General features: G+C 29.7%; 45 protein-coding genes, 7 tRNA genes and 3 pseudogenes (2 of these 55 only partly in view). 6 read left to right on the plus strand and 49 right to left on the minus strand.

The window, feature by feature from the left end; translation table 11 throughout:
• The 17 genes and pseudogenes from rpoC to aroK all read right to left on the minus strand — a co-directional run.
• Positions 1 to 847: the 5' portion of a DNA-directed RNA polymerase subunit beta' gene (gene rpoC / locus BPEN_RS02840; RefSeq protein WP_011283093.1), read on the minus strand. Its footprint begins 3,404 nt before the window's first position; the window shows 847 of its 4,251 coding nt (coding positions 1–847); the start codon lies at positions 845 to 847; the stop codon falls past the left edge of the window.
• 88 nt (positions 848 to 935) lie between these two features.
• Positions 936 to 4,961: a DNA-directed RNA polymerase subunit beta gene (gene rpoB / locus BPEN_RS02845; protein ID WP_011283094.1), complete on the minus strand. Its 4,026-nt coding sequence runs from the start codon at positions 4,959 to 4,961 to the stop codon at positions 936 to 938.
• A 255-nt stretch (positions 4,962 to 5,216) separates the two neighbouring features.
• Positions 5,217 to 5,585: a 50S ribosomal protein L7/L12 gene (gene rplL, locus BPEN_RS02850; RefSeq protein ID WP_011283095.1), complete on the minus strand. Its 369-nt coding sequence runs from the start codon at positions 5,583 to 5,585 to the stop codon at positions 5,217 to 5,219.
• Positions 5,586 to 5,678: 93 nt separating this feature from the next.
• Positions 5,679 to 6,209: a 50S ribosomal protein L10 gene (gene rplJ, locus BPEN_RS02855; RefSeq protein ID WP_238374059.1), complete on the minus strand. Its 531-nt coding sequence runs from the start codon at positions 6,207 to 6,209 to the stop codon at positions 5,679 to 5,681.
• A gap of 309 nt (positions 6,210 to 6,518) precedes the next feature.
• The gene (rplA, locus tag BPEN_RS02860; RefSeq protein WP_011283097.1) at positions 6,519 to 7,226 is read right to left on the minus strand and encodes a 50S ribosomal protein L1; all 708 of its coding nucleotides are present in this window, start codon (positions 7,224 to 7,226) and stop codon (positions 6,519 to 6,521) included.
• 5 nt (positions 7,227 to 7,231) lie between these two features.
• Positions 7,232 to 7,663, minus strand: coding sequence for a 50S ribosomal protein L11 (gene rplK, locus BPEN_RS02865; RefSeq protein WP_011283098.1), 432 nt, complete (start codon positions 7,661 to 7,663; stop codon positions 7,232 to 7,234).
• 127 nt (positions 7,664 to 7,790) lie between these two features.
• Positions 7,791 to 8,336 (minus strand): transcription termination/antitermination protein NusG, encoded by a 546-nt coding sequence (gene nusG / locus BPEN_RS02870; protein ID WP_011283099.1) that lies wholly within the window; start codon positions 8,334 to 8,336, stop codon positions 7,791 to 7,793.
• Between the two features lies 1 nt (position 8,337).
• Positions 8,338 to 8,709, minus strand: a pseudogene (gene secE, locus BPEN_RS02875) (preprotein translocase subunit SecE); the annotation flags it as partial.
• 45 nt (positions 8,710 to 8,754) lie between these two features.
• Positions 8,755 to 9,939 carry an elongation factor Tu gene (tuf, locus tag BPEN_RS02880; protein WP_011283101.1) on the minus strand — a complete coding sequence of 395 codons (1,185 nt, stop codon included), beginning with the start codon at positions 9,937 to 9,939 and terminating at the stop codon, positions 8,755 to 8,757.
• A gap of 61 nt (positions 9,940 to 10,000) precedes the next feature.
• A complete protein-coding gene (fusA, locus tag BPEN_RS02885) occupies positions 10,001 to 12,115 on the minus strand; it encodes an elongation factor G (protein WP_011283102.1) in 2,115 nt (704 codons plus the stop codon).
• 123 nt (positions 12,116 to 12,238) lie between these two features.
• Positions 12,239 to 12,709: a 30S ribosomal protein S7 gene (gene rpsG, locus BPEN_RS02890; RefSeq protein ID WP_011283103.1), complete on the minus strand. Its 471-nt coding sequence runs from the start codon at positions 12,707 to 12,709 to the stop codon at positions 12,239 to 12,241.
• 151 nt (positions 12,710 to 12,860) lie between these two features.
• Positions 12,861 to 13,235 (minus strand): 30S ribosomal protein S12, encoded by a 375-nt coding sequence (gene rpsL, locus BPEN_RS02895; protein WP_011283104.1) that lies wholly within the window; start codon positions 13,233 to 13,235, stop codon positions 12,861 to 12,863.
• A gap of 1,778 nt (positions 13,236 to 15,013) precedes the next feature.
• Positions 15,014 to 15,595, minus strand: coding sequence for an anthranilate synthase component II (locus tag BPEN_RS02900; RefSeq protein ID WP_011283105.1), 582 nt, complete (start codon positions 15,593 to 15,595; stop codon positions 15,014 to 15,016).
• 382 nt (positions 15,596 to 15,977) lie between these two features.
• Positions 15,978 to 16,976, minus strand: coding sequence for a tryptophan--tRNA ligase (trpS, locus tag BPEN_RS02905; RefSeq protein ID WP_011283106.1), 999 nt, complete (start codon positions 16,974 to 16,976; stop codon positions 15,978 to 15,980).
• A gap of 236 nt (positions 16,977 to 17,212) precedes the next feature.
• Entirely contained in the window at positions 17,213 to 17,878 is a 666-nt protein-coding gene (rpe, locus tag BPEN_RS02910) for a ribulose-phosphate 3-epimerase (protein WP_011283107.1), read from the minus strand.
• 398 nt (positions 17,879 to 18,276) lie between these two features.
• Entirely contained in the window at positions 18,277 to 19,365 is a 1,089-nt protein-coding gene (gene aroB / locus BPEN_RS02915; protein WP_011283108.1) for a 3-dehydroquinate synthase, read from the minus strand.
• A 54-nt stretch (positions 19,366 to 19,419) separates the two neighbouring features.
• Entirely contained in the window at positions 19,420 to 19,956 is a 537-nt protein-coding gene (aroK, locus tag BPEN_RS02920; RefSeq protein ID WP_041567570.1) for a shikimate kinase AroK, read from the minus strand.
• A 1,518-nt stretch (positions 19,957 to 21,474) separates the two neighbouring features.
• On the opposite strand from aroK, the gene BPEN_RS02925 reads away from it, so the two are divergent.
• On the plus strand, positions 21,475 to 22,065 hold the full coding sequence (locus BPEN_RS02925) for an NfuA family Fe-S biogenesis protein (RefSeq protein WP_011283110.1): 591 nt from the start codon (positions 21,475 to 21,477) through the stop codon (positions 22,063 to 22,065).
• Positions 22,066 to 22,222: 157 nt separating this feature from the next.
• On the opposite strand, the gene asd is transcribed toward BPEN_RS02925, so the two are convergent.
• Positions 22,223 to 23,329, minus strand: coding sequence for an aspartate-semialdehyde dehydrogenase (asd, locus tag BPEN_RS02930; protein WP_011283111.1), 1,107 nt, complete (start codon positions 23,327 to 23,329; stop codon positions 22,223 to 22,225).
• A 135-nt stretch (positions 23,330 to 23,464) separates the two neighbouring features.
• On the opposite strand from asd, the gene BPEN_RS02935 reads away from it, so the two are divergent.
• Positions 23,465 to 24,058, plus strand: coding sequence for a YhgN family NAAT transporter (locus BPEN_RS02935; RefSeq protein WP_011283112.1), 594 nt, complete (start codon positions 23,465 to 23,467; stop codon positions 24,056 to 24,058).
• A gap of 448 nt (positions 24,059 to 24,506) precedes the next feature.
• Here BPEN_RS02935 and yigL read toward each other — a convergent pair whose 3' ends face one another.
• From yigL to dapF, 9 genes and pseudogenes are all read right to left on the minus strand, one after another.
• A complete protein-coding gene (gene yigL, locus BPEN_RS02940) occupies positions 24,507 to 25,346 on the minus strand; it encodes a sugar/pyridoxal phosphate phosphatase YigL (protein WP_011283113.1) in 840 nt (279 codons plus the stop codon).
• Between the two features lie 365 nt (positions 25,347 to 25,711).
• Complete coding sequence (corA, locus tag BPEN_RS02945) at positions 25,712 to 26,656, minus strand: magnesium/cobalt transporter CorA (RefSeq protein WP_011283114.1); 945 nt, start codon at positions 26,654 to 26,656, stop codon at positions 25,712 to 25,714.
• A 592-nt stretch (positions 26,657 to 27,248) separates the two neighbouring features.
• Positions 27,249 to 27,500, minus strand: a complete 252-nt coding sequence (locus BPEN_RS03315; protein ID WP_083754332.1) for a 3'-5' exonuclease — start codon at positions 27,498 to 27,500, stop codon at positions 27,249 to 27,251.
• A gap of 149 nt (positions 27,501 to 27,649) precedes the next feature.
• Positions 27,650 to 28,003: pseudogene (locus BPEN_RS03420) on the minus strand (3'-5' exonuclease); the annotation flags it as partial.
• Between the two features lie 82 nt (positions 28,004 to 28,085).
• Positions 28,086 to 28,373, minus strand: a complete 288-nt coding sequence (locus BPEN_RS03270) for a UvrD-helicase domain-containing protein (protein WP_187145669.1) — start codon at positions 28,371 to 28,373, stop codon at positions 28,086 to 28,088.
• Positions 28,330 to 28,782, minus strand: a pseudogene (locus tag BPEN_RS03395) (UvrD-helicase domain-containing protein). The gene BPEN_RS03270 and the pseudogene BPEN_RS03395 overlap by 44 nt, the downstream one beginning before the upstream one ends.
• Before the next feature lie 82 nt (positions 28,783 to 28,864).
• Positions 28,865 to 29,059: a UvrD-helicase domain-containing protein gene (locus BPEN_RS03275; RefSeq protein WP_049749217.1), complete on the minus strand. Its 195-nt coding sequence runs from the start codon at positions 29,057 to 29,059 to the stop codon at positions 28,865 to 28,867.
• A gap of 64 nt (positions 29,060 to 29,123) precedes the next feature.
• Entirely contained in the window at positions 29,124 to 29,840 is a 717-nt protein-coding gene (yigB, locus tag BPEN_RS02955) for a 5-amino-6-(5-phospho-D-ribitylamino)uracil phosphatase YigB (RefSeq protein ID WP_011283115.1), read from the minus strand.
• Between the two features lie 173 nt (positions 29,841 to 30,013).
• Positions 30,014 to 30,838, minus strand: coding sequence for a diaminopimelate epimerase (gene dapF, locus BPEN_RS02960; RefSeq protein WP_011283116.1), 825 nt, complete (start codon positions 30,836 to 30,838; stop codon positions 30,014 to 30,016).
• Positions 30,839 to 31,895: 1,057 nt separating this feature from the next.
• Here dapF and hemC point away from each other — a divergent pair.
• Together hemC and hemD are read left to right on the plus strand one after the other, a co-directional pair.
• A complete protein-coding gene (gene hemC / locus BPEN_RS02965) occupies positions 31,896 to 32,798 on the plus strand; it encodes a hydroxymethylbilane synthase (RefSeq protein ID WP_011283117.1) in 903 nt (300 codons plus the stop codon).
• Between the two features lie 46 nt (positions 32,799 to 32,844).
• On the plus strand, positions 32,845 to 33,594 hold the full coding sequence (gene hemD, locus BPEN_RS02970) for a uroporphyrinogen-III synthase (protein WP_011283118.1): 750 nt from the start codon (positions 32,845 to 32,847) through the stop codon (positions 33,592 to 33,594).
• Between the two features lie 111 nt (positions 33,595 to 33,705).
• Here the strand turns inward: hemD and BPEN_RS02975 are convergent.
• The 19 genes from BPEN_RS02975 to rpmE form a co-directional block, all read right to left on the minus strand.
• Positions 33,706 to 33,779 (minus strand) — tRNA-Pro (locus BPEN_RS02975).
• 112 nt (positions 33,780 to 33,891) lie between these two features.
• A tRNA-Leu gene (locus BPEN_RS02980) sits at positions 33,892 to 33,977 on the minus strand.
• Between the two features lie 22 nt (positions 33,978 to 33,999).
• Positions 34,000 to 34,072 (minus strand) — tRNA-His (locus BPEN_RS02985).
• Positions 34,073 to 34,116: 44 nt separating this feature from the next.
• Positions 34,117 to 34,190, minus strand: a tRNA-Arg gene (locus tag BPEN_RS02990).
• A 583-nt stretch (positions 34,191 to 34,773) separates the two neighbouring features.
• Complete coding sequence (gene rho / locus BPEN_RS02995; protein WP_011283119.1) at positions 34,774 to 36,033, minus strand: transcription termination factor Rho; 1,260 nt, start codon at positions 36,031 to 36,033, stop codon at positions 34,774 to 34,776.
• 441 nt (positions 36,034 to 36,474) lie between these two features.
• On the minus strand, positions 36,475 to 36,801 hold the full coding sequence (gene trxA / locus BPEN_RS03000) for a thioredoxin (RefSeq protein ID WP_011283120.1): 327 nt from the start codon (positions 36,799 to 36,801) through the stop codon (positions 36,475 to 36,477).
• A gap of 235 nt (positions 36,802 to 37,036) precedes the next feature.
• A complete protein-coding gene (ilvC, locus tag BPEN_RS03005) occupies positions 37,037 to 38,512 on the minus strand; it encodes a ketol-acid reductoisomerase (RefSeq protein WP_011283121.1) in 1,476 nt (491 codons plus the stop codon).
• Positions 38,513 to 38,572: 60 nt separating this feature from the next.
• Positions 38,573 to 40,117 (minus strand): threonine ammonia-lyase, biosynthetic, encoded by a 1,545-nt coding sequence (ilvA, locus tag BPEN_RS03010; protein WP_011283122.1) that lies wholly within the window; start codon positions 40,115 to 40,117, stop codon positions 38,573 to 38,575.
• An 8-nt stretch (positions 40,118 to 40,125) separates the two neighbouring features.
• On the minus strand, positions 40,126 to 41,976 hold the full coding sequence (ilvD, locus tag BPEN_RS03015) for a dihydroxy-acid dehydratase (protein ID WP_011283123.1): 1,851 nt from the start codon (positions 41,974 to 41,976) through the stop codon (positions 40,126 to 40,128).
• Between the two features lie 72 nt (positions 41,977 to 42,048).
• Positions 42,049 to 42,969, minus strand: coding sequence for a branched-chain amino acid transaminase (locus tag BPEN_RS03020; protein WP_011283124.1), 921 nt, complete (start codon positions 42,967 to 42,969; stop codon positions 42,049 to 42,051).
• Positions 42,970 to 43,029: 60 nt separating this feature from the next.
• Positions 43,030 to 43,266 (minus strand): acetolactate synthase 2 small subunit, encoded by a 237-nt coding sequence (gene ilvM, locus BPEN_RS03025; RefSeq protein ID WP_011283125.1) that lies wholly within the window; start codon positions 43,264 to 43,266, stop codon positions 43,030 to 43,032.
• Between the two features lies 1 nt (position 43,267).
• Positions 43,268 to 44,908, minus strand: a complete 1,641-nt coding sequence (ilvG, locus tag BPEN_RS03030; RefSeq protein ID WP_011283126.1) for an acetolactate synthase 2 catalytic subunit — start codon at positions 44,906 to 44,908, stop codon at positions 43,268 to 43,270.
• Between the two features lie 1,211 nt (positions 44,909 to 46,119).
• Positions 46,120 to 46,193, minus strand: a tRNA-Trp gene (locus BPEN_RS03035).
• 20 nt (positions 46,194 to 46,213) lie between these two features.
• Positions 46,214 to 46,287: transfer RNA gene (locus BPEN_RS03040), tRNA-Asp, on the minus strand.
• A gap of 140 nt (positions 46,288 to 46,427) precedes the next feature.
• Positions 46,428 to 46,500 (minus strand) — tRNA-Ala (locus tag BPEN_RS03045).
• A gap of 483 nt (positions 46,501 to 46,983) precedes the next feature.
• The gene (gene murI, locus BPEN_RS03050; protein WP_011283127.1) at positions 46,984 to 47,817 is read right to left on the minus strand and encodes a glutamate racemase; all 834 of its coding nucleotides are present in this window, start codon (positions 47,815 to 47,817) and stop codon (positions 46,984 to 46,986) included.
• A 441-nt stretch (positions 47,818 to 48,258) separates the two neighbouring features.
• The gene (gene metF / locus BPEN_RS03055) at positions 48,259 to 49,152 is read right to left on the minus strand and encodes a methylenetetrahydrofolate reductase (protein WP_011283128.1); all 894 of its coding nucleotides are present in this window, start codon (positions 49,150 to 49,152) and stop codon (positions 48,259 to 48,261) included.
• Between the two features lie 411 nt (positions 49,153 to 49,563).
• Positions 49,564 to 50,712: a cystathionine gamma-synthase gene (metB, locus tag BPEN_RS03060; RefSeq protein ID WP_011283129.1), complete on the minus strand. Its 1,149-nt coding sequence runs from the start codon at positions 50,710 to 50,712 to the stop codon at positions 49,564 to 49,566.
• A gap of 283 nt (positions 50,713 to 50,995) precedes the next feature.
• Positions 50,996 to 51,244, minus strand: a complete 249-nt coding sequence (gene rpmE, locus BPEN_RS03065; protein WP_011283130.1) for a 50S ribosomal protein L31 — start codon at positions 51,242 to 51,244, stop codon at positions 50,996 to 50,998.
• A gap of 1,460 nt (positions 51,245 to 52,704) precedes the next feature.
• Here rpmE and BPEN_RS03070 point away from each other — a divergent pair.
• Entirely contained in the window at positions 52,705 to 53,454 is a 750-nt protein-coding gene (locus BPEN_RS03070; RefSeq protein ID WP_011283131.1) for a ferredoxin--NADP(+) reductase, read from the plus strand.
• Positions 53,455 to 53,685: 231 nt separating this feature from the next.
• Positions 53,686 to 54,462: a triose-phosphate isomerase gene (tpiA, locus tag BPEN_RS03075; RefSeq protein ID WP_011283132.1), complete on the plus strand. Its 777-nt coding sequence runs from the start codon at positions 53,686 to 53,688 to the stop codon at positions 54,460 to 54,462.
• A 166-nt stretch (positions 54,463 to 54,628) separates the two neighbouring features.
• Here the strand turns inward: tpiA and pfkA are convergent, their stop codons facing one another.
• The 3 genes from pfkA to gpsA all read right to left on the minus strand — a co-directional run.
• Positions 54,629 to 55,591 carry a 6-phosphofructokinase gene (gene pfkA, locus BPEN_RS03080; protein WP_041567571.1) on the minus strand — a complete coding sequence of 321 codons (963 nt, stop codon included), beginning with the start codon at positions 55,589 to 55,591 and terminating at the stop codon, positions 54,629 to 54,631.
• Between the two features lie 725 nt (positions 55,592 to 56,316).
• Positions 56,317 to 57,066, minus strand: coding sequence for a serine O-acetyltransferase (cysE, locus tag BPEN_RS03085; RefSeq protein WP_011283134.1), 750 nt, complete (start codon positions 57,064 to 57,066; stop codon positions 56,317 to 56,319).
• Positions 57,067 to 57,116: 50 nt separating this feature from the next.
• Positions 57,117 to 57,671: the 3' portion of an NAD(P)H-dependent glycerol-3-phosphate dehydrogenase gene (gene gpsA, locus BPEN_RS03090; protein WP_011283135.1), read on the minus strand. The gene runs 480 nt beyond the window's last position; the window shows 555 of its 1,035 coding nt (coding positions 481–1,035); the start codon falls outside the window, past its right edge; the stop codon is at positions 57,117 to 57,119.

The raw sequence follows: 57,671 nt of genomic DNA on the forward strand, positions 1-57,671 counted from the left end.
ATCGTTTTAATCTATTGTTTCTATTAATAACACGACGGTATAAATCATTTAAATCAGAAGTAGCAAAACGCCCCCCATCTAATGGAACTAATGGTCTTAAATCAGGAGGTAGTACTGGCAACACATTTAAAACCATCCATTCAGGTTTATTTTCAGAATATATAAATGCTTCAATTAATTTGATACGTTTTGTTATTTTTTTTCGTTTAGTTTCAGAATGACTATCTTCTAATATTTCTCGTAAGTATTCACATTCATTTTTTAAATTTGTATTTCTCAATAAAATTTGAATGGCTTCAGCTCCCATTTTAGCTTCAAATTCATCTCCAAACTCTTCTAATGCATCTAAATATTCTTCTTCAGTTAAGACCTGACGACATTCGAGACTAGTCATGCCGCTTTCAACTACTACATAGGATTCGAAATATAGAACGCGTTCTATATCACGTAATGGCATATCTAATAACAAACCAATACGCGAGGGTAATGATTTTAGAAACCAAATATGAGCAGTAGGAGAAGCCAATTCGATATGTCCCATGCGTTCACGTCGTACTTTGCTTTGTGTTACTTCTACTCCACATTTTTCACAAACTACCCCGCGATGTTTTAGACGCTTATATTTTCCGCATAAGCACTCATAATCTTTAATAGGCCCAAAAATGCGTGCACAAAATAAACCATCTCGTTCAGGTTTAAAAGTACGGTAATTAATAGTCTCTGGTTTTTTTACTTCACCAAAAGACCAGGATCTAATCATATCTGGAGAAGCAAGTGCAATTTTGATTGCATTAAATTCTTCTATTTGAGTATGTTGTATCTTAAAAAATCTAAGTAAATCTTTCACAGATGAGCCTTTATTAAAGTTATACCTTTGAACACATAAGCACTATATGCTTTATAAAATATGTCTATATAGAGATTAATTAAAAATATTAATCTTCTAGTTCAATATTAATTGCTAAAGAACGAATTTCTTTTAATAAAACATTAAAAGACTCAGGCATTCCCGGTTCCATCATATGATTGCCATCAACAATATTTTTATACATTTTAGTACGTCCATTTACATCATCTGATTTTACAGTTAACATTTCTTGTAAAGTATATGATGCTCCATAAGCTTCTAATGCCCATACTTCCATTTCTCCAAAACGTTGACCTCCAAACTGAGCTTTCCCACCCAGTGGTTGTTGGGTTACTAAACTATAAGAACCAGTAGAACGTGCATGCATTTTATCGTCTACCAAATGATTTAGTTTTAACATGTACATATAGCCCACAGTAACTTGTCTCTCGAATGCTTCTCCTGTGCACCCATCAAATAATGTAATCTGACCAGAACTAGGTAATCCGGATAATTTTAAAAGATCTTTAATTTCTTTTTCTGTAGCCCCATCGAATACCGGAGTAGCAATAGGCATTCCTTTTTTTAAATTTTTAGCTAATTTTAATATTTCTATATCTGAAAATGAATTAAGATTGATGTGTTGACGCGATCCTTCTCCTAAATTATACGCTTGCTGCATAAATCTTCTTAATTGATTTGCTTCTTTATGTTGTTGCAACATAAAGTTTATTTTATCTCCGATACCTTTTGCCGCCATACCAAGATGTGTTTCTAAAATTTGACCAATATTCATTCGAGATGGTACTCCAAGAGGATTGAGTACGATATCTACCGGTATTCCATGTTGATCATATGGCATATCTTCAATGGGGTTAATTTTAGAGATTACTCCTTTATTTCCATGTCTTCCTGCCATTTTGTCGCCAGGTTGTATCTGACGTTTTACAGCTAAATATACTTTAACTATTTTTAAAATACCGGGAGCTAATTCATCTCCTTGAGTGATTTTACGATGTTGAATTTCTAATTTTTTTTCAAACATGCGTTTTAAATCAAAATATTGTTTAGTTAATTGAGATAATTGATATTGTTTTTCTGGATCTGATAACACCAAATCTAACCAAGCATTGCGGCTAGTTTCAAACAATTTCTTTTTATCAATTCCACTGGTCATTAATACATCGCAGACACGATCAAATAAAGCTGATTCAAAAATTTGTAATTCTTCACTTAAATCTTTCTTAACCTGTTTTAATTTCTCGGATTCAATTATTAATGAACGTTTATCTTTATTAATACCATCTCTAGTAAATATTTGTACATCAATTACAGTACCACAAACCCCGTTGGGAACACGTAAAGATGAATCTTTTACATCGGATGCTTTTTCACCAAAAATAGCACGCAATAATTTCTCTTCTGGTGTTAATTGAGTTTCTCCTTTGGGTGTAACTTTCCCGACGAGGATATCTCCTCCTATTACTTCTGCGCCGATATAGATAATTCCAGATTCATCTAATTTAGATAAAGCTGTCTCTCCTACATTTGGAATATCAGCCGTGATTTCTTCAGGCCCTAATTTAGTATCACGAGATACACAAGTTAACTCTTGAATATGTATACTTGTAAATTTATCTTCTTGCACTACACGTTCCGAGACCAACATCGAATCTTCAAAATTATATCCATTCCAAGGCATAAATGCAATTCGCATATTTTGACCTAAAGCTAATTCTCCTAAATCAGTAGATGGACCATCTGCTATAACATCTCCATGTTCTACTAATTCTCCTAAAGACACGCAAGGACGTTGATTAATGCAAGTATTTTGGTTGGATCGAATATATTTTGTTAATTGATAGATATCAATTCCTGATTCTTCAGTATGCGTTTCATTCTTGTTAACATGTATTACAATACGTGATGCATCTACATATTTAATGACGCCGCCGCGTTTAGCTACTACGGTAACACCAGAATCTATAGCTACTGCGCGCTCCATTCCAGTGCCTACTAATGGTTTTTCACTACATAAAACAGGAACGGCTTGGCGTTGCATGTTTGCGCCCATAAGAGCACGATTAGCATCATCGTGCTCAAGAAAAGGGATTAATGAAGCAGCGACTGAAACTATTTGTTGTGTAGATACATCCATGTAATCAACTTGGTCTTTTTTAAAAAGACCAGATTCACCTTTATTTCTGCAAGTTACCAGATCGTCAATAAATTCACCTATTGAATTTAAGTTTGTATTTGCTTGAGCAATAACGAAATCACCCTCTTCAATTGCAGATAAGTAATGAATGTCATTACTAACAACGCCATTTTGGACTTTTCGGTATGGAGTTTCTAAAAATCCATACTTATTAGCTCGAGCATATACAGATAATGAATTAATTAAACCTATATTTGGTCCTTCTGGAGTTTCGATTGGGCAGACTCTACCATAATGTGTAGGATGGACATCACGTACTTCAAATCCCGCACGTTCTCGAGTTAGCCCTCCTGGTCCTAAAGCAGATATGCGACGTTTATGAGTAATTTCTGATAATGGATTATTTTGATCCATAAACTGAGATAATTGGCTAGAAGTAAAAAATTCTCTTACTGCAGCTGAAATTGGTTTAGCATTAATCAAGTCTTGAGGAGTTAACACATCTAAATCACCTAAAGATAAGCGTTCTTTTACCGCGCGTTCTACTCTAACTAATCCAATTCTAAATTGATTTTCTGCCATTTCACCTACAGAACGAATACGTCGATTCCCCAAATGATCGATATCATCTACTTCGCCTTTACCGTTTCTAATATCAATCAATTTTTTTATTACATCAACAATATCATCCTTTTTTAATGTTCCTAAATCTTCTATTTGTACTCGTTGTAATGACCGATTGAATTTCATTCTTCCTACAGAAGACAAGTCATAACGCTCTTCTGAAAAAAATAAATTTTCAAATAAATATTCGGCAGCTTCTTTAGTAGGAGGTTCCCCTGGACGCATTACACGATAAATTTCTACTAATGCGTCAAATTTATTTGTAGTTGCATCAATACGCAAAGTTTCAGAGATGTAATTACCGTAATCTAAATCATTGCTGAATAATGTTTCTATGGATTCATATCCTGATCGAATTAAGTTATGCAAGATGTCAGAAGATATTTCTGTATTAGCTGTAACAATAGGTATATTCGTGTTCTTATCGAAATAGTCTTTTATAACAACTTTACCAATTATATAATCCATGGGTACTTCAATTTTTGAAATTTTATCCTTTTTTAATTGACGAATGTGTTTAGCTGCAATACGACGTCCTTTTTTTACATATATAACACCATTAACAGCAATATCAAAAGATGCTGTTTCACCGCGTAATCTTTCAGGGATTAAATGCATATATAATGTATTATTCTGAATTTCGTATATTACTTTGTTAAAGAATATATTTAAAATTTGATCGGTAGTATAATTTAAAGCACGCAATATTACTGTTACTGGTAACTTACGTCGCCGATCAATTCGAACAAATAAATTATCTTTTAAATCGAATTCAAAATCTAACCAAGACCCACGATATGGAATAATACGTGCATTATATAATACTTTTCCGGATGAATGTGTTTTACCTTTATCGCTATCAAAAAACACACCGGGACTTCTATGTAATTGAGATACAATAACCCGTTCAATACCATTGATAATAAAAGTACCGTTATTAGTCATGAGAGGAATTTCACCCATATATACTTCTTGTTCTTTGGTATTTTTTATTATGTTATTTAATCCTTCTCGTTCATAAATAATTAAACATAGGCGTACACGTAACGGCGCAGAAAAGGTAGCACCACGTGTCTGACATTCTTTCACATCAAACGTTGGTTCTCCTAATTGATATTTGATGTATTGTAATTCAGCGTTGCCATTATAACTTTTAATTGGAAAAACAGATCTAAAAGCTGCTTCCAGTCCACATGGTTCCTCTGGATCTTGTTTAATAAATTTTTGAAAAGAATCAATCTGAATAGAAAGAAGATATGGAATATCCAAAACCTGAGGGCGTTTTCCAAAATCTTTACGAATACGTTTCTTTTCAGTATAAGAATACACCATAAAGTTCCTCGATAGTTAATATGGGCGATTGTTTTTTCAAAGAAATAAGTTAGCTGCTATATAATATAGCTATACATTTCTATATCTATTTTAGATTTAGACACATACAGTATTTATGTGCTTTTATTTTTTAAATGCATATAGAATTTAGAAGTACCATAATTCTATTACTTGTTAAATATTCAATATCACTTCCATACAAATGGTATAAAATCCTACAGCCAACGAATCAATAATAAATTATTTGATTCATCTTTATTTAATTTCGACAGATGCGCCTACTGTTTCTAGAGTTTTTTTTAAGGTTTCAGCGTCATCTTTGTTTATTGATTCTTTCAAAATGACAGGAGCAGATTCCACTAATTCTTTAGCTTCTTTTAACCCTAAACCAGTGATACTGCGCACAGTTTTAATGACAGGAATTTTGTTATTACCAATAGCAGTTAAAAAAACATTAAATTCAGTTTGCTCTTCTACGATTGCCTCTGATGTATCAGGTTCAACAGTAGTCAGCGAAGCAGTGGAGACCCCAAATTTTTCTTCCATCATAGAAGTTAACCGAACTATATCCATAACAGACATATTGGAAATAGCATCTAAAATTTGTTCTTTTGTAAGAGACATAAAAATTCCCAAAAATATAAAATATTAAAAAATATTACATAATCAAATTACTGTTTATTCAAAATAAATACAACATTTTTACTAAACTATAATTTATTGTTTTTGATTAGATAATATATGTAAAATGTGTATTAAACTTCCTATGCTACTTGTTTTCATAATCGTTATTAATCTAAAAATAGCTTCTTTATGATTAGGTAAATCAGACAAGAGATTTATTTTAGACGCGGGAATAAATTTTCCTTCAAAAACTGCACCTTTTATTTTAAAATGCTCATGATTTTTAGTAAATTTTACAAAAATTCGCGCGGAATCACGGGGTTGATTCATAGAAAATGCAACAATATTTTGTCCTGTTAAAATTTCTCGTAAACACGCTAAAGGTGTGTTTTCGATTACTTTTCGCATGAGTGTATTACGAATGACATGTACGCATACACCAATATCACGTGCTTCCTTTCTCAATTTGGTTACTTCATTAACAGCAATACCGTCTAAAGTTGCTACCACAACAGACACAGCTCTCGTAGCTGTTTCATGAATTTTACAGATAATCTCTTCTTTTTTTTGAAGGTTTAATGCCATTAATAACACCGCGCTATAACCCAATATATATTGATACACGAATGCACCAATTATAAACTTCTATGCATGATCATAAACCAATTTATTCATGTTAAATTAAAAAACTTCAATTAATTTTAATCGCCTGTATTCATATTATACAGACAACACACATAAATTAATCTAAATTTGTTATAGTTAACAACTGCATTCATGTGTATGAATGCGTTATTATTGTTATTTTACTCAAAAATCACAAATGTATCTCAATATGCAATTTATATAAATACAAGTAACACACCACTCCAAGAGGATTTTAGATCAATTTGAAGATCATGTAAAGAATCTTATTAATAAAAATAATCAATATTAATTAATTACAACACATAAACTATTTCGATCAATAGATATAGATCTACCCATAGTAGTGGAAATAGTTACTTTTTTAATGTATGTTCCTTTATATAGAATCGGTTTAGCTTGTTTTAAAGATACTATTAATGCTTCTAAATTTTCTTTAAGTTGTATAAGGTCAAAATTAATTTTTCCAATAGTAGCATGAATAATACCGCTCTTATCATTTTTATAACGTATTTGCCCTGATTTAACATTTTTCACTGATTCTGCTATATCATGAGATACAGTACCCATTTTAAGATTAGGCATTAATCCTCTTGGCCCCAAAATAGGACCTAATTTACTTACTACATTCATAACATCAGGGGATGCAATCACCACATCTGGTCGATAATTCTTATTTTTTATTTGATCATATAAATCTTCTAATCCAACCAAATCAGCTCCCGCATTTTTAGCTAACACTATATTGTCACCTTGAGTAAAAACAGCAACATGAATATCACGACCAATACCATGCGGTAGAATCACATTATTACGTATATTTTGATCGGATTTACGCGCATCAATACCTAAATTAATAGCGGTATCAACACTTTCAACAAATTTAACTCTTGCCATTTTTTTTAATAATTCTAATCCATCTAATACGGGATATTGTATAGATGTATCTGCACAATCTCGCATCATACGCATTCTTTTGCTTAATTTACCCGTCATATCAATTAATCTTCCACTTTAAGTCCTATAGAACGAGCTGTACCTATAATAGAACGTGATATTGATTCTATATTAGCTCCTGTCATATCAACAGCTTTAATTTTTGCGATCTCATAAATTTGAGCGCTCGATATTTTACCAACATTTATTATATTTGGTTTTTCAGATCCAGATTGAATATTTGCTGCTTTTTTCAATAATATTGAAGCAGGAGGAGTTTTAGTAATAAATGAAAAAGAACGATCACTATAAACAGTGATGACAACCGGGATGGGTAATCCTGTTTCAAGTTGCGCGGTATTTTCATTAAATGCTTTACAAAATTCTATGATATTAACACCCTGTTGTCCCAAAGCAGGTCCAATGGGAGGACTGGGATTAGCAGCTCCAGCAGAAATTTGAAGTTTAATATACGCTTTTATTTTTTTTATTACCATATTCATTGTCCTAGCTAATAATATTTCTGGTATTTATTTTTATTGGTTCACGCTAACAATAACTACAAAATAATGATTACCTTTTTCCGTGCCAGTTAAATATATATTTTTATATATTAATTTTACATTAAGATTTTTCAACTTGTGAAAAATCTAATTCTACCGGAGTGGCTCGCCCAAAAATAGAAACTGATACTTTTAGACGATTTTTTTCATAATCTACTTCTTCTACTACAGCATTAAAGTCAGAAAAAGGTCCATCACTGACTCGAATAAGCTCACCAGGTTCAAATAATGTTTTAGGACGAGGTTTATCACCTATTTGTTGCAACCGATGCATAATATCATTAACCTCTTTATCCCCAATAGGAGCAGGTTTATCGCATGTTCCTCCAACAAAACCCATAACACGTGGAACACTTTTTACTAAATGCCAACTAGAATCATTCATGATCATCTGCACCAATACATAACCAGGAAAAAATTTACGCTCGCTTTTTCTGCGTTGTCCAGCTCGCATTTCGACTACTTCTTCTGTTGGGACCATGATTTCACCGAACATCGTATCCATATTGTGCAGTTTAATATGCTCACGCAAAGAATGAGCTACACGATTTTCAAATCCAGAAAATGCTTGAATAACATACCAACGTTTCTTTGATGTGACAGTCATATTACAACCTTAGCCCAAATGATATCACATGAACTAAAATAGTATCTAATCCCCATAATAATAACGACATAATTATTGTTACTCCTGTCACTATTAAAGTAGTGTTGAGTCCATCTTGATAAGTAGGCCACACTACTTTTCGGCACTCAGTACGTGATTCGTTTCCAAATATAATTATTAGTTTTCCTATTTTAGTAGTTGACGCAATGTACATAGCAGTAGCCACAATAATGAGAATTACCATACTTCTCGCTAAAGCGCTATAATTGCGACATAAATAATTTCCAACAATTGATGTTGCGATCAATCCTATAATGCTAATCCATTTAATTATTTCTAATACATACATTTTTTTTTTACTTTCATTCTTTACATCCCTATCATATGATTAAAAAATTATATCTATTGATTTATGTAATTAGGATATAATTTTAGATACAATACCAGCGCCTATAGTACGACCCCCCTCTCTAATAGCAAATCTAAGACCGTCATCCATAGCTATTGGGGCAATTAAATGAACGATCATTCTAATATTATCGCCAGGCATCACCATATCCGCTCCTTCTGGTAATTCAATGGTGCCAGTGATATCTGTAGTGCGAAAATAAAATTGAGGACGATACCCTTTGAAAAAAGGAGTATGCCTTCCTCCTTCATCTTTATTTAAAATGTACACTTCTGATTCAAAATGAGAATGTGGCTTGATATACCCAGGTTTCGATAATACTTGACCACGCTCTACTTCATCTCGTTTAGTGCCCCGTAATAAAACACCAACATTTTCTCCAGCACGTCCTTCGTCTAATAATTTTCTAAACATTTCTACTCCGGTACATGTGGTTTTTATTGTATCTTTTATACCAACAATTTCTATTTCTTCTCCTACTCTGATAACACCACGTTCAATACGACCTGTTACAACCGTACCTCGTCCAGAAATAGAAAATACATCTTCAATGGGTAGTAAAAACGGTTGATCTACAACACGTTTAGGTTCTGGGATATAATTATCCAGTGCATCCGATAATTCTAAAATTTTATTAGACCATATTTCATCATTTTCTAATGCTTTTAAAGCAGATCCGCGAATAATTGGCGTATTGTCTCCTGGAAAATCGTATTGAGATAGTAATTCTCGCATTTCCATTTCAACCAATTCTAATAATTCTTCATCATTTACCATGTCGCATTTATTCATGAATACAATGATGTGGGGTACTCCTACTTGTCTAGCTAATAAAATATGTTCACGGGTTTGCGGCATCGGCCCATCAGTAGCGGCTACTACTAAAATTGCACCATCCATTTGCGCAGCTCCAGTTATCATGTTTTTTATATAATCGGCATGTCCAGGACAGTCAACATGCGCATAATGCCGATATGCAGTATCGTATTCAACATGAGAAGTATTTATAGTAATACCTCGTGCTTTTTCTTCTGGAGCATTGTCAATTTGATCAAAAGCACGTGCGTAACCACCATATTTTTTGGATAAAACAGTGGTTATAGCGGCAGTTAAAGTAGTTTTTCCGTGATCTACATGGCCAATAGTGCCTACATTAATATGTGGCTTTATACGTTTAAATTTTTCTTTGGACACCTTTAAACTCCTTAGGTCTTTTTATGGTTTTTCAAAAATAATTGAACCTAAATATTACCTATTATTGCTTAATTTGACGAGAATTTATGATAATTTGCGCTATACTATTAGGTACTTCGTTATATTTTAAAAACTCCATAGAATAAGAAGCGCGTCCTTGAGTTTGTGAACGTAAACCAGTAGCATAACCAAACATTTCAGATAAAGGAACTTGAGCACAAATTATCTTTCCACTAATTGTAGAATTTTCTAATCCACTGATTATACCTCTTCGACGATTTAAATCTGCAATAACATCTCCCATATAATCTTCAGGTGTTTCAATTTCTACATTCATAATAGGTTCTAATAATACAGGATGAGCTTTCATGAATCCTTCTTTAAATGCTATAGATCCTGCTATTTTAAATGCTATTTCTGAAGAATCAACCTCGTGATAGGAGCCATCAAAAATAGTTACACAAACATCTACAATTGGATATCCAGCAAGAATACCATTACTTATTTGTTCCCGTACACCTTTATCTACAGCAGGTATATATTCCTTGGGTACAGCTCCTCCTACAATTTCATTTAAAAATTTATAACCTTCTTCACGTGCAGGCATAGGTTCAATGCGTAACCAAACGTGTCCAAATTGACCTCGGCCCCCTGATTGACGAATAAATTTACCCTCTTGTTTTACGCTAGTACGAATAGTTTCGCGATAAGCAACTTGAGGTTTACCTACATTAGCTTCAACATTGAATTCTCTTCTCATACGTTCTACAAGAATTTCTAAATGCAATTCACCCATTCCAGCAATGATAGTTTGTCCAGAGTCTTTATCAATCCATACACGAAATGATGGATCTTCTTGAGCTAGACGATTTAAAGCAAAACCCATTTTTTCTTGATCTGATTTAGTTTTAGCTTCAACCATCACAGAAATCACGGGTTCTGGAAATTCCATACGTTCTAATATAATTGGGGAAGATGGGGCGCATAAAGTATCTCCAGTATCAACATCTTTTAAACCAATAGCTGCAGCAATATCACCCGCATGAACAGATTTTATTTCTTCTCGTTTATTTGCATGCATTTGCACTATTCGACCGAATCGCTCACGTTTTTCTTTTATAGGATTTAAAACGCTATCTCCGGAGCTTACGACGCCTGAATAAACTCGAAAAAAAGTTAAGTTTCCTACAAATGGATCAGTAGCTATTTTAAATGCTAACGCTGAAAATGGCTCGTGGTCGTTAGCATGACGATTAACTCGCGTAGATCCATCTTTCAGCACACCTGTGATGGATGTCACGTCACTTGGAGATGGTAAATACTCCACAACAGCATCCAACATTGCTTGTACCCCTTTATTTTTAAAAGCAGATCCACACGTTACCAATACTATTTCATTACTTAATACTCTTTGACGTAACGCTTGTTTAATTTCTTGTTCTGTCAACTGATCACTATTAGATAAATATTTATCCATTAATTCTTCAGATACCTCAACAGCAGACTCTATTAAATGCTTGCGCCAAATACCTGACAAATCTGTTAAATTGTCAGGTATTTCACTATAACTAAAAGTAACGCCTTGATCTAATTCGTTCCAGTGAATAGCTTTCATTTTGATCAAATCAATAATTCCGGTAAATTTATCTTCTGAGCCTACAGCTAATTGAATAGGTACAGGATTAGCAAATAATCTAGTTTTTAACTGTTCTACAACTCGTAGATAATCTGCGCCTACTCGATCCATTTTATTTATAAATGCAATACGTGGTACTTTATACTTATTTGCTTGGCGCCATACTGTCTCAGATTGAGGTTGTACGCCTCCTACAGCACAATAGACCATTACTACCCCGTCAAGTATGCGCATAGAGCGTTCTACTTCAATAGTGAAATCTACATGTCCAGGAGTATCTATAATATTAATACGGTGTGAATCAAATTGATTGGCCATTCCTGACCAAAAACAGGTAGTAGCTGCAGAAGTAATTGTGATGCCCCGTTCTTGTTCTTGCTCCATCCAATCCATAGTTGCAGAACCAGTATGAACTTCTCCAATTTTATGATTTACACCTGTATAAAACAAAATTCGTTCAGTGGTAGTAGTTTTTCCAGCGTCAATATGTGCGCTTATACCAATGTTACGGTACCGTACGATCGGTGTTACACGAGCCATTAATATCCTCAATAATATTTTTATAATTTAACGAAAAATGTTGCTGTATTTGATAGATTATTATTTTAAGCAACACCTAAATATGTTTGAAAAAATCAGATGATGTTCATTCAAAAAATTTTATTACCAACGATAATGGGCAAAAGCTTTATTAGATTCTGCGATACGATGTATTTCTTCACGTTTTTTAACAGCGTGTCCTTTACCCTCTATAGCATCTAAAAGTTCACTCGCTAAACGTAATTCCATAGATTTATCATTTCTTTTACGCGCAGCTTCAATAATCCACCGCATCGCTAAAGTATTTCTACGTACGAGACGAACTTCTACTGGTACCTGATAAGTAGAGCCGCCAACCCGTCTAGATTTTACTTCTACAACTGGGCGCACATTATTTAAAGCTATTTCGAATGCTTCTAAACAATTTTTATTAGATCGTCTGAATAAACTATCTAAGGCAGAGTACACTATTGACTCTGCAGTAGATTTTTTCCCATTTAACATCAATATATTGATAAACTTTGCCAAAAGATCAGATCCAAATCTTGGATCTGGAAGAATATTGCGTTTCGTAACGATGCGACGGCGTGGCATTAATTATAATTCCTATTTGACTAATAGACATTTTCTTTCAAAGGAAAATCATAAATAAAAAATTATTACATTTCAACTACCTGAACCTTGATTGTCTTTTCTAAAATTTACTTTAAATTAAAAAATAAAAAAGAAACCTGATATTTTTGGGCTATGATTTTGGTTGTTTTGTTCCATATTTGGAACGACTTTTCTTACGTGAATGCACACCTGCGCAATCGAGAGCACCACGAACAACATGATACCGAACACCTGGAAGATCTTTAACCCGTCCCCCTCGAATCAGAATTGAAGCATGCTCCTGTAAATTATGACCTTCCCCACCGATATAAGAAGTCACTTCCAATCCATTAGTTAAACGAACACGGCATACTTTTCGTAATGCAGAATTTGGTTTTTTTGGAGTAGTAGTGTATACACGCACGCACACTCCTCTTTTTTGTGGGCAGGCCCCTAAAGCGGGTACATTACTTTTAAAAGTTTTTGTTGGACGTGCATTACGAACAAGTTGATTGACTGTTGTCATTATTAAAATCTCCATTTTTCTGATAAGACCATATAAAAACATATATACTATTTGTTGTTATCTCTCAACTTTAATAACAGACAACGATCTTGTTATTATTAAATTGCAAGGTCAATAAAATTATAACAGAAGCGGTATATTTATCTACTAAGCTCGAAGTAAAAACGCACACCTTTTTAATTAAAAACAATTTAATACATTTTTCATTTTAAATGAATTCTCAATAAAATAAGTATTTTAATAAATTTTCATTATTTGCTGCAAATAAAAAACGATTTTTTGAAAAGCACAACACCATTAACTTTTACCGTATTATATCGGAATATACATATAATATTTTATTATAATGTTGTATCCTATTTTTTAAAATAGGAGTTAATAATCAAATATTATATTATGTTTAAACCTTTTTATTTTTCTACGTCATACAACAATTATTATTTATTATAGCAATAATAAATTTTTAATAAATTATATTTCTATAAACTTTTTATGATATCATAAACTCCCGATTAATCTAATTTTTAGACAATATAATTGAAATGCATAAAATCAAAATGCATTTCAATTATAAAACTCGAAAACCTTAGCATAAATTGTTTTCAACATTTCCCCTTCTTCAATCCTACTATTTTAACAGATAATACCGGTAAGAGCAAGAGAAATAATAGAAATGAATAAAATGAATTTAACAAAAAATGTTTTCATATTTTACACCTTTTTATAAGATAACTTTTTATTACATATGATTACGTTATCCTATATAACCATTAATTTTTTGAGTATATACATTTATCATAAATATATATATATGCCTAAACACATAAATGTTTATGTAATAGATTCTATAAATTGATATAAGCATCTCACATCGGTGATTTTAATAAATTTAGATTTATTAAAAATTCTTAGTTTATGATGGGAATCAATGAAAACATTGAAAGATTTTTGAGATTTGATCATATCAATATATGATATTGACATATGAATAAATGCATATAATTTATATGTTTTATAATTTTGAAGTTGAAATTTTTAAAAATACACATTAATAAAAAATTATTAATGTAAGGTATTGTTATACGCATGAGGAAACGCTAGAAATGTTTTAATTTTGATCATTTAATTGTATTTTGGGGTATTTTGAAATTAAAAATCGCATATTACTTTAGAATCAGTTTATAATTAAGTATTGAACGGTACGATCATATTATTAAGAATTAAAGAATTTGTAATTTGACTGTTTACAGTTTTTAATTTAGATATTATATTTTATATAATTTCTGTAATCAGTGTAGTTCCTGAAAATTGAGTTCTAAGTTTTTATGAACATAAAATATATTTCAAGATCAATGCACCTATAAATTTATATATTTTAAAATATTTAATATTACCAGTAAAATTACTGTTATCCCTACATTAGGCACAATAATTTAGTTTTATATTTGTTATATAATAAAGGAATGTATAACTAATTTTAAATTTTATAAATAAACTAATTATAAAAAATATTCAAAAATACATAATTAAATTCAATTTAAAATGAAGAAAAATTCTACATATTTCATGTAAGTGAATTACACTAAATTTTAACATTTGAGTTATACGTTCATTTTATTTTTTAAAATAAGATGAATGTATAAAATAATCATTCAGCCATTAAGATGCATCCCTGAATATATTTTTTGGAGTATTAAAATCACAATTTAATAATTACCAGAAATAAGAAATAATCACTTTTAAGTGTTAGAACTGCAACAGATTTGATAAATTTTAAGTTAATACTTCATAAAATTGCCTAGAATTTGATGTCCTTGTTCACTTAATATACTTTCTGGATGAAATTGCACGCCCTCTACAAGCAGGTTACGATGACGAATACCCATGATTTCGGTATATTTATCACTGCATGTGCTCCATGCAGTGATTTCTAAACATGATGGCATAGTGTTTGAATCTATTACTAAAGAATGATACCGAACTACATTTAAAGGTTGTGTTACTTCAGTAAATATTCCGCTTCCGTTGTGATGGATCAGAGAAATTTTACCGTGCATGACTTTTTGTGCATATTTTAACTTAGCTCCGAAAAACTGAGCTATAGCTTGATGTCCAAGGCATACCCCAAGAATAGGTATTCTTTTATGAAAATAATAGATTGCATCTAAAGAAATACCTGCATTGTCTGGTGTACCAGGTCCAGGGGAAATTACTAAACGTTCAGGAGATAATTGCTCAATATCTATAATATTTAAAGCATCGTTTCTTCTAACTTCCACGACACCACCCATCTCTCTAAAGTATTGATAAAGATTCCAAGTGAAAGAATCATAATTATCAATAATAAGAATTTTGTTCATTGTAGTTAGATTAATTTTATCATGCACTTAAAATTTTTGTAGAACATAGTTTCAGATTAATCTGATTAATAATCAATGGTATTCACGGAAAGAACATAAAAATATAAAAATACAACTTATTTTACATATAAATAATATCAATTAAACACAGTTGTAATTTACACGTTACATTTTTTATGTATTTAAAATCATAAATTAGTGCGGATGATTAATTTATTATGCTGTAATAAGTGTAATTAATTTAATAATTAATATCCTATGAAAATACTGTCATTATTACATATGCGTTTTTTAAATTTAAATAATATTTTATTTTTACTTATGTGCCTACTATACATATATATTATTATATTTAATGAAATTAAAAATTAATTATTTTTAATTAATTACTCAATCCCATTGCTTTATGTACTTTTTTTAAAGTGACATTAGCTTTTTTTTGCGCTTTTTTTGCTCCTACACACAATATATAACGTAATTTATCTTCATTAGAACGTTCAGTATAATAACGATTTTGAAATTTTATCAACACCGATGATATTGATTTAATAATTTCATTTTTTAACTGGAAATATGTTTTTTCTTTAAAAATTTCTTCTAAATACGTAATAGGTTGATCACTTATTCCGGAAAGAATCTCTAACAAATTAGAAATACCTGGTTTGTTAATAGGATCGTATTTAATTCTTGGAGGTTGATCGGTATCGGTAACAGCACGTTTAATTTTTTTTGATACCATATTAATATCATCCAAAAGAGTAATCATATTACCAGATCTACGATCTGATTTAGACATTTTTTTATTTGGTTCTAACAAGGACATAATACGAGAACCACATGTAGGAATAAATACTTCTGGAACAACGAAAATTGTTCCGTATGTATGATTAAAACGTTCAGCAATGTTACGTGTTAATTCTAAATGTTGTTTCTGATCAGAACCTACCGGAACTAAATTAGTTTGATATAACAAAATATCTGATGCCATTAGTACTGGATAGTTGAATAACCCGATATTAACATTTTCCTTTTGTTGTATTAATTTTTCTTTGAATTGAGTCATACGATTTAGCTCTCCAAAATACGTATAACAATTTAATAACCAATTTAATTGACTATGCTCTGGAACATGGGACTGAATAAATATTGTACTATTATTAGGATCAATACCACATGCTAAATATAAAGCTAATGTATCTAATGATGTTTCATATAATCGATGTAAATTATTTTGATTTGCAATTGCATGTAAATCTACTATACAATATATACATTGATAATCTTGTTGCATTTTAACCCACTGACGTATCGCTCCGATATAATTACCAATAGTAAGTTCACCTGATGGCTGCGCTCCGCTAAATAAAATTGGTTTATTCATACAGATATATTCCATAGTGTTTATAATAAAAAATTAAAATGTTATTACTTTTAAAGTTTACACAGCAAAAACATATAGTTTGTATGTTATAAGTTATATAACCTATAAATAACATTATTTTATAAAAAAAATGATATGTTAAATAACATTTGTTTCAAATAAAATAATTATGGTAATTATAAATTATATTCCTTTAATTATTTATTTAAAAATAAAATACTAAATATCTTTCGTTATTAATTTGATAAAACAGATCGAAAATTATGTATAACCTCGTAATAATTTTCAGATCCAAAGATAGCTGATCCTATAATAAACGTGGTTGCACCAGCTTTTAAAATTGAATGTATGTTTTTTATATTAATACCTCCATCCACTGCTAAATCAATATTATAGTTGGTATTGTCTATTAATTTACGTGTTTGACGTATTTTATTTAAAATCATGGGAATAAACAATTGTCCGCTAAAACCCGGATTTACTGACATTAATACAATTAGGTCAATTTTATCCATTACGTATTCCAAATAATTAAGAGTAGTGCTAGGGTTAAAAACTAATCCCGCTTTACATCCGTATTCTTTAATCAATTGTAATGATCGATCAATATGTTCTGTTGCTTCTGGATGAAAACTAATATAATTTGCTCCAACAGCAGCGAAATCTGAAATTAATCGATCTATTGGTTTTGCCATTAAATGCACATCAATAGGGATACTAACTCCATAACTACGTAATGACCGTAACACCATAGATCCTACGCTCAAATTAGGAACATAATGATTGTCCATAACATCAAAATGTAAAATATCTGCGCCAGCAGATACAACATTAGTAACATCTTCTCCTAATTTAGCAAAATTAGCTGACAAAATAGATGGAGCTATTAAGAAACGTTTCATTTAATTTCCATTAAAGATTATATACTATAAAATAGTTCATTTTAATTTAATTAAATCAAATAATAATATAAATTTAGAAAGATTATATTATTATCTTTTACATAAAATATTTTATTTTCATAAATCTATAAAGACAGAATTGTTTCAAGAAAAGATTTATATTTTATATGATTTATATGTTGAAGTAATTATTTACAAGTTTAGATTATTTATATTTTCTATATCGTATAATGCAAGAATAAATCCCAACATAATTAAAATAAAGAATCTAACTCAATACTATCGAGTAATAATTTTATTAAATTATACTGTACTTTAAAAAAATCTTCTCATGGGCATTATAATGCATACACTGACTATATTAAATTTTAATACTTATTAATCACTAAATATGGTTATTAGTTGTTAGTATCTTCAATGGATAACGATACTAACTCATGGTTTACATTAAAGACAGTTTTTACGTTTCCTATAGTAGAAGTAGGCAAAACTAAGTTAAGTTGTCCTGATATTGACTTTTTATCGCGTTTCATATACTCTAAATAGTTTTTTGATGTCATTTCTTTTGGGCCACGCACAGGTAAACCTGCTCGTGTTAATAATAATTTTATGCGTTTTGCATCACTGCAATTAAACTGATTTAAACGTAATGCAGTATTTACTGCCATCATGATACCTGCTGCTATAGATTCACCGTGAGACCATTGTGAATAGCCCAGGTATGATTCGATAGCATGACCATAGGTATGTCCAAGATTTAATACACTTCTAATACCTTGATCACGTTCATCAATTGCAATTATAGATGCTTTTAATTCACAACAACGACGAATACAGTACATTAAAGATGGTAAATGCAAAATTAATAAATCATCTAAATGGGATTCCAACCATCCAAAAAAACTAGAGTCAAGAGCTATAGCATACTTAATGATTTCAGCTAATCCAGAAGAAAACTCTTTCATACTCAACGTATGCAAGACATCTAAATTGATAATAACCGCAATAGGTTGATGAAAAGCTCCAATCATGTTTTTACCAAGTATATGGTTAATTCCAGTTTTTCCTCCAATGGACGCATCTACTTGTGCAAGCAATGTTGTCGGGACCTGAATAAAACGTATTCCGCGTTGGTATGTGGCGGCTGCAAATCCAGTTATATCTCCAATGACGCCTCCTCCCAGGCCAATAAGTATTGTACTGCGATCATAATTTTTTTTCAGCAATTTAGTAAATATTGTATCTAATGTAATTAGAGATTTGTTTTGTTCACCATCTGGTAAAATTAGTTGATCAGTAACAATTCCTGATCTAATCAATAAATTACGTAATATGTTTAAATAAATCGGCGCCACTCGATCATTGGTAATTAATACTACTTTGTCATCAATATTTAATGGCCAAAAGGGTAAGAAATCATTAAACAATTTGTCTGCAATAATAATTGGATAGCTTCTTTTTTCTAATTTTATGATAATTTTTTCCATAACAAAATTATAAAAGCTTTTAATATTAAAATGATGAATTTATAATGACAAACGTCATAAACTGCTTTTTTTACGAAGAATAATAATTTTATTAACGACAACCCTGACATTTTGTTCGTCTGTAGAAATTCTTATATCTGCAATTTCCTCGTACAACGGATTACGTTCTTTTGCTAATACTTGTAGTAAGTCGCGAGTATTTCCTGATGCTGATGAGGATCTCAGCAATGGACGCCTTTTATCATGTTGCGTTCGAATTAATTGTTTTTCAATAGTCGTTTCTAAGTATACCACGAATCCACGATCGGAAAGATTATTCCGTGTTATGTGAGATTTAACAGAACCACCTCCGGTAGCTAATATAATTCCCTGTTTTTTTGTTAATTCATCGATAATTTTTTCTTCACGATCGCGGAATCTCTCTTCTCCTTCTACGTCGAAAACCCAGCTAATATTTGCTCCGGTACGAGTCTCAATTTCTTGATCAGAATCAAAAAACTCCATATTTAATTGATTTGCTAGTTGACGCCCGATGGTACTTTTCCCAGCCCCCATAGGGCCGATTAAAAAAATATTATTTTTTTTTAACATATTATTATATGAAAATGATTTCTTCATTTTATCGTTTCATCACTTTATATGAAGACCCAACTGATCAATAAACGTACAGATACAAAAAATATAAAGCATTAAAATCATCTTATTTTTTATAAATGTACATCTATTATATGATAATATAATGATCGCAATAATACTATTAATTGTTAACATGTAACGACATACTATCATTGTAATACAAATCTTTGTTCAGATACAACTTAGAAACTTATTTATTCTCATAGTGGAGAATAAATTTGACAATGAATAAATATCATCAAATATAGGTACAAGGTTAATTTAATTCTATATAGATAACATTATTTTTTTAAAATATAAATTTATTTTTAATTAATAATTTAAACATTTTATTGTCTAACATAGAGAATGTTATCTCTTTATAAAGAGATACGGAATTAATTTTAAAAACACTGGTATTGTAGGTTTTTATATTTTACATTGATATTTATCATAATAATTAAATTATTATTATGTATACTCATATGATTAGATAAAATAACATAAATTTTCAATGTTCATTATCAATCTGAATTGATACATATTCATATAATTGAGAGATATACATTTCTTTCATTAAATATATAAAATAATAAGTTATGTGTATTTTATAATAAATATGCAGTGCGTTGAAAAATCTAACATATGTATATGTAATGCATGATGAATTGATATGTTAATTATTATGATTCATAATCATTTTGATAAATATTAAAACTATAAGTTTTTTATCATGAATAATATCAGTCTCTTTGAAAACGAAAGAAAGATGTCGCTAGGGTTTTGATAAAAAATTAAAATTTAATATTAAGTATATTTAAATTGTTATTAATATCTGATTGGTAGTACTTTAAATATATTATTGAAATTAATTATTTTCTTAGAAAAATAAATGATTGCATATTTAATATTTACATCGTGTTTTCTTGTATGATTTACATGCTATGTAATTTCCTATACATAGATATCATAGATATTTATCAGTGAATTTAACTATTCGTAAATATCCCGTTATCAGAATTCGAGGTTCATGTGAATTAATAATTGTGTAATAAAAAATATTATTTTTTCATCTTTTTAGTATCATATATTTTTTATTTTTTAACTATTTTTTGTTAATTCGTTTTGAAAATCAAAATATAGTAATTAATTCTCTCATCAACAGATACCAGATTTTTAAGTACTAGATAATACGGTCAATTTTATATTCGTTTTATTATCTTAAATATTGTTTATATGTTGAAATAAATTTGCTACAATAAATCAAAGTCGTCATTAATGTAGTTAATAGTTTTTTAAATTACATACATAGAGCGCACTAATTACGTGTAACTATATAACATAGGCTATTTATCAAAAAAATAAAGAAATAAATAATATATATCGCAAGTATATAACAATATATATAAGTTATTCCAAATAGTTTATACAACATGTACGCGATAAAACTATAAACTATTTGTACTTTTAAAAAATAATTAGGTATCATATTATATGATTTATATAACCCCAATTGCACAAAAACATTTTACTAAACTGCTAGCGGGTAAGAAACCAGGTACTCAGATACGAGTGTTTGTGGTTAACCCAGGTACAGTTCATGCAAAATGTAATGTTTGTTTTTGTCCACCAGAAGAATTTAAAACCAGTGATGTGGTCATTGAATTTGATCTTTTTTCTGTACACGTAGATTCAGTGTATGTATCTTTCCTTAAAGACGCAAAAATTGACGTGATGATTAATGAATTAGATTCTCAACTTACTATTAAAGCTCCGAATGCTACTAAAGAATGCAATAATACAAGAAACAATATGAACAATGATTTGTTGGAAGATCGGGTAAGGAATGTGTTACAGTTTCAAATTAATCCTCAATTAGAGCTACACGGAGGCAGTGTATCTTTAATACGTATTACTGAAGATCTGTTAGCTGTTATTAAATTTTATGGCGGATGTAACGGCTGCGCAATGGCTAGCTATACCATAAAAGAAGGAATTGAAACTACCTTAAAGAATCTTTTTCCAGAATTAAAAGGGGTACTAGATATGACTCAACATCAACATGGGACGCATTCTTTTTATTAGAGATTTTATTTTTTATTTCAAAAGATTTTTAGTAAACTAACCATAAGTTTTTTATATAATTGAGTTAATTTATTTAAAATTTTCAGCATTGCATTTCTATTTGAAATGCTCCTAAATTATATATTTGTAAATCTGTTTTTTGTAGAACAAATAAAATTTATAGTAATTGACGCAATATCCTGCGTAATGGCTCAGCAGCTCCCCAAAGTAACTGATCGCCCACGCTAAAAGCTGAAATATATTTGTTACCTGCGTGCAATTTGCGTAACCGACCGATGGGTATGTTGAGTGTTCCGGATACCATAACAGGAGTTAATTTATTTAATGATTGCGTAACATCATTTGAGATAACTTCTACCCATTTATTATGAGATTGGAGTAATTCTTCTATTTCTTTTAAACAAATGTCTTTTTTAAGTTTTAAAACAAATGCTTGGCTATGACAACGTAATGAGCCCACACGTACACATAAACTGTCTACTGTTATAATTTTAGAAGTATTGAGGATTTTATTAGTTTCTGCTTGACCTTTCCATTCTTCTTGAGTTTGACCATTATACATATAATCACCAATCCACGGAATGACGTTGCCTATCAAAGGAACTTTAAAGCAATCTACTAACAAGGAATCAGTTTTACTAAATTTAGTAATTATATGTTCAATATCTAAAATAGCCATTGACGGGGACGTTAACAAATCAGTTACTGTATTGTACACTTGGCCCATTTGTATTAATAGCTCACGCATGGCGCGTGCTCCACATCCAGAAGCTGCCTGATACGTAGAGGCAAAAACCCATTCGATTAAATTATGAGCAAACAATCCACCTAAAGACATTAACATTAAACTTACAGTGCAATTACCTCCTACAAATGTTTTAATACCGTTATTTATACTTTGTTTTATCAATACTTGATTAACAGGGTCCAAAACAATAATCGCATCATCATTCATTCGTAAAAATGAGGCGCTATCAATCCAATATCCTGTCCATCCAATTTTTCTTAATTTTGGATAAATAATTTTACTATATGCGCTGCCTTGACACGTAATAATAATATCTAAAGAATTAAGCAGATCGATATTACAAGCGTCTTGTAATAATAATTCTTGTGATGCTTGAATGTTTGGAGCATGTTCTCCTATTTGTGATGTCGAAAGAAATATTGAGTGAAAATAGTTAAAATCATTTTCTTCTTTCATGCGATTCATTAATACTGAACCTACCATTCCTCTCCAACCAACAAACCCAATATTTTTCATTATCAATCTCACAGTCATTATTAAGTATCAAAAATATATGTAATATGATGTAATACGTTTATAATAATATTTTGTAATTTACTTTATAAAAAGCGTGGTGTATATAAAACACAAATAACTTTTAGGAAAATAATAATGAATGAAATGATATCAGCTACAGTTCTATTGTTTTTAATTATGGATCCTATCGGAAATTTACCAATTTTTATGTCGATACTAAAAGATCTAGAACCAAAACGACGTCAAATTATAATAATTAGAGAGATGATAATCGCCTTATTATTAATGTTAGGATTTTTATTTGTTGGTGAACATATTTTAATATTTCTTAATTTACACACGGAAACAGTTTCAATTTCTGGAGGTATTGTGTTGTTTTTAATTGCCATAAAAATGATATTTCCTTCAGAAGAAGGAAATAATACTGGATTTTCAGATGGAGAAGAACCTTTTTTAGTGCCACTTGCTATTCCTTTAGTCGCTGGTCCTTCAATTTTAGCAACGTTATTGTTATTGTCTCATCAATATCCTCAGAAAATCAATTTTTTAATTTTAGCATTAATTATTGCGTGGGGATTATCTATGCTAATTTTGATGTTGTCTAATGTATTTTCTCGTTTATTGGGTAATAAAGGTATCGGAGCATTGGAGAGGTTAATGGGTTTATTATTAGTAATGATTTCTACTCAAATGTTACTTGATGGGATACATAGTTATTTATGTATATAACTTAATTGAAAAATTATTTCATTATATAAATATATTTGGATGTTTTAAATTTAATTTTTAGTAGATTCTCTTAAATTAATTAGCATAAATAATTTTTTAAAAATTGAGTATAAAAAATTTATACATTTATTTATTATTTCAATTAAAATACAACAAATTAATTTTACTATAGTGAAATTACAAAAATTATAATTTTTTAAAAAAATATATATATTAATGATTATTTTTTATACAGAGTTTTGTTTGAAATATAACTGTTTAAAAAGTTTATTATATTAATTAAACAAAATCATAATTGTACTTTATTAATTATTTAAAACAATGTTATGAGCTGTCATTATATATAAAAGTTATAAATACGAACACAAAAAATCATGTAGCAAATTCGTCAAACTATTCAATAAATAATGAAAAAATATTAAAAATCATAATATTTTTAATAAAAATATTAATTTAAAACACCATTTCTTAATGACAAATCAGACCATGTATTATGATACATACATTGTAAATAATGAGGTACTGCATCATCTTTATTGCTGCCAATAATTTCTAAGAATGGCAGGGTATCTTTCAGTCTTTGCTGTGCATTGCTCATTATACAACCTTTTCCTGCCATTTTTAGCATTTCTTGATCGTTCATCCCGTCACCAAATGAAATACAATCTTTTAGTTGACAGCCTAGTAATTTAACTACCCTTTCTAGAGCATGTCCCTTTGAAACTCCTTCCGGCATCACTTCAAGACATGTAGGAAGCGAAAAACTAATATTGATTCGATGATTCCAACGCGCATGTAATTTCTTTTCTAAAGACAACAGTCGTTTATAATTATTACTAGTGAAGTATACTTTACAGACACCATGCAAGGGCAATGTATCTTTCTGATATATATGATAATCAGATTCATATCCGTTATAAAAACAATTTTGTTTTGATATTGATCGGTTAATCAGCCACTTATCATTATAAAAGATATTAGTAATAATTTGAGAATCATAATGTACTACTCGTAATAAATCATCTACAATTTCTGTAGCTAAATCGTAAGAAGCAATTAACTTCCCGTAGGTATTATGTATTCTAGCTCCATTAGAAGTAATCATATAAGAATTAATTTTCAAATTATCACGTATTTGCATGACGTTTGTATGATGTCGGCCAGTAGCAAAAACAAAATGAATATTACGAGTAGTTAGTAATTTTAGAATCTTTTTAGTAAAAGACGTTAATCGGTGGTCCGGTGTTAGCAAAGTACCATCTAAATCAGACGCAACGATGCGAAACATTTATTACCTCTCTTTGTTTTTATTAAAAATAATAAAAAATAACCATTATTATATCAATATATTATGACATGATATCAATAAAAATTGATATATTATATATATGATTTATAAATAATAATTTATTGAATGAATTTTTCAAAATATTAAATATAGTAACTTTTTAATTATAAAATGTAATTATTATTACAAAGATTTATAGATTCATTGTATGAAAAAGAATTTAAAATAATTTAAATGTATTGAGTTTTTATCGTATCTTTGTGCTGGGATATATGTAAGAACATAATTTCAAAACACTTAATCTTAATTAGATTAGTATTTTTTTTAGAAAAATTATATATGTACTGCAATTATATTTATAATATTTATAGCCAATTTTTATATTTGAAATAAATGTACGGAGCAAGTCCTGATAGAATCATTAAAATAATGGCGCTAGGGTAACCAAATGACCATTGTAATTCTGGCATAAATTTAAAATTCATTCCATAGCTAGATGCAATTAAAGTTGGAGGTAAAAAAATAACTGAAAAAATTTTTATAATTCTATTTTGTTCAATATTAATAAATCCCATTGCTGATTGGGTTAAAGAACTGATTTGATGAAATACATATTCATTGTGAGGTAATAACAATGTGATTTCATTTAAAATATCGTTAGCATATTTTTGTTGTGATACAGGTAATTTTACTTTACGTATTAAAAATTTTATTGCTCTTTCAGTATCTAATAAATTAACACGAATTTTCCATCCTATATTTTCCAATATAGCTAAATCAGAAAGCGCATGATCGTATTCATCGATTTGTTGTCCGTTCATAATAACAGAACTCAATGTTTCTAAGGTAGCATAAATATGCTCTATTTTATTTGTTAGGTCATCAAGTTTTACCTCAAATAAATTTAATAATAATTCATAGGCATTTCCATTAATTAACAAATGGTTATGCAAATATTTTTGATACATACAAAATACTGGAAATTCTTTTTTTCGTGAAGTATATAAACATCCGTTGTGAATGGTAAAGAATACACTAGAGTTATCTATTTGTTCTTGGCTGTTATATGAAAAGAAAAAAGAATGAATATGTAATCCATTTTTATCTTTAAAGAAACGTGTAGTCTTGTTAATGTCTTTCAATTCAAAAAACTTTATTTTTTGGTGAAGCAATATGTTTGGTATATAATTATGACCATCGCCGCATGAATCTATTATATCAATCCAAATAATATTATTTAAAAATGATATTTTATCTTTTTCATTAATACGAAATAAATGATTATTTTTTAATTGAAATATATTATACATATATCATTGCTTCCTCAAAGAATACAAATTAGTCTACATTAGATCACAATAACTAAAATTAGATAATAAATAGCTATTCTCATACCATGTAATTTCGACATTCGACAATACGCATTACATGACAAAACAGCTATAAACAATCATCATCGCGTATCGAATATCTATGACGTACAAATAATTCGTAAAGTTTTTATTTATTTGGTAATGAATATAATTCAATTATAATAATTATTTAAATACTCGATTAGATGTTATTCACTGAGATAGTATAAGTACAATCTGCAGATTAGAGCGGGCATGTTACGCCTAGAATAAAAAGATTGTCAATATTTATAAATATTTTTAATAATAATATAGATATATTTGTATTATATAATAATCCTAATGAGGATTAGAGTAATAACTCTCTGAAAATTCAATAAAATAACAATATAAGTTTATACGAATAACAGGGCTTTACTCTTGCTGAGTAACATCAATATACTATACTTTTAAACAATCTATCGGTAATTCATTAACAAATCTATATGGTGATTGAATGACCATCTCTTTTCCGTAAATATAACGAGTTTCTGAATAACTAATTGTTAATTTATGCCATAGCACGTGTGATGCCAACATAAATTAATCTACGTTCTTCTTCTAATAATTCTTTGTTAATTAAAGAAACATCGTTTGGAGAAATCCCTTCTTCTAAGCCTATAATAAATACTTGGGAAAATTCTAATCCTTTTGAAGCATATAGCATCATGAGTTGTACTGCATTTGAATAAGTATTAGATAAATTTTCTTCAAATTCTAAAGAAATATACGATAAAAATTGTTGTAATAGATATGTATGTATTTATCGTTGATGCTGATAGAATACTGTATTGCTTACTCATTGTTATAAATTCTTTAATATTGTGTATGCGTTCACAATATGTTGGGCTGACATATTTTTTATACATATTCCATCATAATCCGACTTGCTTAACAATATAAAAAATTTGTTCATGCAAGGGCAATATAATTGGACATTTGATTTTTTAAGGAATCTATCAATAGCAGATCTACCTTTAATCGTTTTTTGTTTGAAATAAATAAGTTACTCTCCCACAAGCTTAAGTGATTTAAATTAACGTATTTTTTAATAAGCTCTAAAGTACGTTGACCAATTCTTCTATGAAGTATGTTAATGATTCGCATATAAGCAGTGTCATTATTCTGATTAAGAATAAATTTTAAATAAGCTATTATAATATCTCCGATTTCTTTGCGTTCAAAAAATCCTATCTCTCCATATATGTGATAAGGTATATTTTTTAATAAAATTTCTTCTAATAAAAAAGATTGAAAATTATTTCGATATAAAACATCTACTTATTTAGAAAACCATGTCGTTTTTTCCAATCTATTAGATTATTTGCTACGAATATAGCTTCATCTATTACATTAAAAGCACAATACAGAGAAATAGCATCTCCTTTATTTTACATGTCCATAAATTTTTCTTGAAACGTGTATCATTTTTACAAATAAGAGTATTGGCAGCTCTTAAAATATTATTAGCAGAACGATAATTCTGTTCTAATGTAATACGTGTCAAATCTTCTAAAAATCGTTGAAAATTTTTTATTTGTGCTCCTCTCCACCCATAAATAGATTGATCATCATCGCCAACAATCATTAAATTATTGTTTTCTCCTGACTCCTGATAAAAGGCGTAAACAAACATATTGAACTGTATTAGTATCTTGAAATTCATCCACTAAAATATTAATAAATCGTTTTGGATAATAACGTAAAATATTCAGATAATTTCAACACAACATATATGCATGTTTCAATAATTCATTAAAATCTATTAATTCAGAGCGATTACATATGTCTTGATAAAACTGATAAATTCGGAACCATATCATTTCTATTGAATTGCTATTAATATTTATATTTGGAATATCTGGAATCTTATTTTTCTCACTATTGATATAATACATAGCTTGTACGCCATACTTGTTTTCATTTAAGTTAAGTGAGCATATTAATTGTTTCAAAAGTTGAATTTGATCGTTGTTATCGAGGATTTGAAAATTTTTGGTAAATCTGCATCTACGTAATGAGCGTGTAGTAACCGATTTGCTAATCCATGAAAAGTACTAATCCATAAATCATTTTTTTTGAACACCAATTAAAGATTGTATGCTATTTTGCATTACTGAAGTAACTTTATTCGCAAAAGTAATCGCTATTATTGGCCATTGGATATATTTTTTCACTAATTGTAACCAAGAGAATGCGGTTAACTAATACTCGAGTTTTTCTGCTACCAGCTTCAGATAACACCAATATATTTTGATCATTAGAAGTTACCGCTTCTTGTTGTTTATCATTTAGTTGATCAAGAATGTGATAAACATTCATAAAATATCACAACACATAGTAAATAATTACTTATAGATATATGAATTCAACATAACTATTAACATTATAATAAATATGTTAATGATGTTAATTTTGAAATTTTCAAATGTGGTAACAGTGTTGCATCAACTGAACAACATTGATTTAAGTTATATTGACTAATCCAACAAGCCTGCATCCCAGCATGTATTGCTCCTTTTATATCTGTATTCAAGTCATCTCCTACATGTAGAATATTGTTACAAGATATTCCAAAACGCTTTGAAGCTAAATAATACATATCTTTATAAGGTTTAGCGCGACCATTAATTCCAGCACGTAATACATCTTGAAAATATTGTTGTAGTCCACAAGCAATAGGATTCGCATTGCCATTAGTGATTGCAATTAATGGCCATTTAGAACTTAATGCTGATAATACATTATGTGTACTCAGGGAAATATCGATTTTGTTGCGCCAATGTATAATAATTTCCATAGCGTAATCAGCGCCTAATTGTGCTTCATTTTGAGTTAATCCTGATTGTAATAAAATTATCTTTAAAGATTTCCAACGCCAATAATTTACATCATGACAAATATTTGGTTCTATAAATTGAAGCAATTTACGCGATTGATAATAATCCTTGTTTTGTATTTTAGATAACGCGGGATGATATTGTTGCAAAAACAATATTGACTTTTCTTCGGCCCGATTTATTATCGGATAATTATCATATAATGTATTGTCTAAATCTAGAGTTATAGCATAAAAAGGTTGTAATGTACGGTAAAAATGCATAATTTGTACCTTTAATGTTATTAAATTACAATCGTTATTTTTTCACAATGAAATATTTATATACTCACCACATTATATTCATATAATGTATAAAAAATTAAATACTAAATAAAGTTTCAATATAAAATACGTGAATTAAAAAACAATAACATTTTGGTGGATTTACTATATATTTATAAATTAATATATCCATCATATACATAAGACGTTGATCCAGTCATGTACAGTGCATTACTTGCCCCTTTCCAATTTACTGATATAGTACCCCCAGGCAAGTTTACGTTTACTGATTCATACAATAATCCCTGTTGAATGCCTACGGCAACTGCCGCACAGGCGGCAGTTCCGCAAGCTTGAGTTTCTCCTACTCCGCGCTCATATACTCGTAATCGAATATTATTACAGTTAATAATTTGCATAAAACTTACATTGACTCGTTCTGGAAAACAATGATGATCTTCTAATGCTGATCCTAATGAAGTAACTTGGATATTTTCTATTTTTTCTACTAAAATAATACAATGAGGATTACCCATAGATACTACACCACATAGTATTATTTGTGTAGGTAAAAATAAAATATAAGTTTTTTGATATTGTGATATATAAAACGGAATAAGTTTTGGATCAAAAATAGGCGCCCCCATATTAACAGATACGCGATTGTCATTCATAATAGACAATATTATATGGTTAGCGCGAGTACTAATATGAATGTTTCGTTTATTAGTTAATTTTTTTAAGCAGACAAATTGCGCAACACAACGCATACCATTACCACATTGATTTACTTCTGTTCCGTCCGAATTATAAATTCGACAATGAAAATCTATTGCTGGATCATAAGGGGGTTCTACTATTAACAATTGATCAAAACCAACTCCATAAAATCGATCTGACAAATATCTGATATTTTCAGAAGTAAGATGTATATTTTGAGTGACAGCATCTATGATGACAAAGTCATTGCCCAGCCCGTTCATTTTGGTAAATCGCATACCTTCCTCACATAGCATCACACATCACTGATTTTTGGAAATGGTTTTAGTGTTTTATGACACTTAACTATTATTGATTTTATTGTATTTATTACAACATCTGAAAGCAATGCAAATACTGTTGATTAGATTGTACAATACAATACATAAAAATATTGCTTATATTATAGAAACAAGAACATAGTTCTTTCTTTTTAGAAAATATCTTTTTGGATAATAACAAATAAAAAATGACTACATTCATGTGATCATCATAACATCTTTGCAAGAAAAAATACTTTATAATGTTTATCTTTTTAATTACTTATTTGGATTTTATATAATAATTAATATATCCATTGAAATTAATTTTTAATATCATAATCATGATTATTATTTCAATGATTAATAAAGGTATATTCTTATTTGAAATAATAATATCACTGTTTGTAACAATATACTTTTACATAAACAAGTATCCTTTTAAACTATTACAATAAAAATGATTTTACTTTCAATAATCAAAAATACTGAATAATTTATATGCATAAATTATTAATACTTGTTACTTTCTTTATTTTCATCAATAATTAAAGTATCACATATAAAATATGTAAGATTAATTTTTATAATTAATAATAATCAAATCATCTTATAATAAATTTTTTATTTTCAATATTTATAAAAACATAATAAAAATTAAAATTTAAAATGTGATAGTATTGCAATACTATAAGTAATAATATACAAAGGAACTTTTTTCTATAATTTATCGAGAAAATATTTATTTAAGTCCTAATTTTTTAAATATCAAAATACTATGATTGTATACAATATATAATATCGCCATAAAACTGCTGCTGATTTACCTAAAACGTTTTAATTACATAAAAATTAAAAATCTGAATTTAACGCATTATTCTTATTATTTAATTATAAAAAATAATTAAAATTGATTAATGTAATAAACATTTACTTATTTTAAAAATTTTTTAACAAATGTTTTTATAATATAATTATAAAAAACATTCAGATTGATTAAAGATTACAATCATATTGTCTTAACATAATGATACTGATGAAAAATAAAATTTTAAAAATTGCTACACGAAAAAGTCAACTTGCTATTTGTCAAGCTCAATATGTTCATAATGAATTGAAACATTATCATCCAACATTAAGCATAGAGTTGATGCCTATTGTAACAACAGGAGATAAATTTTTAAATATTGATGCAAAAAATAAAATTAAAAAAGGTGCATTTATTAAAGAATTAGAACATGCATTAATAAACTTCCGTGCCGATATTGCTGTTCATTCCATGAAAGATATTACAGTGCCTTTACCAGATGAATTAACTCTTCCAGTTCTATGTAAACGCAATGATCCACGTGATGCTTTTGTTAGTTTAAAATACCCTAACATAGATACGTTACCTATTGGTAGTGTAATAGGTACATCAAGTTTACGCAGACAATGTCAAATACGAGCGCATCGTCCAGATCTAGTAGTTAGTAACTTGCGAGGTAATATAGATACTAGATTAAAAAAATTACAATATGGACAATATGATGCAATAGTTTTAGCTGTAGCTGGATTACAACGATTACAGTTACATGAGTACATTCGTGTTCATATTGATCCGTCTGATCTACTACCAGCAATGGGACAAGGTGTTATAGCCATTGAATGTCGTTCGAATGATGCTGATATTTTATCCTTATTATCACCATTATATCATCAAGAAACCTCATTTCGTGTCAGAGCGGAACGCGCTGTTACTACTTATTTGGAAAGTTATTGTCATTTACCAATTGCTAGTTATGCTGAAATTGAAGAGGATCAAATATGGCTAAGAGCACTTATTGGATTACCTGATGGTAGCAAGATTATTCGTACTGAAGGAAGGGCGCCTTTAGATCAAGCAGAAAAATTAGGTTTTATCCTTGCTGAAGATTTATTAATTAAATTTAAACGATAACATGTTTTTATTTGATTTAATTTAATCATGTATCGAATTAAAAATTATGAATATTTTAATTACTCGTCCTTCTCCATATGGAGAACAATTGGTAAATAAATTACTTTCTTTTGGTAAATTTGCATATCATTTGCCATTAATTTACTTTTCTACAGGAAAAGAATTATGTTCATTGGAACAGAAATTAAATCTACTTTCTGAAGGAGATTTTTTGTGCATTATATCACAACATGCAATTAAATATGCTCATAATCAGTTACTTAACATGGGAATATCCTGGCCTACCAAATTAGCATATTATTCCATTGGTCATGCGACTAGTGTAATGATGTACAAGTTATCGGGAATATTGGTGAAATATCCTACAATCCAGGAAACTAGTGAAAATTTATTACAATTACCTGAACTAATGTATAGTTATGGAAAGCGCGCTCTTATTCTAAGAGGTAATAATGGACGTACTATTTTAGATGACACTCTTCAAAGAAGAGGAGTATTTGTTGCATCCTGCGAATGTTATACTAGACAACCGTTTCGGTATAATAGAGAAAAACAATTATCTAATCTATTAGGATTGAATATTAGAACAGTAGTAGTTACTTCTGGAGAAATACTACAACACCTATATTATTTAATTCCCGAATCTTATCGCACATCTTGGTTAATACGATGTAAATTAATCGTGGTAAGTGTACGTCTAGCTAAATTAGCTAGACGTTTAGGTTGGACAAATATTATTATAGCGCAGTCAGCAAACAACGAGATACTATTTCATCTTTTGATTAAGAATTCATAATTTATGAGCACTCCAATCCAAATGCGAACAATCATTTCTATGAACACATAGAAAATTTTAGAAAATGCAATAACAAAAATACTTAATCTTTCTCGATATAGTTTATAGGAATCGGCGAGAGAGGATTTGAACCTCCGGCCTCCTGGTCCCAAACCAGGAGCGCTACCAAGCTGCGCCACTCGCCGATGTTTTCTGACTTTCATATAATTTTTTCGTATTATATATGTCCTCCATTGAAGAATATTGAAATACTAATAACCAATCATTTCATTTGCGATATAATAACAATTATTTCTCTGCGAAGGAAGGGATTTGAACCCTCACGTCTTGATCAAGACACTAACTCCTGAAGTTAGTGCGTCTTCCTATTCCGCCACCTTCGCTTTATGTCATTTATTTTTAATGGGTGATTGATGGGATTCGAACCCACGACTTCTGGAACCACAATCCAGAGCTCTGCCAACTGAGCTACAATCACCATCGATCAACTTTAATTTTTTCATAAAAATTTAAATAAATCAATGCGTCCGACAGGATTTGAACCTGAAACCTTCGCCTCCGGAGGGCGATGCTCTGTCCAATTGAGCTACGAACGCTGAATTAGCATATATATTTAATACAGATTAATATCAACAAAATATGGGTTTAATCAGTTTGCATTAATAATTTTTTAGTACATATATATTATTCACTGAATTTCATTAAAAACAACTGCAGAAAAAATTTTTATGAAAATCAAAGAGTATTTTATAGTTTAGAGTGTCGTGTATCTTACATAAAAGATATCAATAAACATTGATATACCCATAAACCTATATATAGTAGATGAGAGAAATAACATGAACACATTTTCAACATCGACATATGCATATTCTATCACATATCTGATATTTGTATCATATATATATTACAAAATAATTAATCAAAAATTTATTACTTATACATGAAGATATTGGAAATATATGGGTATATAAGTATTTAAATACCACCGTAATACTTGATTCATAAAAATAAACCATTATGAAAAATATGCAGGGCAGCAATTAAAAATTAATATATATAGATAATTTATTAAATAAATTTTTATATAAAAACCTTAAAAATTGCCGTTATAGAAAACGACAAATAGTCTTTTTTAAAATATGTGTTAATACAGTAAACAATAATTATTGCAATAAATTAACAGCGCTTCATCATATCAAAAAATTCATCATTGGTTTTAGTCATAGATAATTTATTCATCATGAATTCCATTGCATCAATTTCACTCATTGGATGAATAATTTTTCGTAAAATCCATATTTTTTGTAGTTCATCTTGAGTAGTTAATAGTTCTTCTTTTCTAGTTCCAGAACGATTGTAATCAATAGCCGGAAAAACACGCTTTTCAGCTATTTTTCTTGACAAATGCAATTCCATATTGCCAGTTCCTTTAAATTCTTCATAAATTACTTCATCCATTTTTGATCCAGTATCTATTAAAGCAGTAGCTATAATAGTTAAGCTTCCTCCTTCTTCCATATTACGAGCCGCTCCGAAAAAGCGTTTTGGACGATGTAAAGCATTGGCATCAACCCCTCCTGTCAACACTTTTCCAGATGAAGGAACTATAGTATTATAGGCTCTTGCTAATCGAGTAATGGAGTCTAACAAAATAATTACATCTTTTTTGTGTTCTACTAATCGCTTAGCTTTCTCGATTACCATTTCAGATACTTGAACATGACGAGATGCTGGCTCATCAAAGGTAGATGCAATTACTTCTCCGTGTACTAAGCGTTGCATTTCAGTAACTTCTTCTGGACGTTCATCTATCAAAAGCACTATTGATACGCAGTCTGGATGATTATGACTAATGCTTTGTGCAATATTTTGAAGAAGTATGGTTTTTCCGGCTTTAGGAGGCGCTACAATTAAACCGCGCTGGCCGCGCCCAATAGGTGATGCCAGGTCCAATACTCTTGCGGTTAAGTCTTCCGTAGAACCATTTCCTCTTTCCATGCGTAATCGTGAATTGGCATGTAATGGAGTAAGATTTTCAAACAAAATTTTATTACGAGCATTTTCTGGTTTATCATAATTTACATCATTTACTTTAAGCAATGCAAAATAACGTTCACCTTCTTTTGGAGGTCTAATTTTCCCAGAAATAGTATCTCCAGTACGTAAATTAAAACGACGAATCTGGCTTGGAGACACATAAATATCATCTGGTCCAGCAAGATAAGAGCTATCACTAGATCTAAGAAACCCAAAACCATCTTGTAATATTTCTAATACACCATCCCCAAAAATATCTTCTCCAGTTTTAGCATGTTGTTTAAAAATAGCAAAAATAATATCTTGCTTGCGCATACGTGCTAAATTCTCTAGACCCATACTTTCTCCGAGATGTACTAATTCAGAAACTGGTATGTTTTTTAATTTTGTAAGATTCATAATTATGGATTCTTAAATTGGAGTTATATAGATTGTTGGTATTACAAAGATAAAGTATACATGTAACATTATGGAATAATTTCCTGCATAATACATATTTGATTGTCTATCCTATGCCTACAATATCGAGCATGAATAAACGTTAAGGTGTTTAATTACTATCGGATTATCACAGAAAAAATAGATTTATAAAAAATCCAGCGGTAATCTTTATAACCATATTGAAAATACAGTCCATAATTAATTTATAAAATTAAATTGCATTACCTGTTATTGCCGCTATTATATAGCGGCAATATATTTATATTCTATTATAAATTAAACATTTATAATTAATCATATACGACATGCTGTCATTCTACTGTAATCCTAAAGAAACGTCTACTAACATATAAAATAATTTTAAAAATTATAAATGTTTTAAAAATAAGTGCTCATTATTTATATATGTATTTTTAAAAATTCTTGTAATTTTTGTTTGGACAGCAACCCTACTTTAGTAGATAACACCGTTCCATGACGAATCAATAATAAAGTAGGAACACTCTTAATCCCATAGTTTTTTGTAGTTATTGGATTTTCATCTATGTTTAATTTTACTACTTTTAATGTATCATTAAATTCAACAGAAATATCTTCTAAAATAGGTATCATTGCTTTACAGGGATTACACCATTCGGCCCAAAAATCAACTAAAAAAAGATCGGTAGAGTTTGACACCGTTTCTTTAAAATTAGAATCTGTCAGGTGCATGATAATTTGATTCATTTATCCTCCTTATAATTTATTTTCTTCTAATCATTATATATCATTATAATTAACTTATTTATTTTATGTATATCGTTGAATATTTAAAATTATTTATATAATTGATCATATAATATAACATAATTTTTTATCGTTTTTATCCAAAATAAATTCATTCTTATTTAGAAGTCAACTCGATGATCTTTCATCGCAATAATATCTCTGTAATTACAAGAATATAGTTCTGTTTTAATCATTAATTAAACGATAAACTTTTCATGTTTTGCATATAACTTCTTAGTTGAATTCCAACTTTTTCTATTGTGTGATTTCGAATCATGTCATTAGTATTACGCAAAACAATGTTATCAACGTTAACATTCTTGGGTGACATACCTAAATCTCCTGTTCTTAAATTAGGTATTATAGTCTTTTTTAACAAAGGTACTACCTTATCACAAAATAAATAATTACCGTATTCTGCGGTGTCAGAAATTACCATGTTCATTTCATATAATTTTTTACGAGCTATAGTATTTGCAATTAAAGGTAACTCATGTAATGATTCATAATATGCCGATTCTGGTGCTATTCCAGATTTTATCATTGTGTCAAAAGACAATTCTATACCTGATTTGATTATAGCTACCATTAATATCCCATAATCAAAATATGTTTGTTCCAAAATTTCTTGTTGATAATTTGGAGCTTGTTCTAATGGAAGTTGACTGGTTTTTTCTCTCCACTTAAGTAATTTAGAATCATTATTTTCCCAATCCAACATCATTTCTTTAGAAAATACTCCATTAAGTATATTTTCCATATGTTTTTCAAAAACTGGTTTTAATATATTTTTTAGTTTTTCAGATAATATAAAAGCACGTATTTTAGAAGCGTTAGATAATCGATCCATCATTAACGTAATACCTCCTTGTTTTAATGCTTCAGTTATGACTTCCCAACCACATTGAATGAATTTTCCTGCGTATGCAGCGTTAACACCATTACTAATCATATAATCAAAACAAAGAATGGATCCGGCTTGTAACATTCCACATAAAATAGTTTGTTCTCCCATAAGATCTGATTTAACTTCTGCTACAAATGAAGATTCTAATACCCCAGCGCGATGACTACCAAGTGCAAATGCCCAGGATTTTGCTAATGTCATGCCCATATCATATGTATCGTTTTCTTCGTGTACGGCAATTAAAGCAGGGACTCCAAATCCTCGTTGATATTCTTGACGAACTTCTGTACCGGGACATTTTGGAGCGACCATGATGACAGTAATATCTTGACGAATTTTTTCTCCAACTTCTACAATATGAAATCCATGTGAATACCCCAATGTGGATCCATGTTTCATTAAAGGTTCTATTTGTCGTATCACTGATGTGTGACATTTATCTGGAGTTAAATTAATAACTACATCTGATTTGGGAATAATTTCATCATAAGTTCCTACAGGAAATCCGTTCCTTGTTGCTCTTGCCCAAGATTCTTGTTTATTAAGAATAGATTCACGACGTAAAGCGTATGTAATATTTACCCCCGAATCTCTCATATTTAAACCTTGATTCAAACCTTGAGATCCACAGCCTATTATAGCTACTTTTTTAGATAATAATGCCTGAATTCCATTAGAAAATTCATTGTTACTCATAAATCGACATTTTCCCAAATGTTTTAATTTTTCTATGAAAGTTAATGTATTAAAATAATTAGCCATAAAATATCTCTTTTAAATAATGTGAAAAATAATTTAATAATTTTCCATCACAATGTTTTATTAATTTAAAAATACTTCAAACACTGGATTAGTTGTAACATCGTGCCATTCGTATCCTAATTTAGATAAATATTCTTTAAATTCTGATTCTTTTTGATTAGATAGTTCAAACCCGGCTAGAACACGTCCGTAATCAGTACCATGATTTCGATAATGAAATAAAGAGATGTTCCAATTAGCACCTAAAGTATGAAGAAATTTCAATAATGCTCCTGGAGCTTCTGGAAACTCAAAACTAAAAATTCGCTCCTGTAAAGGCTGGAATAAACGTGCTCCTACCATGTATCTAACATGCAATTTAGCCATTTCGTCGTCAGATAAATCTACAACGTGAAAACCATTAGCAAGTATTTCTTGAACTATTGTGTTTCTTTCGGAACGTCCGTGCTTCAAACGTATACCAATAAAAATACAAACGTTTTTAGATCCATTGAATCGATAATTAAATTCTGTTACTGATCTGTTTCCTAATATTTTATAGAATTCTAAAAAACTACCTTTTTTTTCTGGAATAGTAATCGCCATTAACGCTTCTCGCTGCTCTCCTAGTTCACAACGTTCTGAAATATAACGTAATTCATGAAAATTTATATTGGCACCTGAAAGAACATGAGCTAATCTTTCACCTCGAATTGCATATCTTTGAATATACTTCTTCATTCCAGCTAATGCTAACGCACCTGAGGGTTCAGCAATAGCACGTACGTCTTCGAATAAATCTTTTATTGCAGCACAAATCGCATCATTATCCACTGTAATTACATCGTCTAGATATTCTTGGCATAAACGAAATGTTTCGTTGCCAACACATCGTACAGCTACTCCTTCAGCAAATACACCTACTTTATGCAACCACACTGGCATACCAGCCGATAAGGCAGCACATAAAGAAGCCGATTCTGCTGATTCAACTCCTATAACTTTTATTTGCGGCATAAGATGTTTAATTAATACAGAAACACCTGCCGCTAAACCACCCCCTCCTACTGGAACAAAAATGCGATCTAAATGAGCATCTTGCTGTAATAATTCCATCGCTAATGTTCCTTGTCCCGCAATTACCGTTGGATGATCAAATGGAGGAATAAAAGTTAATTGATGTTTATCAGCTAAATACATAGCTTTAATCTTAGCCTCATCAAAATTAGCTCCACATAATAACGGTTTTCCTCCAAAATCACGTACCGCATCTATTTTTATATCAGCGGTATTTATAGGCATCACAATCAAAGATGTAATACCTAGACGAGTAGCAGAAAAAGCTACCCCCTGAGCGTGATTACCTGCTGAAGCAGTAATAACTCCAGAAGATTTTTGTGTTTCGTTAAGACTTGAGATCATAGCATAAGCTCCACGTAGTTTAAAGCTATGTACCGGCTGTCTATCTTCTCGTTTAACTAATATTGTATTTTCAAGACGTTCTGACAATTTGTTCATAATTTGTAATGGAGTTATTTGAGCTACTTCATACACGTGAGAGCGCAAAGCAGCACGTAGATATTCTGCAGGACATGGTGCATGAGAAAAAGAATAAATTTTTTTCATTTAGGATGTTATCCTAACAATTTAGATTTATCACGAACCGCGCCTTTGTCTGCGCTTGTTACTAAGTGGGCGTATGCCTTTAAAGAAATAGATATGTTTCTATTTCTGTTGGTTGGGGTCCACGCTTTATTTCCTCGGGCAATTTCTGCTGCATGTCGTATTTTTAGTATATGCTCAGAAACTTCTAAGGTAATACTACGCATGCTAATATCGATATTAATTATGTCCCCATCGTGTACTAGTCCAATTAATCCTTTATTAGCTGCTTCCGGAGATATATGACCAATAGATAGTCCTGATGTTCCTCCTGAAAATCTACCATCTGTAATCAAAGCGCAACATAAATCTAACCCCATGGATTTAAGAAAAGATGTCGGATATAACATTTCTTGCATACCTGGTCCACCTTTTGGTCCTTCATATCGAATTACAATAACATCGCCAGAATGTATATTTCCTGTTAAAATTGCTTGAACAGATTCTTCTTGACTCTCATACACCTTAGCTGGTCCACTAAATTTTTGAAGGTTTATATGAACTCCAGCTGTTTTTACAAGACATCCATCTACAGCTAGATTGCCGTACAATACTGCTAAACCTCCGTCTTGGCTATAAGCATGTTCACGTGAACGAATACATCCAGAGCGACGATCCGTATCTAACGAAGTCCATCTGTTTTTTTGAATAAAAGCTTGTGTGCTACGTATTCCTGCTGGTGCTGCAGCATACATGTTTTTTGATTCAAAATTATCACATGAAAAAATGTCATAATTTAGTAACGTTTCTAATAAAGATTTATTCAATATATTACGTGTGTCTTCATGTAATAAACCACAACGATGTAATTCACCAAGCACACCCATTACTCCTCCAGCTCGATGAAAATCTTCCATGTGATATCGTTGAGTATTTGGAGCTACTTTACATAAATGCGGTACTTTTCGAGATAATTTATCAATATCTGCCATAGTAAAATCTATCTCTCCTTCTTGAGCAGCCGCAAGTAAGTGCAATACAGTATTAGTAGAGCCACCCATTGCAATGTCTAACATCATTGCATTTTCAAAAGAAGACTTGTTAGCTATATTGCGCGGTAGAACAGAATAATTATTCTCTTCATAATAAGATTTAGCTAAATGAACAATATATTTACCGGCATTTAAAAATAATTTTTTACGATCAGAATGAGTAGCCAACAACGATCCATTACCCGGTTGTGCTAATCCCAATGCTTCTGTTAAACAATTCATAGAGTTCGCCGTAAACATCCCTGAACAAGACCCGCATGTAGGACACGCTGCTGATTCAATGCGTTGTTGATCAACATCAGAAATATTAGGATCTACAGAACAAGTGATTGCGTCAATTAAATTTAACTTAACGTTTTGATTAGACAAAGTTATTGCACCAGATTCCATTGGTCCACCTGATACAAAGATAGCTGGAATATTTAAGCGTAATGCCGCCATTAACATTCCAGGTGTTATTTTATCACAATTAGAAATACATACCATAGCATCAACGCAGTGGGCATTAATCATATATTCCACAGAATCAGCAATAAGATCTCTAGATGGCAAAGAATATAGCATGCCGCTATGACCCATAGCAATTCCATCGTCTATTGCAATGGTATTAAATTCTTTTGCAACTCCTCCAGTAATATTAATTTGTTCGGACACTAATGCTCCTACGTTTCGTAAATGTATGTGCCCAGGAACAAATTGGGTAAATGAATTAACCACAGCAATAATCATTTTATCAAAATCTTCAGTGGTCATACCTGTAGCACGCCACAATGCTCGAGCACCAGTCATATTACGACCATGCGTAGTAGTAATAGAGCGATATTTAGGCATATTTAACTCCAGTATTCTATATTATTGAATATTGATTATCTTAAGAATTAACATTGCATCAATGTAGTATTGCTAATGCACTGGATCTAACCAATTCCATTGATCTTCAGTGATTCCAGTAAATAAGTTAAAAAATAAGTGCTGTAATTTTTTAGTGATGGGTCCGCGCGTACCGGTACCTACCTTAATTCCATCTACAGTACGTACTGGGGTTATTTCGGCAGCAGTACCAGACATAAATATTTCATCAGCTATGTATAGAGATTCACGGGGTAATACTTGTTCTTGTACTTCTAAACCAATATTTACTGCTAACTTAATAATAGTATCACGTGTGACCCCAGGTAAAATAGAAGAAGCACATGGTGGTGTTAAAAGAATATTACTTTTAACTTCAAATAAATTTTCACCGGCACCTTCTGAAATATAACCATATATATCTAAACCTATTCCTTCTTGATAACCATTTCGGTGAGCTTCATTGCTAATTAACATAGATGATAGATAATTTCCGCCAGCTTTCGCTGTGCTTGGAAGGGTATTTGCTGGAACTCTATTCCAGGAAGATACCATAACATCAATCCCTTGTTTCAAAGAATTTTCTCCCAGATAAGGCAGCCAAGAAAAAGCTGCTATAGCAACGTCAGTAGCGTATCCGGGAGTCGGATTAATTTGCATACCTACATTTCCAATAAATACGAGAGGACGGATATATGCATTGATTAAATTATTCTTTCGAATAATAATTCTACAAGCTTCCATTAAATCATCAATACTCCAAAAAATAGGCATACGATAAATTTTTGCGGAATTATACAATCTTTGTATGTGTTCACGATGACGAAATATAACGGGACCTTTATGTGAATTATAACATCTCATACCTTCAAATACTGATGATCCATAGTGCAAAGCATGAGACATTACATGTACTTTAGCTTCTTGCCATGGTACGATTTCCCCATTAAACCAAATAAAGTTTGATATATTCATCTGATATCTTCCTCGGTAATATAGTCGAAGAAAGTACGAATTTAATTATTATTTTTTAATTTATTCAATTTTAATATAATGTATATCCATTAATTTATTTAATTGTGCAGACAATAAATATATTGCTCTATTGCTAGAAACAGTTAATAAAATGTTTATTTTTTTCTTGTTGAGCTTACTATATGACAACATATTTAATGTATGTAACTCAAATCCACGATGACGAATAACCCGGAGAATACGTTCAAGCACCTCTGGGCAAAACCTGGCTTTTATAAACAGCGAATAATATGTCATATTACTGCTCCAACATAGCATCATTTGAAGAACCAGGTGGAACTAATGGCCAAACGTTTTCATGTTCATTAATCAGCGCATGTAATAAAAAAGGTCCTGTGTGCGTAAATAACATATTAATTGCGTCTAAAATTTGAGATGTATAAGTAATACATATTCCATGAATATCAAACGCTTTAGCCAAAACAAGAAAGTTGGGATTATCTGTTAATGTAGTTTCACTGTAACGTTTATTGAAAAATAATTGTTGCCATTGACGCACCATTCCTAAACGCTGGTTATCTAACAAAACAATTTTAATAGGCAAATTTTTACGTTTAATAGTAGCGAGTTCTTGTATGTTCATCATAAATGAACCATCACCAGAAATACATATCACCATATGATTGGGTCGACCAATTTGAGCCCCAATAGCTGCGGGCGTGCCAAACCCCATGGTTCCCAGCCCTCCAGAAGTAATAAAATTCTCTGGACGACTGAATTGCATGTGTTGAGCAGCCCACATTTGATGTTGCCCAACATCTGTAGTAACCACAGTATCGTAAGGAGCATTTTCACTGATTGTTCGTAATAAAGTTGGAGCATAAATCTTATCATCAGATGATTGATAAGACCAACGGTACTTCAACTTTAAAGATTTTACTTTTTTTCTCCATGGATCAATAGATAAGGATTGTGTTAGAGCAGATAACAAATCGTTTAAATTGCCAGATAAAGAAACATTCGCTAAGCGCAATTTACTAAATTCTGAAGGATCAATATCCACATGAATTACTTTTGCGTGTGGAGCAAAAGTATGTAATCGTCCAGTTACTCTATCATCAAATCGAGCTCCTATCGCAATTAATAAATCAGATTTTTGTACTGCTAAATTAGCTGCTTGATTTCCATGCATGCCTAACATTCCTAGATAACAATCTTCTGTATAATCTGGCGCACCTAGTCCTTTTAACGTAACTACAGTAGGTATTTTGGTTTTAGAAATAAATGTACGTAATGAAGTTACTGCTCCAGCCATACCCACACCTCCGCCTACGTAAAGTATCGGTTGACATGCTTGCAGCATGAGCACTCGAGCTTGTTCTATATCACTTTCAATACTACAAATATCTTTTTTATTAATACAGTAGTTTGAGATTAATTTTCCAGTAGACAATTGAATATCTTTTGGTATATCTATTAACACTGGACCTGGTCTGCCTTCAGAAGCAATAAAAAACGCTTCATCAATAATATCAGGTAGCATATTTAATGAATGTACTAAAAAGCTATGTTTAGTGCAAGCTAAAGATAAACCTAATACATCTATTTCTTGAAATGCATCAGTACCAATAAATTCTAATCCCACTTGTCCAGTAATAGCTACTATAGGGATGGAATCTAATAATGCATCAGCTAATCCAGTGATGAGGTTAGTAGCTCCCGGACCAGAAGTCGCAAAACATACACCAATTTTTCCAGTAGCTCGAGCGTATCCTATAGCAGACATAATTGCACCTTGCTCATGCCTACATAATAAATGCTCTACTTCAGAGTCAAACAATGCATCATATATCGGCATAATTGCTCCACCCGGATAACCAAAAATAATTTCCACACCTTTTTTTCTCAGCGCTTTTATGGTCCACTGAGCTCCGTTCATGTTTTTTTCCTCGTATGATTTTATAAATGAAATAATAATCTAATCAGGCTACTAATGTAAATCAACCGATTTTGAATCAATTGCAAAGTGTATGGACATTACATATTGTTTATTAGATTCAAGTAGATTTGGGATATCAGTAAATATTTGTACGCAAAAATGTTTAAAATAATTTTATTTTTTAAAAATGACTATGTATTGTGTGCTAACTGCATGAAAAATCTTTTTATTTTTAAAATTAAATAATAAAATAATTTTTCTGGTTTAAAATGAAATATTGTTGCTTATATAGAATTTCTTTTATATGGCCTATATATCGTATAATTGTCGATAGTTAACTTTTGAAATAATATTTCATTATATGTTGTATTAAAAACTAACAATAATATTTTAAACCAGTAATTTCGGAGTTTTTATAAGTATACGAATTCAAATAATATTATTATTAATATTATTTATTAAGTTTCTGCGTCTGTTTTATACTAAAACCAATCTTAATCACGTTAAAGGTAAAAATTTTAATTTTCCCAACATTTAAAAAATATCAAACCTTGTTTTATTCTTAATTTTTTAGTAAATACTAAACTAACCATATGGTATACATTTTATTTAATCGTATAGTATAACTTCATTATATTTTTATGTACCACATATAATTAAATTTGGCAATGATGTTTTTAAAATAATATTATTTCTGTGTAATTGCTGATTATGATCATCATCTAATTTTTGTCATTGTTTGTTTTCTGTTATTGAGATAGTAGTTTTTATTTAATGTATGAAGAAAATCAAACCTCTATTTTTTAAATTTGTTTAATAAAATCTATTTATTTAAAGTAGAACAACATGTGAATTTTATTATTATTATACTACATATATTTCTAATATTTAAAATTTTAGATTATCAAATTAGTTTGTTGAGCGAAATTGTAAGTAATAATAATTAACAAAGATTATAGAATGCAAGCAGAATTGCAGTTTATTGAATTATTTATTGGTTTTACACAGTTTAAAAACATGGAATTATAACGTAAATACACGAGTAGATTTAGTTAATATACGTCGCATAAATAATGCGACGTATATTAACTAAATAACATACTTATCCAGTTTTATATGCTCAAATCATATTTGATAGAAAATATTAAAAAATAAAAAAATATAAACATTTTTATATCAAAAAACAATCTGTGATATTGTGTATATTTTTACAGGGGTGAAGAGACTTGAACTCCTAACACCCGGTTTTGGAGACCGACGTTCTACCTATTTGAACTACACCCCTTTTATTTTTGGATAAGCATACGGTGCGGACGGGACTTGAACCCGTGACCCTCGGCGTGACAGGCCGATGTTCTAACCAGCTGAACTACCGCACCATTATAATTTATATGATGATTTTATAGTAATATACTAAACTAACATACTTTAAATTTATTAGAAAATATCGTGTATATACATTTTTATATTCATTTCTATTGTATAGCAAATTATATAATACTCTGTATATACGTTATAATGGAGCTAAGCGGAATCGAACCGCTAACCTTCTGCGTGCAAAACAGACGCTCTCCCAGTTGAGCTATAGCCCCGCATCAACCAATTATACTGTAACAAGTTTCACAGAAACATGCAAATAAAATAATATAATTATAAATTTGATTTTTTTCATAATTAAATAGACTTAAAACAAGATTTACATATATAAAATACAATTGATATTGTATTAATTAATATTAATATTAGTAATACTGATATATTATTAATATAATTGAATAAAAAGATACTTGCATGAAAAGTTCATTTACAGTTTATTTTGAATTTATTATACATTCGTTAGTAATATTCATTTAAAGTTGATAACTAACTGTATCTATGCAGTGTGCATTATACAGACGTTTGCATACAATATTGTGTACTAAAAATAAAACTGCATTTAATAATTCGATAAAAAGCTATAAATTGCTATTAGCGTAAATATGTATTTATTCCATAATAATAATAATTAATTTTTTCAATTACTAATTAAACTAATAAACAATATGTTTTTATTGAAACAAGATGATGTGTTCAATTTATATTGATAATATTTCTAAAGAAAAAAAGTTATAATAAGATTCTAAAATAGATTTTAATTTGATAGCTTTTTCTGTGTTCATAGAACAATAGATTTTATTTGGTCTGTAAGAACAAAAGTCATTCGTAGGACTATTTGTGTTTTTGCGTAGCAAACGAAAGCTATATTTAGCAACTGAATGTCTTGAATCTATTAAGTAGCTATTTGAAGATAATGCAGCAATTAATTCTGTTTTTAATAAAGAAAAATGAGTACATCCAAGTACTATAGTGTCAGGAGGTTGTTTCATGTTTAACCAGGGAGTGAGAATATCGCGAAGAATTGATATTGGTATTTTTTTGCCATGAATTTTAGATTCAGCTAAATTTACTAATTCAGATGTACCTAGTAACATGACCTTATATTTATTGGCGAAACGTTTTATAAGACTCAAAGTATAATCATGATTGACAGTGCGATGTGTTGCTAAGACACCAATAACACCATTTTTAGTCAATTTAGACGCTAATTTAATTGCAGGTATCACCCCAACAATGGGACATAGAAAATGATTCTGTAATATTTTTAATGAAACTACACTGGCAGTATTACAACCAATGATCACAAGATCTAATTGATGTTGTTCTTGCACAGCTTCAATTATAGAAGTTACACGATTTATAATGAAGAATTCTGAATGTTCACCATAAGGAAAAGCTTGATTATCAAAAAAATATAAATAACGTACATGTGGCAATAATTTTCGTATCGCAATATAAATAGATAAGCCGCCTACCCCAGAATCCAATATCAATATTGTTGGTTGCTTGTGTGTATTTTTAAAATAAATCATATATTTTTATTAATTATTTAATTTATACACCATATATACAATTAACATAAATTGAATATATATGTAACGTAATCTATAATTTTTGTTAATATTATTTTTAATATAGAGTATATGTTTTTTGTTCAAAATATTTTCATTTTTATAAATACTATGTTGAGTGTCATCTTGCATATTGTAATGGTAACATTTATAACTATATATTCTTTGGGGTTCTATTTACAAGCGAAAAATATTGTATATAGAATACTATTCTATACATATAGAATATGTATATATATTTGACTGATAACCAATCTAATACAATATTTATTATTTTTTTTGAAAATTTAACTCTTCAATATACATATATTTAAAAGACTCTAAGAAATAAACTTATCATATTTAAATTATGATTTGTGATGGACGTAATCATTTAATTAATTTTGAAATATTATTCATACATTATATTTTGTTATTTTTTATTCCCAAAGTATGACATATTGCATATGTTAAATCTGATCTATTAAGAGTGTAGAAATGAAAATTTCTTACTCCTTCCTTAAGAAGGACTCTGATCATGTCTATTGCTACAAATGTTCCAAGCATTTTCTGTGTTTCCAAGTCATGATCTAATCCATGAAAAATTACATATATCCAATGCGGTATCTTCACTTTAGTAAAAGTGATAAAATGTTGTAATTGACGAAAATTAAAGATAGGCAATATTCCAGGAATAATTTCTATATCAATCCCAACCGACACACAAAGATCTCTAAATCTTAAATATTGTTCTACGTCAAAAAAAAATTGAGTGATTGCACGATTCGCTCCGGCATCTATTTTTTTCTTTAAATTAATTAAATCTGATTGTGCGTTTTTTGCTTCTGGATGTACTTCTGGATAAGCAGCTACTGCTATATCAAAATTTCCAATTTTTTTTAATAAATATACTAAATCTGAAGCATACATAGACGATTGATAGTTTTTTTTTATTTGATCGCCTCTTAATGCAACTATATTATGAATACCATTATTCCAATATTCTTGAGCAATAGTTTGTAATGCTTGAGGAGTTTCGTTAATACATGTTAAATGAGGAGCTGCTATTAATCCAGTACGTTTTTTTATGTCTTTAATTGTTTTATCAGTATAATTTCGTGTTCCAGAATGAGCGCTATATGTTACAGAAACAAAAATAGGATTCAATTTGCTTAATTTGTTTATAGTTTTCCATAATATTTGTTCCATTTCATCGGTACGTGGAGGAAAAAATTCAAATGAAACATTAATATTTCCTTGTAATTCAGCTAAATATTGATTTAATACTGCTTGTTGGGTGGCATGGAACATACTCATGTTTTCCTTCTTGAAGCTATAAAATAAATGCTTATAGACCTATATACATTATATAGACCGTATGCTAGTTTTAAATAAAAATCATCATTACATAAATAATCATTGAGATTAATAATCTAATAATCTATATTATAGGCATTTTAATGAATGTCACTCGTTGATAAAATATTTCGTTTATACATTACATTAGCGCAATAAATTATTATTTTAATGTGTATCGTAGATGAGATTTAGAAAAATAACGTTTCATTAATTAAATATAAATGATTTCTTAAAATATCAACTGTATATGTGAATTTTGTGATTGCTCAATTAATTAACAAAATTTTATAATAAATCGTCCATTATTATTTGTTAAAAATAAGACTGATTAAATATTAATAATGCGTATAATAATAATATGGAGAGACCTTATTGTATTGATGCAAATGCCTGTTCTAAATCAGTAATAAGATCATCGCTATCTTCTAGTCCTACTGAAACACGAAGCAACATATCACTGATTCCAGCGCGTTTTCTAGCATTTTCTGGCATAGCAGCATGCGTCATAGTGGCTGGATGAGCAATTAAACTTTCAACACCCCCGAACGATTCTGCTAATGTAAATAATTTTAATGATCGTAAAAATTGTAGTAAAACATTTTTAGCGCCCTTCAGTTCGAAGCTAAATATTGATCCGAATCCGCTTTGTTGTTTACAAACAATGTTATATCCAGGGTGATTGGGTAATCCTGGATAATATAATGCATTAATTTGGGGTTGTTTTTGACAAAAAGCAATAATTCTTTTAGTATTATTTTGTTGCTGGTAAACACGCGGCATTAAAGTACGCATACCGCGCAACAACTGATAACTATCAAAGGCACTTCCAGTAATACCGAGCGTATTGCCCCACCAAGTTAATTTTTCGGAAATATATGTATCCTTAGATATTACTACTCCTGCTATTAAATCTGAATGTCCATTCAAATACTTACTACAAGAATGTACTACTAAATCTGCACCTAAATTTAATGGATTTTGAAATACTGGAGTCATAAATGTATTATCTACAACATATAAGATACCTTTTTGGAGGTTGCAAAGAGTATGAATATCTACTATTCGGAGCATAGGATTACTTGGGGTTTCTATAAAAATTAATTTAGGTTTATATGCTAATGATTTTAATAAAATCTGTGTATCATTTTGATCAATAAATAATACTTTGCACGCACCTTTTTTGTTTAACGCATCCAATAATCGATAAGTACCTCCATAGCAATCATAAGGTGCTATTAATAAATCGTTTGGTTCAAGCAAAGCAGAACATATTAAATAAATAGCAGACATTCCGCTACTTGTCATAATCGCATTTTTTCCATATTCTAAATCTGATAAAGTTTGTTGAGTTACATCACGAGTAGGATTTTTACGCCGTGAATAATCATAAGAACGAGGCTGATTTAATCCAAAAAAATTATAAGTAGTTGAAAGAGTAATAGGAGGTACGACACATCCATGTTGCTCATCACTATTTAAACCACTTCTAACGCTAATTGTAGATTTTTTTATATTCATAATAATAACTAAACTGCCCTATATTTCTACAAACACCGGTACGTTATAAGTATAGAAATTTTTATGTGTACGAAAATATTTTTACTGACCAGATTTAATATAGTTTTATCCAAACATAATTATATTACATATAGATTTTCTGGTAACAATTAAAATCTACGCGTATATTGCTTCCAATCACTTCACACCCATAAAATTTAATAAACTCATATTTATTTTCTATTCAAGTATAGCACAGATGGTTGTGACGTTACATAACGTCCTTACGTAAATAATTCTATATTTACTTTTTATTTAATTTTTTGTCAATCGGTAAAAAATCAGCATTAATAGAAAGATTAAAGCGTTTGTTAAAAATATTTACACGCCCACGTGTATCTAGTATACGTTGTGTACCTGTATAAAATGGATGACACAAATGACACACATCTATATTTAAGTTTCGATTTAAAGTAGATTTAGTATTAATAATATTTCCACACGAACAATATGCAGATATTTCATTGTATTTTGGATGCACATTTTTCTTCATAATGTATTTTGATACCAGCTAAATATTCATGTTTCTGATAAATTGATATTTTATCATAATAAAAATAAATTATAAATTTATTTTATAGCGCTTAATAACATTATATGTTTATACGTTCATGCACAATCAAATATTTCTATTCATTACAATTAATATTTTATATTTGATCTATTTAAATACATAGTTCATGCTAAATTTTATACAAAATTCATAATATTTATTGCATGTATTTACAAATGTATATGTAGATACTATTAACGACAAAAAGTAATTTATGATTTATTGTTATTATATATTAGCAATAGCTAAATAAAATTCTTACTGATGTATAGTTGAAATAAAAAATTTGCTATATCTTATACATCGACATGGATTCTGATAACAACTCAAACTATTTTTTTGATGTTTATAACTACATAATAATCTATGGATATTGTATATGCAACCACATAAGTGAATATACTTATACTTATAAACGTTTAACACCTTAATCCCATCAAATAATACAAATATTTACTTTGTATAATAAATTTTGATAGAATAATAACTATTGAATTTTTAAAACTGAACATAAGATACGAACAAATAACCATTTATGCGCATATATAAATATGCCAAATAAAATATACGATACTTGCAATTGCATTCTTTTCATAAATATAACATATGGAATTGTACGATAACAGATATTTTTATCTAATTAATACACAATCTTACGTGTTTTCAAGAAGCATGTAGTTGATTATATAGTTACAGCAATGAGTTGTATGAAGTGTTTAAAGTATTTTTAATCGCTTAAAGTAAATTATTATATTTAATAAACTAAATTTATAGATAGTATGTAACATACTTGTATTCAAGGGTAATCCAGAGTGCTTATTTTTATTTATGACCGTAAGTTTGATTAAAAAACCATACATCTTATGTATTTGTTGATATAACATAGTTATATACGATCTTTATAGTGGTAAAAATTAAAAAATTATAATTAAAATATATTTTCTAAAGATAATCGAATCATTAAAGTAACATTGACTTAGATAATTTAAATTTTAAATCACTACAGATTAGTTCATATATGTCGTGTACGAATATAATCAAAAAATATTACTACTATATAAATAGTAGTACTATAATAGTCACTCTATTATTTGCAGTATTTAGTTTTATAAATAAAAGATCTTTTACATAGAATGATTTTATAAAAAATTATAACCATTAAAATATCTGATTAAATGTACTATTGTTTTAATATCGTAAAATTACATTCAATCGAATAAGCAATAATTACAGTATTTTTATGTTGTTTTTTTAGATAAAAATTTTTATGTTAGAATCTTGTGTTAATTTTTAAGGGGTAAATAATAACAGATACAAATTTCGATACTGATTCTGATCATACCAATGAAGTTACTTAGTAAAATTAAATATTTGAATATAACTGAATACGGGTAAATTGTATGTCTACATGGGTCACCGGGAAAATTATTGATATAAAAAATTGGACAGATCAGTTGTTTAGTCTTATTGTACGAGCTCCAGTAAATACATTTATTGCTGGTCAATTTACAAAAATAAAGATAAAAATAAATAATATAATCGTACAACGTGCTTATTCATATCTTAATGCTCCGCATAATCCAAATCTAGAATTTTACATAGCTACTGTACTAGAAGGGAAATGTACCCCATTGTTATGTACTTTACGTCCCGGTGATACTCTTATGCTTACTAAAAAAGCGTACGGACGCTTTATACTCAATGAAATTCCAAATTGTAAAAATTTATGGATGTTAGCTAGCGGAACAGGAATTGGTCCATATTTATCAATACTCGAAGATCATGATAAAAGATTGTATCAATTTTCAAATATTGTATTAGTACATGCGGTGAGGTTTTCTAAAAATTTAAATTATTTATCTCAAATAAGAAAATTACAAAAATTTTATAATGGTAAATTACATGTACAAACAATCATAAGTCAAGAAGAATCTTATAGTTCACTTTTTGGACGTATACCTAATTTGATAGAAAATGACTCTTTAGAAAAAGAAGTAGGATTACAATTGGATATTAACAATAGTCACGTGATGTTGTGTGGAAATCCGAAAATGATACAGGATACTAAAGAAATATTAAATAAAAAATACGGAATGCAAGATCATTTACGATATAAACCAGGTCATGTTACTCAAGAACGTTATTGGTAACACATAAATAGTCATAATGTACAGCAATTATAACTGACAGTTATATTACAAAATTATTTATTATTGTACATCTTTATAATATCAACATATGTTGCAATACACAATTGCGTATCTTTTAAGTACATACATTCTAATCGTGTAATACATAGCATTATTTTGTTTAATGTTAATTAATGTTGATTTATGTATCACAAATGGTTGTTATAAAGTAATTTCTGTGGGAGAGATGATGTGAGACGTCTATTGATAATAGGAAACTGGAAATTAAATGGCAATAAAAATACCATAACTAATTTAATTATTACATTAGTTAATACATTTTACAATATTTCTAAATGTAATGTAGCTATAGCTCCGCCCGTAATGTATTTAGATATAACTAAGCGTTATTTATTGAACAGTCGTATTCAGTTATGTGCTCAAAATGTTGATATTCATTTATCTGGCTCGTTTACAGGCGATATTTCAGCAGAAATGTTACAAGATCTTAATGTACGATATGCTCTGATAGGTCATTCTGAACGGAGAATACATCATAAAGAAAATGATGCATATATTGCTAAAAAATTTTTTATATTAAAAAAAGTTGGATTAATTCCTATTTTATGTGTAGGGGAAAATAAAAGAGAATACGATTCTGGATACACACAGTCAGTATGCATTAATCAAATTAACACAATCATTACGTTACTTGGCATAGAAGCATTTAAGAATTCAGTTATTGCTTATGAGCCTATATGGGCTATAGGAAGTGGTGCTAGCGCATCTCCAGAAAATGCGCAATTAGTTCATAAATCAATCCGGGATTATATTGCAAGTTATGATACATCTATAGCCGATAAAATAACGATTCAGTATGGAGGTTCTGTCACACCAGAAAATGTTACTAAATTTTTTGATCAAAAAGATATTGATGGTGTATTAGTAGGAGCCGCTTCTTTAAACGCGAATAGTTTTTCTATGATCGTACAAACTGCTGAAAACCATAAGAAATCATATCCTGCTTAATAATATGCAGACATATCCTATATATAGCATCATATATTATTGATGTAACGATATTAATAGTTCAAAACACTAAATAAGTGATATTTATATAAGCAAAGATAATCTGATTATGTAAAAATAATATTTTTATTTAAGAAACAAGTTATTTATGATGATTTTAAATAACTTAAAATAGTTTTTTGGCTGTTTTCAATAAATCTCGACGGAATGGACGTTGCATATGTTGTATAGCATCATTAATATCATGATGTACCAATTTTTCATTTTGTACCCCAATACAGCGCCCTACATAACCCTTTAATAGCAGATCAATAGAATATGCTCCCATCCGAGATGCTAGAATGCGATCATATGCAACAGGCTTGCCTCCACGTTGGATGTATCCTAAAACTGTAGCACGAGTCTCTCTACCAGTCTTTTCTTCAATGTATCGCGCTAAATAGAATACATTACAAATACGTTCTGTGATAGCTACTATAGCATGTTTTTTCCCTTTAGAAATACCAGATTTAATCTCGTTTACTAGATCTTGTGGGTTAAATTCTACTTCGGGGACTATAATAAATTCACAACCTCCAGCTATTGCTGCTGCCATAGTCAAATCACCGCAACAACGTCCCATTACCTCTACAATAGAAATACGTTGATGCGAAGAAGATGTGTCGCGTAACCTATCAATTGCATCAACAATTGTTTCTAAAGCTGTAAAATAACCGATGGTGTAATCAGTTCCGGCAACATCGTTATCAATAGTCCCAGGCAATCCGATGCAAGGAAATCCTATATCACTCAATCTCTTAGCACCTAAATAAGATCCATCTCCTCCAATTATTATGAGAGCATCGAGACTACGTTGATTAATATTGTTGATAACTATTGTCCTAGTGGCATCTTCCTTAAATTCAGGAAAACGAGCAGAACCAAGAAAAGTTCCTCCACGATTTATTATATCTGAAACACTACGACGACTCAATTGTATCATTCGATCTTGAAATAATCCTAAATAACCGTCATGTATTCCATACACTTCTATTCCTTCAGAAAGACCTGCCCGTACTACGCCGCGAATAGCAGCATTCATTCCTGGAGAATCCCCTCCGCTTGTTAATACTCCTATTTTTTTTATCATAAACATAGAACTCTATTATGTTGTTATGTGCAGCAGACTATAATCATGTTGAAATATAAAATAAATAATAATAAAAATATAATTATTATATAAATATACAAAAATAAAAGGCTGTATCAAATACACATATAACAGTTATATGTGAAATTGTTATTAGTTTTTAATTTATTAGTATTTTTAATTTAATTAAAAATACTAATAAATTCTCTAAATATTGAGCATGGGAGTATTATTTATTTTAATTATTTATATATAATAATATATAGTGTATCACTTGTAGTGAAGTACATTAATTTTATACATATATGATGTTTCCTGGTATTGATATATAATCACATTAGCAAACGATTTTAATTATATGAATTATATCATGAGGATTATCTTACAAGGTATTGCAATATGAAAAGAAAATATATGTTATTGATATAACTGATATATCAAATATACGATTATTTTTAATCTCATATACAATGCATCAAATTACATTGATATATTATGCACAATTAAAATTACATACTAAGCATAATATACCTATATTGTACAGGTATATTAGCAATTTTGTAATCAAAAGTATTGAATATCTTTTATATATTAATTATTACATAAATATACTAACTTTCTAAATTCTCGATATGTACGGTAGTATTATAGATTATATTTATTATCGGTAGTGTAATAAGCAACTATATATATTTTTAAATGTAGCAAGTCTTATTAAGTTATTGTTATTTGTTGATTTTGTTTATAAGTCTAGCGGGTTTTCCTGCGACTGTAGCATGAGGCGGTACAGAGTGTAGTACGACAGAACCAGCTCCAATTTTAGCACCATATCCTACTTCAATATTACCTAAAATAATAGAACCAGCTCCAATCATTACTTTTTGCCTAATTTTAGGATGACGATCACCATTTATTTTGCCAGTTCCACCTAAGGTCACAGATTGCATTATAGATACATTATTTTCTACGACTGATGTTTCTCCGATCACTACACCAGTCGCATGATCTATCATAACACCATATCCGATACTTGCCGCAGGATGAATATCCACATTAAAAATAGTAGAAATATGATTATAAAAATACATAGCTAATTCTTTACGATTATGCTTCCATAACCAATGAGAAATACGATGCGCTTGCAGTGCATGGAATCCTTTTGAATATAAAAAAGGAGTAAAATACTTAGTGACAGATGGATCATTTAAACGTATTGCATAAATATCTTGTGCAGCAGAAGTAATGATATTGTCATCGGATCCGAATATATCTTCTAATATCTTAATGACAGCAATTGTAGATATATCTGTGTTAGTTAATTTTTTAGATAGTATGTAAATTAATGCATCTTTAAAGTTTGTGTGCATTAATAGGGTTGTATATATGAAACTAGTTAATATAGGTTCAGAGTCAATTAACAATCTTGCTTCAATTTTAATGTTACTCCAAACTATTTCTAATATATTTAAAGTCATGCACTTACCTAATCGCCGTAGTATGAATGATAATTGAAATCTATTATTAATTATTTTAAACCATTAATTTTTTCTTCTTTTTGTGTACGTTCCAATAAAGAGTGAGCTGCATCATGAACATTTTTATTTTGATATAGTATTTGATATGTTTGTTCGGTAATGGGCATATCTACTTTGTGTTTAACAGATAACATATATACTTCTTTTATGTTATAGAATCCTTCTATTATTTTCCCAACATTTTTTTGAGCATGATGTATCTCGAAACCCTGTCCCAATAATATTCCAAAGCGACGATTACGTGATTGATTATCAGTGCAAGTTAATATCAAATCTCCTAATCCAGCTAATCCCATGAAAGTGTCTAGTGTCGCTCCAATTGCTATACCTAGGCGAGACATCTCTACTAAACCCCGCGTAATTAATGCTGTCCGGGCATTGGATCCAAACCCTATGCCATCAGAAATACCTGCTCCGATAGCAATAATGTTTTTTACTACTCCAGCTATTTGAATACCAATAGTATCTGTGTTGCTGTATATTCTGAAATTTTTATTACAATGTAGTATATTTTGTAGATCACAACTTAATATAGTATCATTAGA

The sequence above is a fragment of the Candidatus Blochmanniella pennsylvanica str. BPEN genome (assembly GCF_000011745.1).
Taxonomy (GTDB): Bacteria; Pseudomonadota; Gammaproteobacteria; order Enterobacterales; family Enterobacteriaceae; genus Blochmanniella; species Blochmanniella pennsylvanica.

Coding starts and splice junctions, on each gene's coding strand:
- rpoB (WP_011283094.1), bottom strand. CDS start 4,961: ATGGTGTATTCTTATACTGAAAAGAAACGTATTCGTAAAGATTTTGGA.
- rplL (WP_011283095.1), bottom strand. CDS start 5,585: ATGTCTCTTACAAAAGAACAAATTTTAGATGCTATTTCCAATATGTCT.
- rplA (WP_011283097.1), bottom strand. CDS start 7,226: ATGACGGGTAAATTAAGCAAAAGAATGCGTATGATGCGAGATTGTGCA.
- rplK (WP_011283098.1), bottom strand. CDS start 7,663: ATGGTAATAAAAAAAATAAAAGCGTATATTAAACTTCAAATTTCTGCT.
- nusG (WP_011283099.1), bottom strand. CDS start 8,336: ATGACTGTCACATCAAAGAAACGTTGGTATGTTATTCAAGCATTTTCT.
- fusA (WP_011283102.1), bottom strand. CDS start 12,115: ATGGCTCGTGTAACACCGATCGTACGGTACCGTAACATTGGTATAAGC.
- rpsG (WP_011283103.1), bottom strand. CDS start 12,709: ATGCCACGCCGTCGCATCGTTACGAAACGCAATATTCTTCCAGATCCA.
- rpsL (WP_011283104.1), bottom strand. CDS start 13,235: ATGACAACAGTCAATCAACTTGTTCGTAATGCACGTCCAACAAAAACT.
- BPEN_RS02900 (WP_011283105.1), bottom strand. CDS start 15,595: ATGAACAAAATTCTTATTATTGATAATTATGATTCTTTCACTTGGAAT.
- trpS (WP_011283106.1), bottom strand. CDS start 16,976: ATGAATAAACCAATTTTATTTAGCGGAGCGCAGCCATCAGGTGAACTT.
- rpe (WP_011283107.1), bottom strand. CDS start 17,878: ATGAAACGTTTCTTAATAGCTCCATCTATTTTGTCAGCTAATTTTGCT.
- aroB (WP_011283108.1), bottom strand. CDS start 19,365: ATGGAAAAAATTATCATAAAATTAGAAAAAAGAAGCTATCCAATTATT.
- aroK (WP_041567570.1), bottom strand. CDS start 19,956: ATGTTAAAAAAAAATAATATTTTTTTAATCGGCCCTATGGGGGCTGGG.
- BPEN_RS02925 (WP_011283110.1), top strand. CDS start 21,475: ATGATTTATATAACCCCAATTGCACAAAAACATTTTACTAAACTGCTA.
- asd (WP_011283111.1), bottom strand. CDS start 23,329: ATGAAAAATATTGGGTTTGTTGGTTGGAGAGGAATGGTAGGTTCAGTA.
- BPEN_RS02935 (WP_011283112.1), top strand. CDS start 23,465: ATGAATGAAATGATATCAGCTACAGTTCTATTGTTTTTAATTATGGAT.
- yigL (WP_011283113.1), bottom strand. CDS start 25,346: ATGTTTCGCATCGTTGCGTCTGATTTAGATGGTACTTTGCTAACACCG.
- corA (WP_011283114.1), bottom strand. CDS start 26,656: ATGTATAATATATTTCAATTAAAAAATAATCATTTATTTCGTATTAAT.
- BPEN_RS03270 (WP_187145669.1), bottom strand. CDS start 28,373: ATGTTTGTTTACGCCTTTTATCAGGAGTCAGGAGAAAACAATAATTTA.
- BPEN_RS03275 (WP_049749217.1), bottom strand. CDS start 29,059: ATGAATGTTTATCACATTCTTGATCAACTAAATGATAAACAACAAGAA.
- yigB (WP_011283115.1), bottom strand. CDS start 29,840: ATGCATTTTTACCGTACATTACAACCTTTTTATGCTATAACTCTAGAT.
- dapF (WP_011283116.1), bottom strand. CDS start 30,838: ATGCGATTTACCAAAATGAACGGGCTGGGCAATGACTTTGTCATCATA.
- hemC (WP_011283117.1), top strand. CDS start 31,896: ATGAAAAATAAAATTTTAAAAATTGCTACACGAAAAAGTCAACTTGCT.
- hemD (WP_011283118.1), top strand. CDS start 32,845: ATGAATATTTTAATTACTCGTCCTTCTCCATATGGAGAACAATTGGTA.
- rho (WP_011283119.1), bottom strand. CDS start 36,033: ATGAATCTTACAAAATTAAAAAACATACCAGTTTCTGAATTAGTACAT.
- trxA (WP_011283120.1), bottom strand. CDS start 36,801: ATGAATCAAATTATCATGCACCTGACAGATTCTAATTTTAAAGAAACG.
- ilvC (WP_011283121.1), bottom strand. CDS start 38,512: ATGGCTAATTATTTTAATACATTAACTTTCATAGAAAAATTAAAACAT.
- ilvA (WP_011283122.1), bottom strand. CDS start 40,117: ATGAAAAAAATTTATTCTTTTTCTCATGCACCATGTCCTGCAGAATAT.
- ilvD (WP_011283123.1), bottom strand. CDS start 41,976: ATGCCTAAATATCGCTCTATTACTACTACGCATGGTCGTAATATGACT.
- BPEN_RS03020 (WP_011283124.1), bottom strand. CDS start 42,969: ATGAATATATCAAACTTTATTTGGTTTAATGGGGAAATCGTACCATGG.
- ilvM (WP_011283125.1), bottom strand. CDS start 43,266: ATGACATATTATTCGCTGTTTATAAAAGCCAGGTTTTGCCCAGAGGTG.
- ilvG (WP_011283126.1), bottom strand. CDS start 44,908: ATGAACGGAGCTCAGTGGACCATAAAAGCGCTGAGAAAAAAAGGTGTG.
- murI (WP_011283127.1), bottom strand. CDS start 47,817: ATGATTTATTTTAAAAATACACACAAGCAACCAACAATATTGATATTG.
- metF (WP_011283128.1), bottom strand. CDS start 49,152: ATGAGTATGTTCCATGCCACCCAACAAGCAGTATTAAATCAATATTTA.
- metB (WP_011283129.1), bottom strand. CDS start 50,712: ATGAATATAAAAAAATCTACAATTAGCGTTAGAAGTGGTTTAAATAGT.
- rpmE (WP_011283130.1), bottom strand. CDS start 51,244: ATGAAGAAAAATGTGCATCCAAAATACAATGAAATATCTGCATATTGT.
- BPEN_RS03070 (WP_011283131.1), top strand. CDS start 52,705: ATGTCTACATGGGTCACCGGGAAAATTATTGATATAAAAAATTGGACA.
- pfkA (WP_041567571.1), bottom strand. CDS start 55,591: ATGATAAAAAAAATAGGAGTATTAACAAGCGGAGGGGATTCTCCAGGA.
- cysE (WP_011283134.1), bottom strand. CDS start 57,066: ATGACTTTAAATATATTAGAAATAGTTTGGAGTAACATTAAAATTGAA.